Annotated in this window: 49 protein-coding genes and 1 pseudogene (2 of these 50 cut by a window edge); 14 read left to right on the top strand and 36 right to left on the bottom strand. The window is 37.2% G+C overall.

All coding sequences use genetic code 11. The annotated features are described in order from the left end of the window. The 11 genes from ACWIW0_RS00805 to mdh form a co-directional block, all read right to left on the bottom strand. Positions 1-46, bottom strand: partial view of a hypothetical protein gene (locus tag ACWIW0_RS00805; RefSeq protein WP_454451799.1) — the beginning only. 599 nt of this gene lie to the left of the window's left edge; 46 of the gene's 645 nt are visible here — the first part of the coding sequence; it begins with the start codon at positions 44-46; the stop codon falls past the left edge of the window. A 78-nt stretch (positions 47-124) separates the two neighbouring features. Then, entirely contained in the window at positions 125-1,495 is a 1,371-nt protein-coding gene (gorA, locus tag ACWIW0_RS00800; protein ID WP_454451798.1) for a glutathione-disulfide reductase, read from the bottom strand. A 90-nt stretch (positions 1,496-1,585) separates the two neighbouring features. Next, positions 1,586-2,335 carry an MlaA family lipoprotein gene (locus ACWIW0_RS00795; RefSeq protein WP_454451797.1) on the bottom strand — a complete coding sequence of 250 codons (750 nt, stop codon included), beginning with the start codon at positions 2,333-2,335 and terminating at the stop codon, positions 1,586-1,588. A gap of 8 nt (positions 2,336-2,343) precedes the next feature. Beyond that, the gene (locus ACWIW0_RS00790) at positions 2,344-2,979 is read right to left on the bottom strand and encodes an MBL fold metallo-hydrolase (protein ID WP_454451796.1); all 636 of its coding nucleotides are present in this window, start codon (positions 2,977-2,979) and stop codon (positions 2,344-2,346) included. Between the two features lie 16 nt (positions 2,980-2,995). Next, positions 2,996-3,550, bottom strand: coding sequence for a DUF882 domain-containing protein (locus ACWIW0_RS00785; protein WP_454451795.1), 555 nt, complete (start codon positions 3,548-3,550; stop codon positions 2,996-2,998). Between the two features lie 127 nt (positions 3,551-3,677). Continuing rightward, the gene (locus ACWIW0_RS00780; protein ID WP_454451794.1) at positions 3,678-5,243 is read right to left on the bottom strand and encodes a L,D-transpeptidase family protein; all 1,566 of its coding nucleotides are present in this window, start codon (positions 5,241-5,243) and stop codon (positions 3,678-3,680) included. Between the two features lie 94 nt (positions 5,244-5,337). Continuing rightward, positions 5,338-7,344, bottom strand: a complete 2,007-nt coding sequence (prc, locus tag ACWIW0_RS00775) for a carboxy terminal-processing peptidase (protein ID WP_454447105.1) — start codon at positions 7,342-7,344, stop codon at positions 5,338-5,340. A 164-nt stretch (positions 7,345-7,508) separates the two neighbouring features. Then, positions 7,509-8,042 (bottom strand): RNA chaperone ProQ, encoded by a 534-nt coding sequence (gene proQ, locus ACWIW0_RS00770; protein WP_454451793.1) that lies wholly within the window; start codon positions 8,040-8,042, stop codon positions 7,509-7,511. Between the two features lie 144 nt (positions 8,043-8,186). Then, on the bottom strand, positions 8,187-9,140 hold the full coding sequence (trxB, locus tag ACWIW0_RS00765; protein ID WP_454451792.1) for a thioredoxin-disulfide reductase: 954 nt from the start codon (positions 9,138-9,140) through the stop codon (positions 8,187-8,189). Between the two features lie 62 nt (positions 9,141-9,202). Further along, complete coding sequence (locus ACWIW0_RS00760) at positions 9,203-10,051, bottom strand: co-chaperone YbbN (protein WP_454451791.1); 849 nt, start codon at positions 10,049-10,051, stop codon at positions 9,203-9,205. Between the two features lie 127 nt (positions 10,052-10,178). Further along, a complete protein-coding gene (gene mdh, locus ACWIW0_RS00755; protein ID WP_157395273.1) occupies positions 10,179-11,123 on the bottom strand; it encodes a malate dehydrogenase in 945 nt (314 codons plus the stop codon). A 198-nt stretch (positions 11,124-11,321) separates the two neighbouring features. On the opposite strand from mdh, the gene argR reads away from it, so the two are divergent. Further along, a complete protein-coding gene (gene argR / locus ACWIW0_RS00750; protein ID WP_454447100.1) occupies positions 11,322-11,783 on the top strand; it encodes a transcriptional regulator ArgR in 462 nt (153 codons plus the stop codon). Next, the gene (locus ACWIW0_RS00745) at positions 11,783-12,682 is read left to right on the top strand and encodes a TIGR01777 family oxidoreductase (protein ID WP_454451790.1); all 900 of its coding nucleotides are present in this window, start codon (positions 11,783-11,785) and stop codon (positions 12,680-12,682) included. The genes argR and ACWIW0_RS00745 overlap by 1 nt, the downstream gene beginning before the upstream one ends. 30 nt (positions 12,683-12,712) lie before the next feature. Here the strand turns inward: ACWIW0_RS00745 and ychF are convergent, their stop codons facing one another. The 9 genes from ychF to sixA all read right to left on the bottom strand — a co-directional run bounded on the left by ychF (position 12,713) and on the right by sixA (position 25,232). Further along, positions 12,713-13,804 carry a redox-regulated ATPase YchF gene (ychF, locus tag ACWIW0_RS00740; protein WP_157395270.1) on the bottom strand — a complete coding sequence of 364 codons (1,092 nt, stop codon included), beginning with the start codon at positions 13,802-13,804 and terminating at the stop codon, positions 12,713-12,715. Positions 13,805-13,873: 69 nt separating this feature from the next. Further along, complete coding sequence (pth, locus tag ACWIW0_RS00735) at positions 13,874-14,458, bottom strand: aminoacyl-tRNA hydrolase (RefSeq protein WP_454445994.1); 585 nt, start codon at positions 14,456-14,458, stop codon at positions 13,874-13,876. Between the two features lie 160 nt (positions 14,459-14,618). Continuing rightward, complete coding sequence (gene thrS / locus ACWIW0_RS00730; protein WP_454451789.1) at positions 14,619-16,550, bottom strand: threonine--tRNA ligase; 1,932 nt, start codon at positions 16,548-16,550, stop codon at positions 14,619-14,621. Positions 16,551-16,837: 287 nt separating this feature from the next. Beyond that, positions 16,838-22,603, bottom strand: coding sequence for an Ig-like domain-containing protein (locus ACWIW0_RS00725; protein ID WP_454451788.1), 5,766 nt, complete (start codon positions 22,601-22,603; stop codon positions 16,838-16,840). An 81-nt stretch (positions 22,604-22,684) separates the two neighbouring features. After that, positions 22,685-23,215, bottom strand: coding sequence for a hypothetical protein (locus ACWIW0_RS00720; protein WP_454451787.1), 531 nt, complete (start codon positions 23,213-23,215; stop codon positions 22,685-22,687). Positions 23,216-23,290: 75 nt separating this feature from the next. Beyond that, positions 23,291-23,644 carry a 50S ribosomal protein L20 gene (rplT, locus tag ACWIW0_RS00715; RefSeq protein WP_005714486.1) on the bottom strand — a complete coding sequence of 118 codons (354 nt, stop codon included), beginning with the start codon at positions 23,642-23,644 and terminating at the stop codon, positions 23,291-23,293. A gap of 95 nt (positions 23,645-23,739) precedes the next feature. Continuing rightward, positions 23,740-23,937, bottom strand: a complete 198-nt coding sequence (gene rpmI, locus ACWIW0_RS00710) for a 50S ribosomal protein L35 (RefSeq protein WP_005596065.1) — start codon at positions 23,935-23,937, stop codon at positions 23,740-23,742. Positions 23,938-24,052: 115 nt separating this feature from the next. Next, a complete protein-coding gene (gene infC / locus ACWIW0_RS00705) occupies positions 24,053-24,592 on the bottom strand; it encodes a translation initiation factor IF-3 (RefSeq protein WP_157395042.1) in 540 nt (179 codons plus the stop codon). Positions 24,593-24,740: 148 nt separating this feature from the next. Further along, positions 24,741-25,232: a phosphohistidine phosphatase SixA gene (sixA, locus tag ACWIW0_RS00700; protein ID WP_454451786.1), complete on the bottom strand. Its 492-nt coding sequence runs from the start codon at positions 25,230-25,232 to the stop codon at positions 24,741-24,743. 148 nt (positions 25,233-25,380) lie between these two features. Here sixA and pyk point away from each other — a divergent pair, with 148 nt between their 5' ends. The 3 genes from pyk (at position 25,381) to ACWIW0_RS00685 (ending at position 30,793) form a co-directional block, all read left to right on the top strand. Beyond that, positions 25,381-26,820 (top strand): pyruvate kinase, encoded by a 1,440-nt coding sequence (gene pyk / locus ACWIW0_RS00695; protein WP_454443168.1) that lies wholly within the window; start codon positions 25,381-25,383, stop codon positions 26,818-26,820. A 317-nt stretch (positions 26,821-27,137) separates the two neighbouring features. Then, positions 27,138-29,084, top strand: coding sequence for an exodeoxyribonuclease V subunit alpha (gene recD / locus ACWIW0_RS00690; RefSeq protein ID WP_454451785.1), 1,947 nt, complete (start codon positions 27,138-27,140; stop codon positions 29,082-29,084). A 152-nt stretch (positions 29,085-29,236) separates the two neighbouring features. Then, positions 29,237-30,793 carry a SulP family inorganic anion transporter gene (locus tag ACWIW0_RS00685; RefSeq protein WP_454451784.1) on the top strand — a complete coding sequence of 519 codons (1,557 nt, stop codon included), beginning with the start codon at positions 29,237-29,239 and terminating at the stop codon, positions 30,791-30,793. Positions 30,794-30,824: 31 nt separating this feature from the next. On the opposite strand, the pseudogene ACWIW0_RS00680 reads toward ACWIW0_RS00685, so the two are convergent. The 12 genes and pseudogenes from ACWIW0_RS00680 to ACWIW0_RS00625 all read right to left on the bottom strand — a co-directional run. After that, positions 30,825-31,250: pseudogene (locus ACWIW0_RS00680) on the bottom strand (N-6 DNA methylase); the annotation flags it as partial. Between the two features lie 141 nt (positions 31,251-31,391). After that, positions 31,392-33,632 (bottom strand): DUF2357 domain-containing protein, encoded by a 2,241-nt coding sequence (locus ACWIW0_RS00675; protein WP_454451783.1) that lies wholly within the window; start codon positions 33,630-33,632, stop codon positions 31,392-31,394. 68 nt (positions 33,633-33,700) lie between these two features. Beyond that, the gene (locus ACWIW0_RS00670; RefSeq protein ID WP_454451782.1) at positions 33,701-35,443 is read right to left on the bottom strand and encodes an MrcB family domain-containing protein; all 1,743 of its coding nucleotides are present in this window, start codon (positions 35,441-35,443) and stop codon (positions 33,701-33,703) included. 63 nt (positions 35,444-35,506) lie between these two features. Beyond that, entirely contained in the window at positions 35,507-35,899 is a 393-nt protein-coding gene (locus tag ACWIW0_RS00665; RefSeq protein WP_454451781.1) for a type II toxin-antitoxin system VapC family toxin, read from the bottom strand. Further along, the gene (locus ACWIW0_RS00660) at positions 35,896-36,156 is read right to left on the bottom strand and encodes a type II toxin-antitoxin system Phd/YefM family antitoxin (protein WP_454451780.1); all 261 of its coding nucleotides are present in this window, start codon (positions 36,154-36,156) and stop codon (positions 35,896-35,898) included. Before ACWIW0_RS00660 ends, ACWIW0_RS00665 begins: the two co-directional genes overlap by 4 nt. A gap of 235 nt (positions 36,157-36,391) precedes the next feature. Further along, positions 36,392-39,256, bottom strand: a complete 2,865-nt coding sequence (locus tag ACWIW0_RS00655; RefSeq protein ID WP_454451779.1) for a valine--tRNA ligase — start codon at positions 39,254-39,256, stop codon at positions 36,392-36,394. A 43-nt stretch (positions 39,257-39,299) separates the two neighbouring features. Continuing rightward, a complete protein-coding gene (locus ACWIW0_RS00650) occupies positions 39,300-39,860 on the bottom strand; it encodes a hypothetical protein (protein WP_454451778.1) in 561 nt (186 codons plus the stop codon). Positions 39,861-40,244: 384 nt separating this feature from the next. Next, the gene (locus tag ACWIW0_RS00645; protein WP_454447180.1) at positions 40,245-40,841 is read right to left on the bottom strand and encodes a zeta toxin family protein; all 597 of its coding nucleotides are present in this window, start codon (positions 40,839-40,841) and stop codon (positions 40,245-40,247) included. After that, positions 40,825-41,001 carry a hypothetical protein gene (locus ACWIW0_RS00640; protein WP_454447181.1) on the bottom strand — a complete coding sequence of 59 codons (177 nt, stop codon included), beginning with the start codon at positions 40,999-41,001 and terminating at the stop codon, positions 40,825-40,827. The genes ACWIW0_RS00645 and ACWIW0_RS00640 overlap by 17 nt, the downstream gene beginning before the upstream one ends. A 1-nt stretch (position 41,002) precedes the next feature. Further along, on the bottom strand, positions 41,003-41,749 hold the full coding sequence (locus tag ACWIW0_RS00635; protein WP_454451777.1) for a Fic family protein: 747 nt from the start codon (positions 41,747-41,749) through the stop codon (positions 41,003-41,005). A gap of 501 nt (positions 41,750-42,250) precedes the next feature. Continuing rightward, entirely contained in the window at positions 42,251-42,688 is a 438-nt protein-coding gene (locus tag ACWIW0_RS00630) for a DNA polymerase III subunit chi (protein ID WP_157395385.1), read from the bottom strand. Between the two features lie 308 nt (positions 42,689-42,996). After that, positions 42,997-43,449: a DIP1984 family protein gene (locus ACWIW0_RS00625; protein ID WP_454451776.1), complete on the bottom strand. Its 453-nt coding sequence runs from the start codon at positions 43,447-43,449 to the stop codon at positions 42,997-42,999. 101 nt (positions 43,450-43,550) lie between these two features. On the opposite strand from ACWIW0_RS00625, the gene lysM reads away from it, so the two are divergent. From lysM to manA, 6 genes are all read left to right on the top strand, one after another. After that, positions 43,551-43,994 (top strand): peptidoglycan-binding protein LysM, encoded by a 444-nt coding sequence (gene lysM, locus ACWIW0_RS00620; RefSeq protein ID WP_454451775.1) that lies wholly within the window; start codon positions 43,551-43,553, stop codon positions 43,992-43,994. Between the two features lie 346 nt (positions 43,995-44,340). Continuing rightward, positions 44,341-45,321, top strand: coding sequence for a PTS mannose transporter subunit IIAB (gene manX, locus ACWIW0_RS00615; protein ID WP_454447185.1), 981 nt, complete (start codon positions 44,341-44,343; stop codon positions 45,319-45,321). Positions 45,322-45,331: 10 nt separating this feature from the next. Then, positions 45,332-46,132, top strand: a complete 801-nt coding sequence (locus ACWIW0_RS00610; RefSeq protein WP_157395389.1) for a PTS mannose/fructose/sorbose transporter subunit IIC — start codon at positions 45,332-45,334, stop codon at positions 46,130-46,132. A 13-nt stretch (positions 46,133-46,145) separates the two neighbouring features. Further along, positions 46,146-46,982 (top strand): PTS mannose transporter subunit IID, encoded by an 837-nt coding sequence (locus ACWIW0_RS00605; protein WP_157395390.1) that lies wholly within the window; start codon positions 46,146-46,148, stop codon positions 46,980-46,982. A 73-nt stretch (positions 46,983-47,055) separates the two neighbouring features. Beyond that, entirely contained in the window at positions 47,056-47,511 is a 456-nt protein-coding gene (locus ACWIW0_RS00600) for a DUF986 family protein (protein WP_454451774.1), read from the top strand. Beyond that, entirely contained in the window at positions 47,511-48,725 is a 1,215-nt protein-coding gene (manA, locus tag ACWIW0_RS00595; RefSeq protein ID WP_454451773.1) for a mannose-6-phosphate isomerase, class I, read from the top strand. The genes ACWIW0_RS00600 and manA overlap by 1 nt, the downstream gene beginning before the upstream one ends. Positions 48,726-48,740: 15 nt before the next feature. On the opposite strand, the gene ACWIW0_RS00590 is transcribed toward manA, so the two are convergent. Then, positions 48,741-49,949, bottom strand: a complete 1,209-nt coding sequence (locus ACWIW0_RS00590; protein ID WP_454451772.1) for an NAD(P)/FAD-dependent oxidoreductase — start codon at positions 49,947-49,949, stop codon at positions 48,741-48,743. Between the two features lie 72 nt (positions 49,950-50,021). On the opposite strand from ACWIW0_RS00590, the gene ACWIW0_RS00585 reads away from it, so the two are divergent. The 3 genes from ACWIW0_RS00585 (at position 50,022) to ACWIW0_RS00575 (ending at position 53,801) form a co-directional block, all read left to right on the top strand. Next, positions 50,022-50,939, top strand: a complete 918-nt coding sequence (locus tag ACWIW0_RS00585) for a DMT family transporter (RefSeq protein ID WP_454451771.1) — start codon at positions 50,022-50,024, stop codon at positions 50,937-50,939. 1 nt (position 50,940) lies between these two features. Continuing rightward, positions 50,941-51,360, top strand: a complete 420-nt coding sequence (locus tag ACWIW0_RS00580) for a DUF805 domain-containing protein (protein WP_454446391.1) — start codon at positions 50,941-50,943, stop codon at positions 51,358-51,360. 122 nt (positions 51,361-51,482) lie between these two features. Continuing rightward, positions 51,483-53,801: a Tex family protein gene (locus tag ACWIW0_RS00575; protein ID WP_454451770.1), complete on the top strand. Its 2,319-nt coding sequence runs from the start codon at positions 51,483-51,485 to the stop codon at positions 53,799-53,801. A 108-nt stretch (positions 53,802-53,909) separates the two neighbouring features. Here the strand turns inward: ACWIW0_RS00575 and ACWIW0_RS00570 are convergent, their stop codons facing one another. The 3 genes from ACWIW0_RS00570 to ACWIW0_RS00560 form a co-directional block, all read right to left on the bottom strand. Continuing rightward, a complete protein-coding gene (locus ACWIW0_RS00570) occupies positions 53,910-55,997 on the bottom strand; it encodes a peptidase domain-containing ABC transporter (RefSeq protein WP_454451769.1) in 2,088 nt (695 codons plus the stop codon). Then, positions 55,997-57,121: an HlyD family secretion protein gene (locus ACWIW0_RS00565; RefSeq protein ID WP_454451768.1), complete on the bottom strand. Its 1,125-nt coding sequence runs from the start codon at positions 57,119-57,121 to the stop codon at positions 55,997-55,999. The genes ACWIW0_RS00570 and ACWIW0_RS00565 overlap by 1 nt, the downstream gene beginning before the upstream one ends. A 325-nt stretch (positions 57,122-57,446) precedes the next feature. After that, positions 57,447-57,671: the 3' portion of a hypothetical protein gene (locus ACWIW0_RS00560; RefSeq protein WP_454451767.1), read on the bottom strand. The gene runs 93 nt beyond the window's last position; only the last 225 of its 318 coding nucleotides appear in the window; the start codon falls outside the window, past its right edge; the stop codon is at positions 57,447-57,449.

Raw genomic sequence — 57,671 nt, 5'->3', positions numbered from 1 at the left:
CACTCAAAATAAAGCTAAGCGATAAAATAGATAATATTTTTTTCATTTTTTAATTTCCTTATTGGATAAAAATAAAAGTGGGGAAACAATCCCCACTCAGTATAGTCGTTATTATAATTTATAATTAACGCATTGTAACAAATTCTTCAGAACCTGTTGGGTGAATTGCAACGGTGTTATCAAAATCAGCTTTCGTTGCTCCCATTTTGATGGCAACAGCAAAACCTTGAATCATCTCATCAACACCAAAGCCAATACCGTGTAATCCGACAATTTTTTCATCTTTACCTGCACAGACTAATTTCATACGGCAAGGTTGGCGATGTTGTGTGATTGCACTGTACATTGGAGTGAAAGATGATTTATATACTTTGATATTTTCCGCACCATATTGCTCAACTGCTTGAGGTTCAGTTAAACCAATAGTACCAATAGGTGGGTGGCTAAATACGACTGTCGGTACAAGGTTATAATCTAAATGTTCGTTCGGTTTATTGTTAAATAAACGCTCAGACAAACGGCGACCAGCTGCCACAGCAACAGGAGTTAGTTCAATTCCACCTTCAATAATATCTCCGACTGCATAAATGCCAGCAACATTTGTATTTTGGAATTTATCCACAGGGATAAAACCACGCTCATTGGCAACTACTCCAGCAGCGGCTAAATTGATTTTATCTGTTGCAGGCTCACGCCCGATTGCCCAAACTAAACAATCTACTTCTTGGCTACGCCCATCGGCTAATGTTAAAGTCAGTGAACCATCACTATTTTTCACGACTTCTTGTGGAATAGCTTGAGTATGTAACGTAATACCATCTTGAGCCATCACTTCAAGTAGAGTTTCAACAATTAGTGGGTCAAAATTACGCAATGGAGCGTGTTGGCGTACAAATAAATGTGTTTCGACACCAAAACTATTAAATACCCCCGCAAGCTCTACGGCAATATAACCCGCACCAACGACAGCAACTCGTTTAGGTAATGTGGTGAGTTCAAAGACACCATCTGAATCAATACCATATTCAGCTCCAGCAATCGCAGGGCGAGCTGGGCGACCACCAGTGGCAATTAAAATATGATCTGCGGTAATTTGTTCTGTTTCACCGTTTTCTAAACGGACTTCTACTGTATTTTTATTCACAAATTGAGCAAAACCACGAATAACATCAACCTGATTTTTACCTAATACATTGTTATAAGATTGGTGAATACGACCAATATAAGCTTGGCGATTTTCGACTAATTTTGCATAGTCAAATTGATTAACCTGTACATTAAAGCCATAATCTGGAGCATAAGAGTGGATAGCTTCCGCTACTTGAGCTCCATACCACATTACTTTCTTCGGTACACAACCTACATTTACGCAAGTTCCACCTAAATATTTTGCTTCAATAATTGCACATTTTTTGCCATAGCTTGCAGCTCGGTTAATAGAAGCGATTCCACCGCTTCCCCCACCGATAGCTAAATAATCATAATGCTTCGCCATTGTTATTATTCCTTACTTAATAAATTAAAAGCGGTGAAATTCTACCAATTTTTTGCAAAAAAACGAATGAATCTTACCGCTTATTAAATATCAATCTATATTCTTTAACTCTTCTTCTGAAAGAGTTTCTTGAATCGAATTACTCGCTTTACCATCTTTAACTTTGAATTCTAAATTCTGGAAATAAGCTTCTCTAAATGTTGCATAGGGATCTTGTGATTGCTTTAACAGTGCATCTTGTCCTAATAATTCTGCTCGTTTATTCACTCCTTGAACAGTGAATTTGGCAATCGACCAAGGTGTTGCAAGTAAAGATAATACTGGGTAAGTTGTATCCACAATTCCCCCTAAATCTTGGCGAGGAGTTGCTGGTCCATAGGCTGGCAACATTACATAAGCACCAGTAGGTACATCATAACTGCCTAATGTATCTCCAAAAGTACGGCGACCATTGTCCAATTTCAAATCATTAGTCATACTCGCAAAGTCAATCAGCCCACCTAAACCGAAAATAGTATTAAACCAAAAGCGAGTAAAATGCACCATTGCTTTTTGTCCTTCACCTTCGAGTAATCTATTCACAAAACTAGCTGGCTCATCAAGGTTATTTGCCACATTTACCAATCCTGTTTTTACTGGGCTTGGTACATAATCACGCCAACCTTTAGCAACAGGCTCAAGAACGTAAGGATCTAAATACTCGTAATTCACTTTCCACATTGCACGATTAAACCCTTCCAACGGATCTTTACGTTGCCCTGTTTCTGGATCGATAGATGATGAACACGCAGTCAATATCAGGACTGGGATCATATAAATTAGTTGCTTTAGTTTTACCATATTAAGCCTTATGTATTATTTAAAAAGGGATTTGTTTTCTTCTCATAACCAATGGTTGTATGAGAACCATGTCCAGAAATCACTATGAAATCATCATCTAAATCAAACATTTTATGATGAATCGTTTGAATTAGTTGCTCAAAATTACCACCATAGAGATCTGTTCGTCCAATACTATTTTTGAATAAAACATCGCCACTAAACGTTATTTTATTTTCAAAATCAAAAAAGCCAATATGCCCAGGTGAATGCCCTGGTAAATGACGAACTTTAAAAGATAGTTTACCAATTTCGACTATGTCATCTTCTTGTAGCCAATGGTCAGGTAAAAAAGCAGGAACTTCAGGGAAACCATAATCACGACAAATTTGCGGTAGTCTCTCAAATAAAATTTGATCTTGTTGCTGAGAACCAAAAACTTCAACCTTAAAATGTTTTTTTAATGATTCGACTGCCATAATATGATCGAGATGCCCGTGGGTAATTAAAAGTTTTTTAACTTTTAGATTTTGGCTCTCAATAAACTGAATAATTCTTTCAGCATCTCCTCCTGCATCAATAACTGCAGCATTTTTATCATCGTCCCAAATAATTGAACAATTTTGCTGAAATGCTGTTACAGGAATAATTTGTAAATTAAACATCTAAACAAACCGCTTATTAACCACGCCAAGTACGAACAGGTCCAGTATCAACGTGTACAAAATTACTGCCAGGATAATAGCCTACTCCACCGTTATGTAAACTCTCTGCCGCTGATTTTACTTTAGCTAAAGGCACTCCTGGGATATAAAAGTCCACCGCTTTACCTAAAATGTGGTAGCTATTACTTGCAACACCACGAGAGCGACGTCTCATTTGAGCATTTGTTTGTGCAGAGCGATAGCCACTTATAATTAAAATCTCGGAATTACGAACTCCTAACTTTGCCTGAATACGAGTTAATTTTAAGAATAAATTAGGATCAATTGCCCTCACTTGGTTTGTACGGCGATCTCGCATAATATGATTTAACTTTTTTAAATCGTTACGAGAAAAACCTTTCGCACTATAAGATGTGACTAATTTTTCTCCCGTATTTACATTACGCAAACGTAATGAGAGAGGCTTGGGAGTGGATACAATTGCACTGACATAATTTGGCAAAAGAGTAGCTCCAAGTATAATACCACCGAGAGATAGCCATCTACGGCGTTGTAAATTTGTGTTTTCCATTCTATTACCTTAATTACTTTTACTTATGTTCATAAACTTTAAAATCCAAGACAACTTTCAGAATCATTAAACTTCAGAAAGTTCCCCATCTAAGAACATTTTATTTAAAATTCACTTAATGTCTGATCTAAATCAGATTTCTTACTTTTTCCCAATCTAATGATGTTTTTGGAATTTTCACATCATATTTATAAATATCAGGTAAGGTATGAACTTTTCCACCTTCAACCCAAGCTGTCACATAGTATAAGTAAACTGGGTTATCTGAACGAATAGGTGCTGAGGTAGTTTTATTACTCGCGAGAACACTTCTTTTACGCTCTTCTGACCAACCAGCCTCTTTTAAAAGCAATGTTGCTAGCTCATCTGATTTAGCCACTCGTACACAACCTGAGCTTAAAGCACGGTTACTCTTACCAAACAAGCTATGATTTGGTGTATCGTGCAGATAAATAGCATCAGAACTAGGCATATTAAATTTGTAACGTCCTAATGCACTATCATCACCTGCTTTTTGACGAATATGGTACGGAAAATTTTTTCTCGGATTATCATAGGAAGACCAGTCAATACTATAAGGATTGACTTTATTTCCCTTACTATCAATAATTTCATAACCCCTACGCTCTACATAACTTGGATCTTGACGCATTTTAGGTACTAAATCTTTATTCTTAATACTAGTAGGCACATTCCAAGGCGGATTAACCACGATATTACTTAATTTACTGTACATCACTGGAGTTCGACGCTCATCACGACCAACAATAACTTTAGATTGTAAAATAGCCTTACCATCACGAAAGTAATGTAATTGATAACTCGGAATATTCACGAAAAGACCATTATCAAAACTAGGTATAAGACGCAAGCGTTGAGCATTCAACGCTAATTTATAAAATGATGTAGCTATATTTTTGTTTTTTTTATTTTTTTTCTTAGGTTCATCATTTTGAAGATAGTCATCAGGTGACATCATAAGCAATCTATCAACAGTTTCCTGATAAATATGATTACGTGGCACTAAGTCTGCCATATATTGCTCTACAACATTATTTCTTACCGCTTGAACCCATGCAGAAATTTGCTCTTCTGATGGAGATTTAGGAACATAACTTCCCAACTTATATAGCCATTGGTTTGCAAATTTCACAACATTTTTGTTGTAATACAAATAATCTAAAAAACTATCAGTGAGTAGAATATCCTGAGCCAAACCTTCTGGCATTTCAAGAATTTGCTGTAGTGCATTTGCTGACTTTGTGGACACACCACTAGCAACAAATACAGCATACTCTTTCAAAAAGATTTTTTGTGCATTTTTATCTGCCCATAATAGCTCCAAGCCATTTGTTGCATATATCTGTGCTACATTTGAAGGTAATTGCAAGTGATTAGAACCTATTTCTTGCTGAATACGGTTCTGGGTCTGTGCCAATTTTTCTGCAGCAATTCGTTTTTCTTCTTCACGCTGAATAATATACTCTGCTTGCTTTAGTAATGCTTCTGCTCTTGCTTGTTGTGCAGCAAAACTTAATTGTGGTAATACGCTATCTTCTACAACAACATTCTCTATTGAAACAGCTGTTACTGCCTGAGCATTTGGTACCACTGTATCAACTACTGAAGCAGTAGATTCAGCCAATGCGGTAGTTGATAACATCAAAAAAGGCAAGTAGTTAAGTTTTTTCATTGAAATTAAAATCCGAATTTGTAAATTTTCTAATAAAAGAGACCGCTTGATAAAGTAAGCGGTCTGAAATAGTATCACATTATAAGCGATTTTTTTATTTTTTATCCATCTGTAACCAATCTACCATCATTTTTTCAGTTTCTTTTAGGAAGAAATCTGGTGCTTCATAATCTTTTGGTAACGCATCAAGATTTTTCAGCGGTTTCTTACCTTCACGTTTAAAACGAGCATTAAGATCATTTAATCGTTTAGTTTCATCAGCTTTATTCTCTTTCAAACGCTCTGTAAGATTTAACGATGTAAATTTACGTTCATCTTTCTGCTTACGGATTGCAATATCTTCATTTAATGTAATAAATTCAGGTTCTTTTGCAATACGTTCAGAATGTTTGTGAGTTAGCTCTGCCACATTTTTACGGGCATTCCCAACTTCTGTATAGTTAGCAGCTGGAATTTTATCCCAAGGCAGTGCATTATCTTCAAAGCTCTCACCAATTTTCTCTGCATTGATAATTTCAGGGAAACGAATATCCGCTTCAACACCTTTTAGCTGAGTACTACCGCCATTGATACGATAGAATTTTTGGATCGTATATTGAATAAAGCCTAATGGGCTTTGATCTAAATCGTAAACAAAATTCAATGAACGGCTTTGTTGTACCGTTCCTTTTCCAAAGGTTTGTTGCCCAACAATAATTGCTCGATTATAGTCTTGCATTGCAGCAGCGAAAATTTCTGAGGCTGATGCACTATAACGGTTTATCATTACCATAATATCGCCATTATATTCAACGTTACTATCTGGGTCTTCGTGAACTCTGATACGATTGAAAGCATCACGCACTTGAACAACTGGGCCTTCTTTAATGAAAAGTCCTGTTAATTCAACAACTTCAGGTAACGAACCACCACCATTTTCACGTAAATCTATGATCAAACCATCTGCTTTTTTCGCTTTCATCTCTTTTAAGAGTTTACGAACATCTGCCGTCAAACCAATGTAGAAAGTAGGAATTTTAATAACCGCAATATTTTTTCCTTCAACTTTATCGAAAGTTAATTTTGCCGCACTATCTTCTAAACGAATTTTATCGCGAACAAGGGTGATAACTTTATTTTTTCCACCTTTTGCAGGCTCAATTTCAAGAAAAACTTTCGTGCCTTTTTTACCTTTAATTTTATCGACAACGTCATCTAAACGCCAACCGACTACATCTTCAATTTTATCTTGTGATTGACCAACACCGACAATCTTATCACCAGCAGTCAATTTTTTACTACGAGCAGCGGGAGCTCCGGGCACAAGTGATTTGATTTTTGTTACATCATCTTCCATCTCAAGCGTTGCGCCAATCCCTTCTAAGGAAAGATTCATACTCTCTTGGAAACTTTTAGCTGCTCTTGGTGAAAGGTAACTTGTGTGAGGATCAATCTCTCTCGCAAATGCATTCAAATAGGTTTGTAAAATATCGTCTGCTTTATTTTGTGTTAAACGGCGAATAGCTAAGTTATAGCGTTTAACTAACGTTTTTTTAATTTCAGCCCATTTTTTATCTTTCAAATATAAATTGATAATATCGTTTTTAACACGCTGTTCCCATAATTTATCAGCTTCTTCTTTTGTTTTAGGGAACGGAGCCTTTTCACGATCATTTTCAATTTGATCATTCCCTTTTAGATCTGGTTCTTTGTCTAATAATGACAACGCATATTGATAACGCTCATAACGGCGTTTCATTAGCAAATCATAGATTTCAAAAGCACTTGTTAATTTTCCCTCATACAATTCTTCATCTAATTTTTTTGCATATTTCGTACGCATTTCATCAATATCAGATTGCAAAAACGTATTATGCGATGAATCAAGCCAATCAATATAACGATTAAAAATTTTCTCAGCAAAAGCATCATCTAAGGTAAATTTATGATAATGAGATTGCGTTAAACGTGCAGTAACACGTTTTGTAGAAAGCGAATGCTGTTCTGTTGGAGTGGGAATAACTAATTCACTAGCTTTAATTGTAGGCTCAACAGCAAAACTGCTAATTGCAATCAAGCTACTACAAAAACCAACAAGATATTTAAACTTGTTATTTATCATAACTATCCTATATGAATTTAATTTTTTAAGATTATTGGCAAAGTCTTTTTGTGTAGAGTGGGCTTTAGACCACCATTTTGTAACTTATTAATTTTAAATATGCAGGGCTGAAACTACCCTGCAAATTTTATTTTTTTGATGTTTGTCATCAGCCTGAACTATATTTAGTGTCTATTCTTACTAAATTTATTCTCTAATGCAGCCAAACTCTCAATAGATGCTTTTGTTGGCTCATTACGTTTTTTTATTTCAGCTCGTTTTTGTGCATTTTCTTCTTTTGCTTTTTGCTTAAAGAATGCCTTACGCTTTTCTTTTTGCTCTTTAATTTGCTGTGCTTTTCTTTCTGCGTAAGCTGCTTTCGCTTGCTCAAGTGATTTTGCTGCGTGTTCTGCCTGTGTCGCATCAACAACGCCACATTCTTCACCATTTAAGCCAACACGAATAGCACCCTCTTTACAAGAATGAAGATAACGCCAATTTGCTGTATAATTACGCAATGCTTGACGTAATAAAGTTTTACTCACTTTACCTTCTTCAGCTAAAGCATCTGCTAACTCTTGAAACAAACCAATTTTTAATGGTTTCGCTTCCCCTTCAGTTGAAAAACATAAAGGAAATTTTTCAGCTAAATAAGCAATTACTTCTTTAATCGTTAAAGTTGTTTTTTGATTTTGTTCTAAATCAAGTTGTTCAGTCATAAATTGTTCCATATAACAAAAGATAAAAATATTTTGGCTATTTTATTCCATTATCTATATTAAAAATAGAGAAACCACACACAAGCGGGTAGATTTCTCATAAATTTTGTCACTATCAAATAGCTAAAAAATAGATTTTAAAGACTAGTTAGGTTGAGTATCTAAAAAACGCTCTGCATCTAACGCAGCCATACAGCCAGTTCCCGCTGATGTGATCGCTTGACGATAATGATGATCCATTACATCACCTGCTGCAAAAACCCCTGCTACACTAGTTGCTGTTGCATTACCATTTAAGCCTGAATTGACTACAATATATCCATTATTTAATTCAAGCTGATCTTTAAAAATTTCAGTATTTGGTGAATGTCCGATGGCAATAAAGACACCATCTAAAGTTAGATGTTCCACTTTATTATCTTGAACTGTTGCAATCTTTACCCCAGTTACGCCCATTTCATCACCAACGACTTCTTCTAATACACTATTAAGATGTAAAACAATTTTGCCTTCTTCAACTTTCTTCATTAAACGCTCAATTAGGATTTTTTCACTACGGAAAGTATCACGACGATGAATTAAATGAACTTGCGAGGCAACATTAGATAAATAAAGTGCTTCTTCTACTGCGGTATTCCCACCACCAATGACTGCAACAGGTTTATTACGATAGAAAAAACCATCACAAGTTGCACAAGCAGAAACACCACGCCCTTTATAAGCCTCTTCCGATGGTAAACCTAAATATTTAGCCGACGCCCCTGTGGCAATAATTAACGCATCACAAGTAAAAGTGTTGAAATCCCCCGTTAATGTGAATGGGCGTTTTGATAAATCTACACTATGAATATGATCGAAAATAATTTCAGTATTAAACTTCTCTGTGTGTTTTTGCATCTTATTCATTAAATCAGTCCCTGTGATTTCTTCAAATTCACCCGGCCAATTTTCAATTTCAGATGTAGTAGTAAGCTGACCACCTTGTTGCATACCAGTTACTAAAACTGGGTTTAAGTTTGCTCGAGCGGCATATACCGCAGCCGTGTAGCCTGCTGGACCCGAGCCTAAAATGAGTAATTTTGCGTGTTTTGTTGCCATTCTGTTCTCCATATAAGCGGTTAGATATTGCGAATTTTTTGTAATATCTAACCGCTTGTTGATCAATATAATAAGGAATAAAGTTGTCTGCGGTATTTTGCAACCATTGGATCTGCATTACCCATTGCTGAAAGTATTGCTAAAAACTGTTGCTTAACTTCACCATTGCTAACATTAAGATCTTGTTTTAACCAATCAAAAAGTAAATCCAATGCTTCTTGATGTCTTTTTACTTGATGTAGTTGATTTGCTAATTTTATTGCAATTTCTGGTGAGTGATTTTTACCATAGTCTGCTTGTAACTGCTGAATTTCTGGCGAATCGGCGGCTTGCTCCAATAATAAAATCTGATCTTGTAACCCTTGCCAACGGCTATCACGATCCTGAATAGGAATTTGCGATAAAATCGCTTTGGCTGGTTCAACATCTTTTAAAGCAATGTGCGTTTCCGCATACAGTAAACCAAAATCACTATTTTTTTTATTCGTCAATTCCCACGCATTTTTTAAGAGTGGTAAAGCTAGGTCATACTGCTCAGCTTCTAAAAACTCAATCGCCTGAGCAAATTTTAAATCTTCTTCTTTAGGAAGAATATTCCCTAAACGAACACGCAATTCTTGCTCAGATACTGCCCCTTGAATAGCATCAACAGGCTGCCCATTTGCAAAAAAATAGCTTGTTGGTACCGCTTGTACTCTAAATTGTGCTGCAACCATCGGTTGCTCATCACAATTGACAATCGCTAAAAGAAATTGTTTGGGAAATTCATCGGATAATCGGCGAAAGAGTGCTTCCATTTCTATTGAAGCTGGCTCTCTTGCTGAAATAAAATGAAAAACGACAGGGATTTCTGTCGCTGCATTGATCACTTCACTAAAATTTGTTTCATCTACATTGATTAAATAATTCATAACAGCCTAGATATAAGTAATTATTCTTTAACTACTTTTATAAAATTCCCCTTTATGGAATTAAACAAAAGCCGAAAACAGTGTTTTCGGCTTACATAATGACGACATTTTAGACTAAATTCAAGTCTTATCCGTTAATGAACTTTTCACCTAATTCAATATCTGCTTTCAATGTTGGGATCATCGCATCAATAGCGGCTTGTTCATAAGCACTTAATTCACCAATAGGTAATAATTCTTCAACACCATTACGTCCTAAACGAACAGGTTGTGCGAAGAAACGAGCATATTTACCATCACCTTCAACATAAGCATATTCTGTTACTTCTTCGCCAGTTAAGCCTTTTAGTACAGAACGAGCAAAACGGGCAGCAGCTTGTGCCATTGAAAGTGTTGCAGATCCACCACCAGCTTTTGCTTCAACTACTTCGGTACCCGCATTTTGAATGCGTTTGGTTAATGCTTCAACTTCTTCTGGAGTAAAGTGAATGGTATCTGCTTCATAAGCCTGAGAAAGTAATGGTAAAATAGTAACGCCTGAATGCCCACCAATCACTGGTACTTTGATACGATTTACATCTTTACCTTTTAACTCTGCGACAAAGGTTTCTGAACGCAATACATCTAGTGAAGTAACACCAAATAATTTACGCGGATCATAAACACCTGCTTTTTTCAGCACTTCTGCGGCAATTGCAACAGTTGTATTGACAGGATTAGTAATAATACCGACACAGGCTTTCGGGCAAACCACTGCCACTTTCTCGATTAAATTACGCACAATACCTGCATTGATATTAAATAAATCTGAACGATCCATTCCTGGTTTGCGTGCAACACCTGCTGAAATTAAGACTAAATCTGCATTTTCTAATGCTGGAGTTGGGTCTTCACCGCTATATCCCGTTGCTTTTACCGCTGTTGGAATATGGCTCACATCTACTGCTACACCTGGAGTAACAGGAGCAATATCATAAAGCGCTAATGTAGTACCTGCTGGTAACTGTAATTTAAGTAATAGTGCTAATGCCTGACCAATACCGCCTGCCGCACCTAAAACTGCCACTTTCATAGGGTTCTCCTTACTTGAATATAAAAATGAGATGCTTAAAGTGTATGTAAAATCGTGCAAATATTCAAATATCAAAATTAAATTTTGCGACTTACCGCAAATTTTTTAGAAAAAAAGCCTATTCAGATTGATTTTTTTGCATAAATAAACAAAAATTCAGCATATTTTTAAATCTTAATGAATAATAAGGAAATCACAGTGGAAAAAACAGATTCACTTTCAGAAGCATTTAAAGCCCTTTTAAAAGAAGAAAAATTTGGTTCACAGAGTGAAATCGTTACGGCACTACAAGAACTAGGTTTTACTCACGTTAATCAATCTAAAATATCACGAATGCTCACTAAATTTGGTGCAGTGCGTACACGCAACACAAAAATGGAAATGGTTTACCAATTGCCTGCTGAATTGAGTGTTCCAACCACATCAAGCCCATTAAAAAATTTGGTTGTTGATATTGATCATAATGATGTGCTAGTGGTTGTACGCACTAGCCCTGGCGCTGCACAACTTATTGCTCGTTTACTTGACTCAATGGGAAAAGCAGAGGGTATTTTAGGTACTATTGCTGGAGATGACACCATTTTTATTACGCCAACACGCGAAACAAGTATCACCACACTTATTCACAATATTACTGACCTATTTGAGAGTTCGCTCTAATGCATATATTCATTACAGGGGGAACAGGCTTTATCGGAACAGCTCTTTGCCAAGAATTGATTAACCAAGGTCATTATCTTACTGTCTTAACCCGTCAATCCCTGACAACTCAACAAGCGGTAAGTTACTGCCAAAATCTTGCCGATTTCCAAAATTTAAATCAATTTGATGCAGTCATCAATTTAGCAGGTGAGCCGATTTTTGATAAACCTTGGACAGAGCAACAAAAACAAAAGCTACTTTCTAGTCGATTAACTATCACCAAGCAATTAGTAGAACTGTTCCATAAAAGTGAACAACCGCCTCATACCTTTATTTCAGGCTCTGCCACTGGATTTTATGGAAATTTAAGTTTTACAAAAAAATATGATGAACAAACCGCTTGCGGTATGCAATTCCCTGCTTTGCTTTGCAAACAATGGGAAGAAATGGCTCTCCAAGCGGAAAGCTCACAAACACGAGTTTGCTTATTACGGACAGGCATAGTCTTAGACCAAGCAGGTGGTGCGTTACAAAAAATGCTACCTATCTATAAATTAGGCTTAGGCGGAAAACTAGGTAACGGAAAACAACATTGGGCGTGGATTTCACGAGATGATCATATTCGGGCAATTTTATTTCTGCTGAATAATAAACAGAGCAAAGGGGCTTATAACCTAGTTGCCCCTAATAGCATCAGTAATACTGATTTTAACCGCCTACTTGCTAAAGTATTAAAACGTCCCGCATTTTTTAGCGTTCCTAGTTTTATCTTAAAACTAGGGCTTGGTGAGCGTTCGCAATTATTATTAGATAACCAACCGCTTATTCCACAAAAGTTACTCGATGAAGGGTTTGAATTTCAATATCACACACTTGAAAAATATTTGAATAATCACTTTAGAAAAACTAAGGGCTAATTTAAGTTTAGCCCTTTATAAAAAATTGATTTACACATTAAAACGGAAGTGCATTACATCACCGTCTTGAACAATATAATCTTTACCTTCTAAACGCCATTTTCCTGCATCTTTTGCTCCATTCTCACCTTTATATTGAACGAAATCATCATAAGCAATTACTTCAGCACGAATAAAACCTTTTTCAAAATCAGTATGAATAACAGCTGCCGCTTTTGGTGCAGTTGCCCCAACTGAAACAGTCCAAGCTCTCACTTCTTTTACACCTGCGGTGAAATAAGTTTGTAAGTTTAATAATGCGTAACCTGCACGAATAACACGATTTAATCCAGGTTCTTCAATACCAAGATCTTGTAAAAACTCTGTTTTTTCTTCGTCTTCTAATTCCGCAATTTCTGCTTCAATAGCAGCACATACAGGCACAACCACAGAACCTTCTTTTGCAGCAAATTCTCTTACTTTTTCAAGATAAGGGTTGTTTTCAAAGCCGTCTTCATTCACATTGGCAATATACATTGTTGGTTTTAAGGTTAAGAAGTTATACCCTTTGATAGCGTGTAATTCGTCTTTATCTAAATCAACGGAGCGGATCATTCCTGCATTTTCAAGGACAGGTAAGATTTTTTCCATAATAGAAAGCTCAAACTTAGCCTCTTTATCGCCACCTTTTGCACGCTTTTGTAAACGCTGAATAGCTCGTTCACAACTATCTAAATCGGCAAGGGCTAACTCTGTATTGATCGTTTCAATGTCATCAAGTGGATCAATTTTCCCTGCAACGTGAACAATATCATCATTTTCAAAACAACGAACAACGTGTCCGATTGCATCGGTTTCACGAATGTTAGCTAAGAACTTATTACCTAAGCCTTCACCTTTACTTGCTCCTGCCACTAAACCAGCAATATCAACAAATTCCATTGTTGTTGGTAACACACGTTCTGGTTTAACAATTTCTGCCAGTGCATCAAGGCGTGGATCAGGCATTGGTACAACACCTGTATTCGGCTCAATCGTACAGAATGGATAATTTGCTGCTTCAATTCCTGCTTTGGTTAAAGCGTTAAAAAGTGTTGATTTACCCACATTTGGCAAACCGACAATACCACATTTAAATCCCATAATTTTTCCTATTTTGAGTAACTTATGTACCGCTCAAGCGGTCAGTTTTACTAATTTTTTTACCAATGTTTATGCTTTAAAAGCATTTAAGCGGTTGGTTGCTTTCACAATGCCATCTTTAAATAATAAATCAATACAACGACTTGCTTCATCAATCGCTGCATCAATCAATGGTTTATCCGTTGGTGATGGTTTACCTAAAACATAACCTGCGACTAAATCTTTGTGTCCTGGGTGTCCAATGCCAATTCGAACACGATAAAAGTTATTGTTATTGCCTAAACTTGCTACAATATCTTTTAATCCATTATGTCCACCGTGTCCGCCACCTTGCTTAATTTTAGCGATACCAGGTGGCAAATCTAACTCATCGTGAGCCACTAAAATCTCTTCAGGTTTTATACGGTAGAAGTTAGCCAATGCCCCTACTGCTTTACCACTTAAATTCATAAAGGTGGTAGGAACAAGTAAGCGAACCTCCCCTTGAGCTGTATTGATTTTAGCCACTTTACCAAAGTATTTAGCTTCTTCTTTTAAGCTCACATTATACATTCGGGCAATTTCGTTAATTAACCATTCCCCTGCATTATGACGAGTTTCTTCATACTTCGCCCCAGGGTTAGCAAGCCCTACAATTAACTTAATTTGCGACATTGCGATAAATTCCTATCTCGATAGTTTAAGGGCAAATATGATTTGCCCCTACGATACAAATAACATTAGAACCGTAGGGGCTAATTACATTAGCCCCATACTACCTTCAATAATCCAACACCGCCTGATAAGCGGTGTCTTTTTAGTTAAAATTTACGAATTACTCTTCACCCAACAACTTCAATTCACGTTGTCTAATTTGGTTTTTGAGTAGCTCAGTAAATTCTGCAATGGTAAACGTGCCTAAATCAGCCCCTTTGCGTGTACGCACTGCAACTTTGCCTGCTTCGATTTCTTTATCGCCACATACGAGCATATAAGGAACACGACGTAGAGTATGTTCGCGAATTTTAAAGCCTACTTTTTCATTACGTAGATCCGCTTTTACACGAATACCTGCATCAGATAAAGCTTTCACTACTTGTTGAACATAATCCGCTTGACTGTCGGTAATGTTCATTACCACCGCTTGTGTTGGAGCTAACCAAGCAGGGAAGAAACCCGCATATTCTTCAGTGATGATCCCGATAAAACGCTCAAGTGATCCTAAAATCGCACGGTGGATCATCACTGGCGTTCTACGATCATTATCTTCAGCAACATAAGATGCATTTAAACGCTCTGGTAAGAAGAAGTCTAACTGGATCGTACCGCATTGCCACGCACGATCTAAGCAATCGTGGAGAGTAAATTCAATTTTCGGCCCATAGAATGCCCCCTCGCCTTCTTGAATTTCATATTCTAGCCCGTTTGCAACTAACGCTGCGGCTAAATCCGCTTCTGCTTTCGCCCACATTTCATCAGTACCAATGCTGTTTTCAGGGCGAGTTGAAAGTTTTACTTTGATATTTTGGAAACCAAAGGTGCTATAAATATCGTAAACCATTTTAATGCACGAAGTTACTTCACTTTCCACTTGCTCTGGCATACAGAAGATATGTGCATCATCTTGGGTAAAACCACGCACACGCATAATGCCGTGTAATGAGCCTGACGGTTCGTTACGATGACAAGAACCAAACTCCGCCATACGCAATGGTAGATCACGATAAGATTTTAGACCTTGGTTGAAAATCTGAATATGCCCTGGGCAGTTCATCGGCTTAATTGCGTACTCACGATTTTCCGAAGAAGTAGTGAACATTAAATCACCATAGTTTTGCCAGTGACCTGTTTTCTCCCACAATACTCTGTCCATCATAAATGGACCTTTTACTTCCTGATAGTCGTATTGTTTAAGTTTAGTACGAACAAAGGTTTCAAGTTCGCGGAAAATCGTCCAACCGTCATTATGCCAGAACACCATACCTGGAGCTTCTTCTTGCATATGGAATAAATCTAAGGCTTTACCAATTTTACGATGATCACGTTTAGCCGCTTCTTCTAAGCGGTGCAAGTAATCGGCAAGCTGTTTTTTATCCGCCCAAGCCGTACCATAAACACGTTGTAGCATTTTATTTTTGCTATCGCCACGCCAGTAAGCCCCTGCGACTTTCATCAATTTGAAGTGATGACAAAAACGCATATTCGGGACGTGTGGACCACGACACATATCAATATATTCTTGGTGATGATATAACGCTGGCGTATCTGTTTTTGCAATATTTTCATCTAAGATAGCCATTTTATACGGCTCGCCACGAGCTTCAAAAGTATCTCGAGCTTCTTGCCAACTTACTGGCTTTTTCACTACGTCATAGTTGGTTTTTGCTAACTCAAGCATACGTTTTTCTAACGCATCAATATCTTCTTGAGTTAAAGAGCGATCTAAATCAATGTCATAATAAAAACCGTTGTCGATCGTTGGTCCAATCGCCATTTTAACATTTGGGAAAAGCTGTTTTATTGCGTGACCGAGCAAGTGAGCTGTTGAGTGACGAATAATTTCTAAACCGTCTTCATCTTTTGCGGTAATAATTTCTAAGGTTGCATCTTCGTGAATCATATCTGATGCATCACGGCGTTCACCGTTTACACGCCCTGCGATAGTTGCTTTAGCAAGACCGGCACCGATACTTTGGGCAACGTCCATTACAGAAACGGGGTGATCAAATTGGCGTTGAGAGCCATCTGGTAAAGTAATAATTGGCATTTTTAATCCTTATACAGTGGTAACCCATACGAAAGGCTACTTGTTGAGATTGAACATTTTGCAAAAAATGGAAAACAAAAAACCGCTTGCAAGCGGCTAGATTCCGATAATTTTTTGCGATTTATTAATTGATTATTGTATATAAAACTGAGCTTTACTCGCCCTCACAAATGGGCGGACGAAAAAGCGGTTAGATTTTAGCAAATTTTTGCTATAACGAAAAGCGAATCACTGCCTAAAAATAAATGAGTAGTGTGAACATTCGCCACACTACTCATTTTCTTTATCTATACAATAATCACATCTTTCGCTAGATCAAAGGCTGTTAATCCTTTAGCAAAAATTATTGGATCTGCATTTCCTAATGCGTCAGGATCATAAGATAAGGTTTTCTCCGTAGCATCGTATTTCAGATAATCACTCAAATTAGAGGTTTGCTCAAGTAACGATGAGAAAATATCTCTTGAAAGCTCAATTTTATCTTCGCCTGATTTAAAGTCGGTAATGGTATCAACTTTACCATTTAACACCGTCTTAAATACGAAAACATCATTTCCAGCACCACCAGTTAAGGTATCTTCCCCTAAACCACCAATCAATCGGTCATTACCACCTGCACCGTTCAACGTGTTGCCATTGTTATTCGCAATTAAAGTATTATCGCCATCATTACCTGTCGCATTTTTAGCGGTATTGCCGATTAAAATTAGCGTTTCAACATTTGTTGGTAGGGTAAAATCTACCGTACTGTAAATAGTGTCATTACCTTCATCCGCATTTTCCGTAACCGTATCGCTTGTTGAATCCACCACAAAAATATCATCGCCTAAGCCACCGTATAACTGGTCGTTACCTACTCCACCATCTAGGTAGTCATTACCCTCACCGCCTTTGATAATGTCATCACCAGCACCACCTGAGATATTGTTATCCGCTTTGTTACCAATCAATTCATCATTATGTTTTGAACCAATCAGATTTTCAATTTGCGTACCAAAACCGATAAAGGCTTGGTCTTTGGTGTAGTTGTTAAACTTGACAGCCTCTTCACTTGTACCTCTTTGAGTTAATCTGAAAATTTCAGAAGATTGATAATCCAAATAGCCTCGAACAGAACTAATATTTGGTTCATCTTTCTCAGTAAAATAATTATCTATCCTACTTAATTTGTCCTCTCCTTCTAAAACTAAATATTTAGTTTTATTTTCTCCACGATAAATCCAAGAACCTGGCGTTAAATCAACGTGAACAGCTTTATCTTCGTGAGACGCATCAAAAGTATCAACGCCTGCACCGTCCCAAATATAAATAGCTCCATCTGAAGAATAATAATCATAGTTTTTAAACGTATAGACATCATTACCAGCGCGTTGTTTTTCATTCACACCAAAACGGTAGTGTAAGAAAGCTAAATCGTACATACGTAAATCTCTTAATGACTCTGCTTCAGCACTTACATTGTAAGACATTAACGTAAATTCACTTGATGCTTCTGTTTCAAAATTTTCTACAATTTTCTTCTCAAAATTAGCATAATACTCTGTATGCTGCATTTGAAGATTATGTGTAATTTCGTGTAAGGCAATACGTAACACTCTATCTTCATTATACAATCTCTCAATTTCTGTCGCATTTTCTTTTTCAGCTTCCGAAATAATCATACCTTTCTGCCAATATAAATTTCCTCCTGAATATGCAAGAGCTATGGACGATTCATAATTTTTAACAAAACTAGATTGGTAAAGCGTTATTCCTTCGTTTGGATTAATTTTCTCATCTGATTTAATAAATTCAATATTAATGTAGGAAGAAATAATTTTAAATGCTTGCTCAATGATAGATTTATGTTTATCCGAAAAATCAACATATGTTCCATTTTGAGATATGCTAGTATTAGGATTTTGAGCATTTGAGCTTTCTTTATCTGCAAAATGATATTTTAAAACTAAAGGTTTTCCATTTCCTCCATAATTAATTCTAGTTAAAAAACCTTGGTTTTGATTTGAATTTACGCCTTTAATAAAATATGGTAGATCTACATTAGTATTAGCCTGAGTTAACTTATTCACAAATACATCACTAGTTGGCTTGGTTGAAGCAAAATGAGCTAAATCACTTACTTCAACTTCTTTTCCTAGCCCATTATTCACCTTTAATACTGCGGTAATAGCTGGGTAAGATAATTTATCTATAATTTTTCCATCGCTAAATGCCTCAAAATATTTTCTTGAAATTTTTGCACTAAATGTTTTATCCGCATTTACTTCTATATCCTTATAGTTTTTTACTTCCACACCATTGTTGAGATGTAAATCAATCTTATCGCCTTGTTTCACTAGCCCATTGACCTTTCCAGTAACAGTAACAATATCAAAATCTTCAGGTAATTTGAATAAATACTGATTATTTTCTGTAACTGTTGTTTTAATTTCCATTGATTCAAATTTATTACTTAGTTCAATGCTATTATCTGTTTGATTTAACTTATAATCATCTGACACCAAAACTTTATTTTCTTGAATAGAACGAGAATAACCAGCTTCACCATCTATTTTCTGAATTAGATGATTTTCACTCATTAACTTTAAAGATTTTATTTTAATTTCTGGTTCAGGCGTCGGTTTAACCATTTTAAATGGTGAACCATTTGTTGATGCAACTAAATCCACTGGTGTTTTAGGGAAATAGGTTTGACGGCTATCGTTAAAATCGACAGTAATTGTTTTTCCATCCAACATTTCAAAATCTGCTTGAGGAACATCAACAAAAAATGTTTTTTCTTTGCTATCAAAACCAACAGTGTAAACTTTATCACCGATATTCACATTAATCGTTTTTAACCAACGTGCATTTTGCCCCTTGGCATAAATACCATCAAATTCAACAGAACCATTAATACGAATACTACGAGTATTAATTGCATCTACAATAAAATTATCCCCAATATTCTCAATCTTAATACTAGCAATTAAATTCGGGTCTAAATCATATTGAAGTTTAGTTTCTGCGGTAGCATTACTTTGCCCTTGTACTGTTGCTTTCAGAGTGTAATTTGAAGTATCTCTTAATTCATCTAAAGTGAGAGTAACACTAAGATCTTTTCCGTTCACCACTGCTGTTTTAGTTTGTCCATTAACCTCAACCGTTACCGTAGGGTTATTTCCTAAATCATTCCCCCATACCTTACCTTTTAAGGTAATCGTTTTTTGACCTTCCGTTACATTTATAAAATTATCTGTCGTTAAAGGCTCTAAACTGATACCTATATCTGCCGTTGCGACAGCGTAAGATTGCGTGCCACTAAATACGCCAACGTTACCCGCATCATCGCTATGCTGATATTGAATGCTAATACCTTGCGAGCTGTTTTCTAATAATTTGCTGGCTGGAATGCTTGTGCTAAAGCTACCGCCATCTTTAATTTCAACGGATTGGGATTGACCGTTAAATGTAAGAGTAACCAGTTCGCCAACTTTGAAATCCCCTTTGACTTTACCTGTGATAGCCACATCCCCTGTCGCCGTTTTCAATATACGATTATTATCACCCACTGTTAATTCAACAGTGGCTATCGGTAAAATCGTATCAACATTGTAATTTGCTGTTGCGGAATGTTCTCCGCTATTACCTGTAAAACTGTTGGCTTTAATTACCGCTTGAATTTCAGACTGACCTTGTTTCGCAGTCAGCTCCCCAGCAGGCAAGGTTAAACTCCAACTGCTATTTTCTAAATCAAGCACTGCTTGGTGTTTTTTGCCGTTAATTGTAATTTCCGCCTGTACGCTCTTTTCATCTACTTTGGCTTTATCAAAATGTAATTGCCCTGATAGCGTAATTGGCTGTTTTGCCACTTCCAAATTAATGGTTGGAATTGGATTAACCGTAATACCTAATTTGGGTGGTTCTAGATCGAAGCGGTATGTTGCGGGTAAAGAATCGCTATTCGGGGCTGAAATAATGGTTATTCCATCAAAATTCGCAAAATCACTCTCATCAAAAAATACAGCTTTAATACCAATTGAACCTGTATGCTGATTTTTTAATAACATCTCTTTTACAACATTTACACTAAAGTTTGTACCATTAAATGTTAAAGGTATTTTATCTGAACCAATAATTAATTCTGCTTTACCGACAGGGAAAATGCCACGACCAGCTGAAAAACTCCCTGTTATTTTTATTGTGCTAGCTTTCGCTTCTTCAATATTAATAACACCATCCGTTCCAATAGGATCAATAGTTACGCTCACTTTAGGTTGTTTAGTATCAACACTATACTCTTTCTCAACTTCCGCTGCCTTAGCACTATTTTTGGCTTCATCTACCGCTGTATAGTTTGCTTTTATCTTCATTTTATTATCTTTTGCAGCAGCGACTAAATCCGCACCTTTTACATCGACTTGGAATTTACCCTCACTAATAATAGCTTCTAAATCTGTCCATTTAGTACCTGTACAACTTGGGCAACCGCAGGTTAAGATTACTTTTTGCCCATTAAAACCATTTTTTACCGTACCTGAAATCGTAATATTGGTTTTGGCTTCCGCTACATTGATTTTATTATCACCTGTAATATCATCAATAGTGAGTTCTGGCTTCTCTATGCTATTTTTTACTTGATAGCTACGAGATACTTCTGTTGTGTCACTATTTTTGGCACTATCTGAAGTCATAATTTCAGCAGTAATTTGAGTATGCTTCACCAAAGATGTTGTAGATACATCTGCTTCAAAAGTAAACTCACCATTTTTCTCTACGAGTGTCACTTCCTGTGTACTGTCGCCTAATTTCAGAATGACTTTATCTGTGGCTTTAACTTCTGAATGGGCTGTATTGGTTACCGTACCGCTAATTTTTATCGTAGCATCTTTGGATTCCACTGCATTGATAATATCATCATCGGTAATACCATTAATTTTGATGATTGGTTTTCCGATTATTGTATCAACGCTATATTCTTTATTTTCTTCTGTAAGGATCGTTTCAGAATTTGATAAGGAAGCGATCACTTTTAGGTTATTTATACCTTCATTCTGCTTTAATTTTTCACCTGGAATATTAACACTCCACGAGTTATCCGAATTTAAGGTAACTGCAAATTTCTTTTGGTTAATGACCGCTTGTAACTTAATGGATTGCGAGCCTTGATATTCCACACGTCCAGTTAAAACAACTTCAGCGGAACTTTCCGCTTTATTTAAGATGTTATCGCTAGCTATATCATTGATAATAATTTTAGGCTTAGGTTGTTCTGGTTCTGGCTCAGGTTTTGGTTCAGGCTGAAGTTGCGGTTCAGGCTGAGGCTGTGGTTCAGGCTGAGGTTGCGGTTCAGGCTGAGGTTGCGGTTCAGGCTGAGGTTGCGGTTCAGGCTGAGGTTGTGGTTCAGGCTGAGGTTGCGGCTCAGGCTGAGGTTGTGGTTCAGGCTGAGGTTGTGGTTCAGGCTGAGGTTGCGGTTCAGGCTGAGGTTGTGGTTCAGGCTCAGGTTGCGGTTCAGGCTCAGGTTGTGGTTCAGGCTGAGGCTCAGGTTGTGGTTCAGGCTGAGGTTGTGGCTCAGGCTGAGGTTGCGGTTCAGGCTGAGGTTGTGGCTGAGGTTGCGGTTCAGGCTGAGGTTGTGGCTGAGGTTGCGGTTCAGGCTGAGGTTGTGGCTCAGGCTGAGGTTGTGGTTCAGGCTGAGGTTGTGGTTCAGGCTGAGGTTGTGGCTCTAACGGTTTTGAATTGTGATTATTGTTATCTAAAACCTTTTTATAGACCTGTGTTGCTAGCACAGCTCCTGCTACTAACGCAGTGCCTGTTAATGCAGCACTCCAATCCGCAAAAGGTACTTCTGCACGTTCAAATCGAATTGCTGTTTTCTGCTGCCCATCTACAAAAATAGATTGATTTTCTTCCAATGATGCACCATCTAGCTCAACGACTAAATTACCATTTTCATCAAATACTTTGTAAACCGCATCTTTATACAAGGGCAATTCACTGATTTCTCCTGAAGGCAAATTAATAATAGTTGGAGAAAGTTGATCGGATAAGAGAATGTGAACAGTATAAGTGGACATATAAAATAACCCTAATGCCAAAATAAAAAATAGAAAATAAAATCTGATAGATATAAATTTTAGCTCAAATTTATATATCTTTTAATTATATTTACAATAACATTTTGAATAAACTATTTCCTGTAATCTTTTCTTAATATAAGGAGACATCGGTTTAACTGCAGGAATGAGTATTTCATTCGGTAATGGTGTTGCTAAAATATCAAGATACATCTTACAAACGATCGATAATGAGACATTATGCTGATTTCTAAAGAAATTTTGCATTCGATAAATTTCAATATCTATCTTATAAGTTTCAGCCAAACTCAAATACTCATCAATTTCTCGTCTATTTGCTCCCACATTACTAATTACCAAAAGGATATTTAGTGTCGGGTTTAACGCCATTTGCTGAAATGCCTGTTGAATATCCTGCTTAGCCGATTGTTTTGCTTGTACATAAGCTGTTCTTGTCCAAGAATAAACACCACCTTTTATCATATATTTATCATTTTCAATATGATAAATAATTGCATTAGAAAAAGTATTTTTAAACTCAACGATCTTTTGATGAGCAAAAGTTGATTTACCTGAACCTGAATGTCCACGAATAATAATGAGCTTTTGCATTGACTTTCATTCAAATAATAAAAATAGATACAAAAAAGGCACCTGTTACGGTGCCTATCTCTATTCTTTAAAAAATTAAAGAGCAGATTTTGCTTTAGCAACTAATGCTGCAAAAGCAACTTTGTCAAATACTGCGATATCAGCAAGGATCTTACGGTCGATTTCAACAGATGCCTTTTTCAAGCCATTGATGAATTTGCTGTAAGATAAACCGTTTTGACGAGCTGCAGCGTTGATACGAGCAATCCATAATTGACGGAATTGACGTTTACGCTGACGGCGGTCACGGTAAGCATATTGAGCAGCTTTAACTACTGCTTGGAAAGCAACGCGATACACGCGTGAACGTGCACCATAATAACCTTTAGCAGCCTTAAGAACTTTCTTATGGCGTGCTCTTGCAATAACACCACGTTTTACACGAGCCATTATTTAATCTCCTAATTTGTCTATTTCGTTTTAATGAACACAAAACATTGTGTTCTACTAAGAATTTCTAACGTACGTTTAACTTACTTAGCGGCTTATGCGTATGGTAAGCACGCTACTACTAATACTTGGTCTGCTTTCGCTACCATTGATTTGTGACGTAAGTGACGTTTACGTTTAGTGGTTTTCTTAGTCAAAATGTGACGTAAGTGAGATTGTTTACGTTTGAAACCGCCAGAAGCTGTTTTCTTGAAACGCTTCGCAGCACCACGTACTGTTTTAATTTTAGGCATTGTTTAAAAACTCCGCATTGTTTTTGTTAATAACCAATAATTAGGCGAAAACAAGCGATAAGATTTGCAAAATATATTACAAATCTAACCGCTTACTTTACTTGAATTGCACTAATTACTTCTTCTTAGGGGCAAGCACCATTACAACTTGGCGGCCTTCAAGTTTGCCTGGAGCAGATTCTACCACAGCAATCTCTGCTAAATCGTTTTTAACACGTTCTAGCACGTCCATACCAATTTCTTGGTGAGCCATCTCACGTCCGCGGAAACGAACAGTAATTTTAGCTTTATCCCCATCTTCTAAAAAGCGAATCAGGCTGCGTAGTTTTACCTGATAGTCGCCTTCGTCTGTACCAGGACGGAATTTAATTTCCTTCACTTGTACAACTTTCTGCTTTTTCTTCTGCTCTTTTGCAGCTTTTTCTTTCTCGTAGATGAACTTACCGTAGTTCATAATACGACAAACCGGTGGTTCAGCATTTGGGCTAATTTCAACTAAGTCTAACTCAGCCTCTTCAGCTTTTGCTAATGCTTCTTGAATTGATACAATACCAAGTTGTTCGCCATCTTGATCAGTTAAACGAACCTCTTTTACGCGAATTTCATCATTAAGACGATGAGCGCGATTTGTCTGAACACGTTTTACAGGTTTAATAGTCCTATTCCTCTAGTAAATTTTTCTAACGATCATACCGCTTGCAGAAGATATGATTTCTTTTTACACGCCCTAAATAGAGCAAAACGGGCGGAATTTTACGGGATTTCATATTGCTATGCAAGGGAAATAACTTCAATTAATGATGTTATCTAGGAAAAGCTGTTGTGATCAGATTCCCATTTCTGCTATTCCATTCTACTTCAGCAATTACGGCAGGGTAAAAATGTACACTTTGTTGATATTGAGTAAGATGTTGAACTAAATCAAAAACTAGGGGAAGATGAGAAACAATTAAAATATGCTTTGCACCTTCTTCATTTAGAAAAGAGAGATAATCCATCACATTATTAGGATTGCCCGATGGGGTAATTCCTTGCCACGTTTCGATAATATTTGCAAAACTTTGCATATATCCTGCCGCTTGCATTCCTTGGCAAAGATGTTCTACGGTTTGTTGGGTGCGTAAATAAGGGCTGACAATAATCTTATCAAAAGTAATTGATTGATCTAGCAGTCTTTTTCCTAACCATTGACCTTGCTCATACGCCATTACTTCCCCATTTTTTGTCAATGTCCTTTGACTATCAGATGAGGCATTAAAAGCTGCTTCCCCGTGTCGCATTACCCAAATCTTCATTATTCTTCCCCTTCTTATATTTAAACTAAAACGATTTAAGCGTATAATGCTCCCCGTTTTTTGTGGTTGCAAGCAATTTCTATTGTTCTCGCAACGACTCTGAAAGATTTCGATTATTTTTAACTATTATCAATGGAGTAACTCAATAATGTCTCGTAAACTCAGAAGAACCAAAATTGTTTGTACAATGGGTCCTGCAACTGACCGTGGCAATACTTTAGAAAAAATTATTGCTGCTGGTGCAAATATGGTTCGTATGAACTTCTCTCACGGTGTACCACAAGATCATATCGATCGTGCTGAAAAGGTGCGTGAAATTGCTAAACGTTTAGGTAAACACGTTGCTATTCTTGGTGACTTACAAGGTCCTAAAATTCGTGTATCAACCTTCAAAGAAGGGAAGATTTTCTTAAATATCGGTGATAAATTTACCCTTGATGCAGATTTACCAAAAGGTGAAGGTACACAAGAATCAGTGGGTTTAGATTATAAAAATCTACCAAATGATGTTGTACCAGGCGATATTCTGTTATTAGATGATGGTAATGTTCAGTTAAAAGTACTTTCTATTGATGGAGCAAAAGTCTTTACTGAAGTAACTGTTGGCGGTCCATTATCAAACAATAAAGGTATTAACAAATTAGGTGGTGGTTTATCTGCTCCAGCTTTAACAGAGAAAGATAAAGAAGATATTAAATTAGCCGCAAAAATTGGTGTTGATTATCTTGCTGTTTCTTTCCCACAATCAAGCGCAGACTTACACTATGCACGTCAATTAGCTCACGAAGCAGGTTTAGATACTAAAATTGTTGCGAAAGTAGAACGTGCTGAAACTGTTGCGACTGAAGAAGCGATGAATGACATCATCTTAGGTGCTGATGTAATTATGGTTGCTCGTGGTGACTTAGGGGTTGAGATTGGTGATGCAGCATTAGTTGGCGTTCAGAAAAAATTGATCCGCCGTTCACGCCGTTTAAATCGAGTGGTGATTACAGCAACACAAATGATGGAATCAATGATCAAAAAACCAATGCCAACTCGTGCGGAAGTAATGGACGTTGCAAATGCAGTGTTAGATGGTACTGATGCAGTAATGCTTTCAGGCGAAACAGCAAATGGTGACTACCCTGTTGAAACTGTAAAATCAATGGCGGAAGTTTGCTTAGGTGCAGAAACAATGCCAAGTATCAATGTATCTCGTCACCGTATGGAAGATAAATTTAGTACCGTAGAAGAAGCGGTTGCGATGTCAGCGATGTACACTGCAAACCATATGGACGGTGTGAGTGCAATTATCGCTTTAACACATTCAGGTGAAACAGCAAAATTGATGAGCCGTATCAGTTCAGGTTTACCAATTTATGCTCTTTCTCGTAATGAGAAAGCGTTAAATCGTGCAGCACTTTATCGTGGTGTAACACCAGTATTCTACGATTTAGATAGCCGTACTATTGACGGTGCGAAAAAAGCATTAGCATTGTTAAAAGAACAAGGCTATTTAATGACTGGCGATTTGGTTCTTCTTACTCACGGTGATGAGTTAAAAGAAGGCGGTACAAATACCAGCCGTTTATTACGCGTTGAATAATTAGTCATCAATAAAAAATCCACGCAAATGCGTGGATCAGTTTATTGACAAAGTGTTTTCATTCGGACGCCAAGCGTGGCGTCCCTACACGGAAAAATAAAATGTCTATTTTTCAATTGGTTATAGTTTTTCTTTGTAGGGACGCCACGCTACACGGAAAAATAAAATGTCTATTTTTCAATTGGTTATAGTTTTTCTTTGTAGGGACGCCACGCTTGGCGTCCACTCATTAAATCAACAAATTAAGGTTTGTCATCAGTCTGATCCACGCAAATGCGTGGATTTTTATCATCAATCTATTTGTTCTCTTATCTATTATGCTAACACTACTCGCTCATCTTAAATCGGAAAAATTGATCTCAGAGTTAAATTATCAATTTGCTAAATTAATTGATAATAAACAGCAAAACCAAGGCTATTCAACGTTACAACAGAATTTAGCTATTTTGGTTAGTGCTTTAGTCTCTTTTAATGTAATGCAAGGTCATAGTTGTGTTCGATTAGACTCTACTTTGGCAAGTAATCCTTTTGGTTTAAATAATCGGGAATTGAGTAATGCAATTTTGCAAAAAATTGAGCATATCTCACCGCTTGAATGGCAAAGTGTGTTAGCCAATCATATTGCTTTTAGCAATGATCCAAATAAAGTAATGCCGATGTTATTCCAACATCAACGGGTTTATTTCTATCGCTATTGGCAAGCTGAAAATCAAATCGCACAATATCTTCAACAAGCGGTCAGTTTACCGATACAAAATACAAATTTCACACTTGAACAGCAGATTATCGCTCAATTTTTTCCAGAAAAATCAGAGAATATTGACTGGCAGAAAATAGCGGTGGCAACGGCATTAAAACAGCCATTTAGTATTATTTCAGGTGGACCGGGAACGGGCAAAACTCGTACTGTTGCCATTTTATTAGCCGCATTACAACTTAAACAGCTCAAACTTGGGCAACCTTTACTGAATATTGCACTCGTTGCACCAACAGGAAAAGCGGCTGCTCGTTTGAAAGAGTCTATTCACCAAAGTTTACAAGAGTTATCTTTACCCGATAACTTAAAAAATGAAGTACCGACTAAAGCCTCGACAATTCATAGCTTGATTGGTATTTATCCAAATAGTGATACGCCACGTTATCATTCACAAAATCCACTACATATTGATTTAATTGTAGTTGATGAAGCCTCAATGATTGACTTGTTTGTGATGGATAAATTACTCAATGCGTTAAAACCAAATACTCGGGTGATTTTACTGGGAGATAAAGATCAGCTTGCGTCCGTAGAAGCTGGCAGTATGATGAGTGAGCTTGGGCAATTTTTAACTTTGGGATATAGCCCTACTCATAGCCATTATTTGAGTGAAACCACAGGGGAAATTATTCCAGCCCAAAGTACAAACCCGCCCTTTATTTGTGATTCTCTTTGTCACTTACGGCATAGTTATCGCTTTGATGATCGGTCTGGCATCGGGCAACTGGCGAAAGAAATTAACGCCCAACAAGCGGTCAGATCGTGGGATATTTTTGCAAGATCTGAATTTAATGATCTTACTTTATATAACTATCCTAATGTGAATGAATTTGCTACACAACCACTCTGGACGCAACATTGTGTAGAAATGGTCGTCAAAAAAGCGGTGATGCTTTATCGTGATTACCTGCAACAAGTCAAACATTATAGAAGTGAACCTACAAAAGAAAATATTCAGGCTATTTTTACTGCTTTTCAACAAGTTCGTTTTCTTTCCGCTTTGCGAGTCAGTGAGTTAGGCGTTGAAAAGTTGAACCACGCTATTGCGGAAGCATTATTACAACATCACTTAGTTCATTTCCGCCATAGCCGAGAAAACTACATCGGTAAGCCTATTTTGGTTACTGAAAATGCCCCACAACTCAATATTTATAGTGGCGATATTGGAATTATCCTCCCTGATGAGCAAGGCAAATTGCGAGTTTACTTTGAAACACAAACAGAAAAAGGCGATTATTTAAGTATCTCAGTAAATCGTTTACCGAGTAACGAACCTGCTTATGTGATGACAGTTCATAAATCACAAGGCTCTGAATTTGCTCATACGTTGTTAATAATGCCCCTTTCGTTCTCACCTGTAATCAGTAAAGAGCTACTGTACACCGCAGTAACACGAGCAAAATCCCACTTTACCCTATTTAGTAATGAAAAAATCTGGAAACAGGGGGTAAGTATGAAAATTCAACGCCAAAGTGGTTTGATGGAACAGCTAACAAATTTTAATTAGTGATAAGCGGTAGTGGCATTTATCTTCTCTAAAACTACCGCTTTCTTACTTTTTATTTCAATTTCTCACTCAATTTGTGATGTAAGCCAAATATTTTCTTGTTTAAAAGGCGTAGAATAATACTCCTTTCTTACGGTTTGGATTCAGCAGTTATGAGCCTCATTCAAAATAATGGACGTTTACTTAAACAAAATTTCGCATCAGGATTAGTCGTTTTTCTCGTTGCTTTACCGCTCTGCTTAGGCATCGCATTAGCATCAGGTGCCCCACCATTATCAGGTATTGTATCTGGTATCGTGGGTGGTATTGTCATTGGGTGGTTAAGTACATCACATATTAGTGTATCAGGGCCAGCAGCTGGGTTAGCGGCAATAGTGTTAAGTGCTATTAGTGAATTAGGTTCTTTTGAGCTCTTTCTCTGTGCAGGTTTAATTGCTGGAGTTATTCAGCTCTTACTAGGGCTTATCAAAGCAGGAAGTATTACAAATTATATTCCTTTTGCCGTAATTGAAGGAATGTTAGCAGGTATTGGGGTTATCATTATTATTAAAGAACTGCCTTATGCCTTAGGGAGCGACAAATTATTATCGGTATTTTCTGATCCAATTATCCACGTTCATTTAGGCTCATTGATTGTGGCTTTTACCGCTTTACTTATTGTGATTGGTTGGGATTTTATTCCACAACTACGAAAAATTAAAATTCTGCCATCAGCACTAATTGCGGTGATTGTGGGAATTCTTATCAATGAATGCTTTATCTATTTTAATAGCCCATTGGCTATTCCTACTAGCCAATTAGTGCAACTCCCTGTGCCAGAAAATTTAGAGCAAGCAGAAAGATTGATCCGTTTTCCCGACTTTTCAGGTTTCAGTAACCAAATTGTTTGGGTAACAGGAATTACTATTGCGATTGTTGCCTCTATTGAAACATTACTCTCAATTGAAGCAGCAGATCGTTTAGATAAACATCGCCGAATTACTGATACGAATCGAGAATTACGCACGCAAGGTATTGGAAATGTGATTGCGTCTTTATTAGGTGGCTTACCGATGACTTCTGTGATTGTTCGATCTTCTGCGAATGCAAATGCGGGGGCAACCCATAAAATTTCTGCCATTTTTCACGGGCTACTATTACTCATTTGTGTACTTTCTATTCCAAGCCTACTGAATAAAATTCCTCTTGCTAGTTTAGCTGCCATTCTGATTATTATTGGTTACAAACTTACCAAACCAAGTATCTATCTACATTTTTTGCAGAAAGGCATCTATCAGTTTATTCCTTTTGTTGCCACTATGATTGCAGTGGTCTTTTTAGATTTATTAAAAGGGGTAGGAATTGGTTTAATTATTAGTATTCTGTTTATTTTGCACGGTAATATGAAACGTTCTTATTATTTAAGCCGAGAAGAATTGGCTGATGCCGATAATATTGTGTTAGAGCTAGGTGAAGAAGTCTCTTTTTTAAATAAAGCAGCATTGAAGAAAACGTTAAAAAATATTCAACCTAATTCTAAAATCACTATCAATGCTGAACGAGCAATTTATATTGCAAGCGATATTTTAGAATTACTTGAAGATTTTACGAATGTCTATGCTCAAGAAAATAATATTCAAGTTAGATTAAAAGGTTTTAAATATGATTATGAACATCAAGATGGGATTGAACACACCCACGTCAGAGTAGAACATAGGAGTAGGATTTGACGCTCCCCGCCCTAAAGGACGGGGATTCCTACTAGCTTCTATTGAGTAACATTTTAAGTGCTTGCAGCTCTGCTTGAATCTCTGTTTCTAAATCTTCAATACGTTGCATAATAACTGCTGGCGATTCGTATTCTTGTTCCTGATGGACAACCTCTTTATAGCGATTGATGGATAAATCATAGCCATTTGCGATAATATCCTGCACATCCACCACAAAACTTGGTTTGGTTTTATCGCCAAATTGAGCTTGAATTTCCGCTTCTTGATTACTTAGCACCATTTCACGGTATTGCTGCCACATTCTTTCCACTAACGGCAAATCGTTCTGCTCAATTGGTGTACGTTTATCATCTAAGCTATAACCGTCCGCTTGCACATCATAGAACCATACTTTCGAGGTTGTCCCACCTTTTGTGAAAAGCAATACAGCTGTTGAAACACCAGCATACGGCTTAAATACACCGCTTGGTTAGCCAGTTTAACTGATTAGCCAAGCGGTTTTTTTATAGCTAATGTTATTAGCAAGAAATTGGAGTGATAGAGAAACTCTGATTTTTATAATGATTGTCAAAGTAAGTCTGATCTTCTACATCATATTTTATGAATAAATTGCTAATCCATCCAACGCAGTAAAAGACGTCACATTATCCAATTTTTCCAATGTAGTTAGTTTCATCGTATGTCTAAATCCTTTACCTTGTTCATCTAATTGTGGAACATCAGTAATTGGTTGCTCTAACAGCAAAGGTCTTGCCAATTCAAATAAATAGTACTCCACAGAACTTTCACTTTCTGCTCCAGCTTGTTCAACAGTAATTTGTGAACGTGGCAATTTTTGTACTGATTTTACAGGATAAATTCGATGAATTTCACCTTGATACGCCAAGGCTAAAAAGCGGATTTCACTCGCCAGATAATCAGGATATTTCAGCTCAAAAGTGGCTACTGGCGTGTGATACCAAGCTAATTTTCCTTGTTCCAATTGATTATAATAGTCCGCAGAACGATCTTGCCCAATACCAATAACAAAGACTAAATTATTGTAATAGGTCTGTTGCATACCATGATCAGCAATACGAGCTTCGTGTTGTAGCCACAAATTGTCGTGAGCCTGTTTAAGATGTAATTTAGATTTCAAAAATTCAGTAAGCCAATGATCACCATTTTCTGTTGGCAATAAAGCAAATGCACCGATACCCACTTCATCAATTGCATTTTGATAGGGATTTTCCACCGCTTTTTGATCAAAAAAACCAGGATACAAAGCAAAAGCACCAAACACAGGGCGAGATTTGGGTGTAAGCTGTGAATTATCCAATAAAATCAACGCATCACGATAGCGATGCATTTGGTTAATCGCATCATCTGGCACATAATCAATATGCTCAATATCATCATTTTCGTCTTTAGATTGCTCTGTTTTTATACGGTATTTTGCATCAAACAGCCAAATATAACGTAGCTTATTTGGAAAAATCACTTCTAAGAAAATATCTGGCTTTTGTGGTGTTACAAAGGATTTGATCGTTTGATTATTTTTACCAAATTTAGGTTCGTGGGCTAACCGAATTTTTACACCATCTTTCTCAAAATGAAATGCACCTCGAATACCATCTTTCATCATTAAACTAAAATCATCAGCTTGGGCTAACAACGCCTTTTTCCGATGCTTTTCATTGAAACCACATTTAAGCAAGCAACGGCGTAATGCCAAAAAGCACCATACTTCATAAAGCTCTGCCACAGATTTTTGTGAAATTTCGGCATTATTTCGCTCAAAAATATCAAGATAATGCTTTAGTTCTTGCCAAATTTGAAAAACTCGCTGATAGCCTGAACGCTGTTGTAATACTAAACTTTCTTTACTTAGCCCCTGAAAATCGCCAACTTGTTGTAAAAAAGGTTGATCTTGAAATAAGCGCAAAGGCTTTTGCCATTCCTCTAATCGCTGGAAAAAAGCCTCAGATAATCGGTTAGTTTTCGCATTTTCCTGACTTAAAGTGCGGTCGAAATTTGCCAAGATTTTTAAAGAACGATTAACTGCCATTTTGACAAAACGGTTTTCTGGCGTATCTACGGATAACGTTTTCTCCGTAATAGCATAACGCTTATGCCATAAGCCATTTTGTATATCATTGCGGATTTTCATTGCGGTACGTTCTGGCAATTTCCCTTTGATTTTATCCGCTCTTTGATATTTTTCTACTACTTGTAGTCGGTTGTGTGGGCTATTAGCGATCACCTTTAAGGCTGCTGCAAAATCAGCTTGTAAACGTTGAAATTGAGCAAACCAGAGCAATGAGAAATCTACTCGCTTGCGACTACCTTGAACAGATTGCTCCGCTTTTTCAACCAAATTAAAACGCCATAGCGGGTAATGTTCGTCAATATCGGCATACATTTGAGGTAAATCGGAATGCAAATCCATTTTGCTTGGTAGAACTTCAAAAGCAAAATCAAAAGTATGTGTTGATCCATCAGCTAACTCATAATTTAAAGGCAAATGAAACCAACCAATATCATTTCCTGTATCTACTGAACCGATCAACAAATTCCGTTGTGAATTAAAACGAAAAGCATCATTTACACTGTTCAACTTATGAGCTAAGCATACTTTTTTTACCTCATTATGAAAGAAAAATTCAAAATCATAACGACTATTTTCAAAGAAGATTGGCTCCTCAAGCGGTTGCTTTTGATGATTAATTTGCAAATAGTAAAGAGCGATTTCTTTCTTTCGTTTTTTTAAGGTTTCTATATATCGAGATTGGCGAACATTGAGATTAGTACAATAAATCTCAAAAGAGAAATGAGGCTGTGAATTGCAATAGATCTTCATTTTGACATTACTGATTATGTGAAATTGTAAGTTATGCTTACAAACCCATTACCTATAAAAACTTACTTTTACCAAAAACTAACCATTCCACGATCGGTGAGCAATTTTTTCATCTGTTCCAGTTTTACTTTGGAACGACAAGGAATTTCAAGTAAGCTAGCTTGCTCATCAATTTGCTCACGCCATAAATCAGGGCGTTTTCCTTCCCAAATATTCTCTAATTGCTTTTTGAGTTGTTCTTCGATTTTATCTAGCACATTTTCTACTTTCGTTTCATCGCCCTCAATGCGTGGCAAGATTTTTGTCATCACAAAATCATCCCACACTGCTTGAAGCTCCTCATCAGTTTGTGGTTGAAATGAATGTACGCTTAATAGCAATTCATTTAATGCACGAAAACCTAATTTAAATGGCGTATGCTCAAATTGTTGATTAAGTGCGGTCAAAAATTTGATAGATTTATCTGCAAGCTTATCGTCTAAATCCCCTTGTTTTAGTTGAGAATAAATCGGATAGCTTAATAGTTTTGGTTTAGTCGTTGGCTTAAAAAATGTCGAAAAATCATTTGGATAAAACTCACTAAAATCAAAACTCAACGCGCGATCTAACACCTTACGAGAAAAAGCGTGAGTGGTTTCGTCCATATTTACCGTACCTGCCACAATCAAGTTGAATGGAATACCAATGCCATTCTGTTGGAAAAACGCCCAAAGCTCATCACTCACGCCTAATTCTTGTTGGAAATTAGTAATATCCGTCCAAACTATCGGGCTTAACAAGGCTTCTGTATGATAAACAAAATCATCATTGTCCCATCTCCATTCACGAGTTTCTAATACGGACAAGTAATCAGCAAAGTATTGCTCAACAGGAGCAAGGTTCATTTCATCAAGGCAAAGCCAATAAGGTAAAACTTGTGGCAGTTGCGCTCTATTGCCAGTTACTTTGTTATTTGCAATAAATCCAGCTTTTTCAACCGCTTGCCAGGCCTTCACAATAAATTTCAATACATCAGTCATCACATATTGTGCTGTTCCACTTAAACGAGAGACATAGCCCAACAAATCTGATGGTTCATGCCAATCAGGGCGTACAGCCACTAATTGATAGCGTTCTTTACGATCAGGTTCAGCCACTTGCTCACGCACAAAACGAGATTTCCCAGTGCCTGAAATGCCAGCTAGGAGAAGGAAGGATTTGGGCAGATGAGTATAATATTTTATGCGCTCTCGTTCAGATTGTTTATCTAAGTATTGACTATTAAATACTGACAATCTTTCATATAAGCTCATCATAGCCTTCAGATCATCAATCAATGTATTCTCATTTGGAATATTAGAATAAGAGTAGTATTTAGAAATGATATTAGTTCTTTCATAAATCTCTTTTGTTGGTAATGAAATATCTTCATCACTAAATTGTGTATTTCCCCAAGGAAGAAAAGATCTCACTCTAGATATTATTTGTTGAATTTCCTGCTTATTATATTTAATTTTATTCCTTTCCGACTTTAATTGTAATGAAAGATAGATACCTGAAAAATCGGATTTAAATAAATAAGTGATATAGATATTATTATTTTCTTTAATTACGAGGTTAGAAATTTCTAACCAAGGTACTGAAGCCCAGTTACCTTGCCCAGAATGTCCTAAGACAAAATAACTAGAATTAATATCAGTTTTAATAATATCTTTAATTTTATTTGTTAAGGTTGTATTTAATGCAATATAAGCTTCTGATTTGCTATTAAATGCACCTTTATCAGCTTTCCACATTTGAATAACTTTCTTAAAAATATTATCAAGTTGCATAAATATATTCCTAGTATAATTTGTGTAAGGTTCATTTAAATTTTACAGCTTTGTATATTAGCTCTATGCTTTTAAAATAAATGCTTTCTGATATTGTACAATTAAACTATCTGCAGTTAAAAAATAGATCCCTTCATATTCAGCTTGAGCAAGTAATAGTCTGTCAAAGGGATCTTTATGAATCATTGGCAATTGAGCAGATTTCACAATATGAGGAAATTGAATTGATAAAGGCTTACAACCCACGCTCAATAACCCTTTTTCTAACTGTTCTACATTCACTTCAAAATCAGGCTTACCAAGTGAAGATTTAATCGCAATCTCCCATAAGCTTGCAAGGCTAAAATAGAGTTCATTATTAAAGTCTTCTAATAGATCAATAGATTGTGGAGATAACTTACCCTTATTATCAAAGGCAAGCCAAAGCAAAATATGAGTATCTAGCAACACTTTCATTTTGCTTCTCCATTAAACATTATTAGAATTTCCTCTTCGTATAAACGATCAAAATTATCGGGTACAATTTGCTTCTGCATAAAGCCAAATCTTGTAGTAGGTAAATCATTATCAATAGGTACGATTTTTACTTGTGGTTTGCCTGCTTTTGCAATGATCACTGGTGTTTTTTGACGTTTAACTTCTTCTACAATGCGTGATAAATGCGTTTTGGCATCGTGAATATTGATACTTTGTAATTCAACGGCAATAGACATTTTACGCTCCTTTTAACTTAGTTTACTTAGTTAGTTTGATTGAGATATTCCAAAATGTCAAATCAAAACTTCCGTATTTTGCTCGTTATTAGCAATAGATTGGTCGGTTGGGAAATTGGATTTAACAGCAGATATCTAAAATACAACCAAGAATTTTGTGAAAATGGAGTGAAGTTTAGGGCATTTTACTCCAGCACCTAAAATAAATAAGTGGAGCTTTCGCTCCACCTATATATTACAACGCCTCAATCGCTTTATACTGTTCTTGCAATTTCTCTAAACCGTTTCGGTACTCTTGCATTTTTTCACGCTCTTTAGCGATGACTTGCTCTGGGGCTTTTGCCACGAAAGCATCGTTGCTGAGTTTGTTTTCGATACGAGCCACTTCGTTATTCAGTTTTTCAATCTCTTTATTCAAACGGGCAAGTTCTGCCTCTTTATTGATAAAGCCTGCCATTGGGACGAATAACTCCGCATTGCCGATGAGTTTGGTTACAGAAAGCGGGGCTTCTTCGCCAGCGTTAAGCACTTTTACGTTATCCAACTTGGCAATCGCTTTTAACAAGCGGTCGTTTTCGGTAAGAATTTTGCAATCTGTTTCGCTGATATTGCGTAGCAATAGGTCAAGTCCTTTGCTTGGTGCAATGTTCGATTCCGCACGAATATTACGCACCGCAATAATTACTTCTTTTAACCACGCAATTTGTTGTTCTGCTTGGTTGTCGATTGCTTCGGAATCTACTTGTGGGAATGGCTGTAACATAATGGTATCGCCTTCAACACCTGCAAATCCTTTCACTTTTTGCCAAATTTCTTCGGTAATAAATGGAATAATCGGGTGAGCTAAACGCAATAATTTTTCCAACACTTTCACTAACGTTTGGCTTGCACCACGTTTTTGAGCGTCCGTACCGTTAGCAAAAATAGGTTTGGTTAGCTCTAAATACCAGTCGCAGAATTGGTTCCAAGTAAATTCGTAAATGGTATTTGCTGCTAAGTCAAAACGGTATTGTGCTAATGCTGAACGGAATTCTTCAACAGTGCGGTTGAAAGTCGATTCAATCCAACGATCCGCTAAACTGTATTCCACTTCGCCACTGCTTAAATCCAGTTTGTCGTTTGTGAGTACGAAACGGCTTGCATTCCATAATTTGTTGCAGAAATTGCGGTAGCCTTCTAGGCGTTTCATATCCCAGTTAATATCACGACCGTTGCTTGCAAGAGCAGCAAGGGTGAAACGCAATGCGTCCGTACCGTGAGCAGAAATACCGTTCTCAAATTCTTTACGCGTTGCTTTCGCAATTTTCTCGGCAAGCTGTGGTTGCATCATATTGCCTGTGCGTTTTTCAAGAAGATCTTCAAGGGAAATGCCGTCAATCATATCAATTGGGTCTAATACATTCCCTTTCGATTTCGACATTTTTTGCCCTTGTTCATCACGAATTAAGCCTGTTACATACACCGTTTTAAATGGTACTTGCGGTTTGCCGTTTTCATCTTTGATAAAGTGCATCGTAAACATAATCATACGAGCAACCCAGAAGAAGATGATGTCGAAACCAGTAATTAATACATCGGTCGGGTGGAACATTTTCAGCTCTTTGGTTTGCTCTGGCCAGCCTAAAGTTGAGAACGTCCATAAACCTGATGAGAACCAAGTGTCTAATACGTCTTCATCTTGGCGTAGTACAACATCAGAATTTAACTGATATTTTGACCGCACTTCTGCTTCATCACGAGCTACATACACGTTACCTTGCTCGTCATACCACGCTGGAATACGGTGTCCCCACCATAATTGGCGAGAAATACACCAATCTTGAATATCACGCATCCAAGAGAAATATAAGTTTTCATACTGTTTCGGCACAAATTGAATTTCGCCGTCTTCTACTGCTTTAGTCGCCACTTCTGCAAGAGGTTTTACTGACACATACCATTGGTCAGTCAGCATTGGCTCGATTGGCACGCCACCACGATCGCCGTAAGGCACTTTCAAATCGTGCGGTTTAATTTCATCTAACAAGCCGAGAGCTTCAAAATCCGCCACAATTTTCTTGCGTGCCACAAAACGCTCTAAGCCTTGATAATCCGCAGGGATTTTCGCCTCGTAACTGGTTAGCGGTTTGCCGTCTGTGCCGATAATTTCCGCTTCCGCACGAATATCCGCATTTAAGGTTAAGACGTTTACCATTGGCAAACTGTGGCGTTTGCCCACTTCGTAGTCGTTAAAATCGTGAGCAGGGGTAATTTTTACTACGCCTGTTCCAAATTCACGATCGACATATTCATCGGCAATAATCGGGATTTCACGATTAGCAAGCGGTAGGATAACGGTTTTACCAATCAAAGATTGATAACGCTCATCTTCAGGGTGAACCGCCACAGCCGTATCGCCCAACATTGTTTCAGGGCGAGTAGTTGCCACTACTAAATAATCTTTACCGTCAGCGGTTTTTGCTCCATTTGCGAGCGGATAGCGGAAATGCCACAGCGAGCCTTTGCTCTCTTTGTTTTCCACTTCAAGATCAGAGATCGCAGTGTGTAATTTCGGATCCCAGTTCACAAGGCGTTTGCCACGATAAATCAAGCCTTCTTCGTGTAAACGAACGAAGACTTCTTTTACCGCATTGGATAAGCCTTCGTCCATTGTGAAACGCTCACGATCCCAGTCGATTGAGTTGCCTAAACGACGCATTTGCTGGCTGATCGTACCGCCAGAATAGGCTTTCCAATCCCAAATTTTATTGATGAAAGCCTCACGCCCGTAGTCGTGGCGAGTTTTGCCTTCTTCCGCTGCGATTTTACGCTCCACCACCATTTGCGTGGCGATCCCCGCGTGGTCTGTCCCCGCTTGCCATAAGGTGTTATTGCCTTCCATACGGTTGAAACGGATAAGGGTATCCATCAATGTTTGCTGGAATGCGTGCCCCATATGCAACGAACCCGTTACATTCGGTGGCGGAATGGCGATACAGTAACTCGGCACATTCGGATTTTCATTCGGCTTAAAATAGCCTTGCTCTTCCCAGTGTTTATACAGGGCTTGTTCTACTGCAGATGCGTCGAAGCGGTCTGCCATTTGGAATGGTTTTGTCATTGGTTTTTCTCTTTTATATAAAGGGAACATTCCCATTTGGAAATTATTGCTTTACAGTTTTCTTAAATTCTTGAATTTCATCTTTTAATTTTTGAGCAACTTCTAGTATATTTACATTCTGCACCCCAATATCTTTACCCATAAATGAAGCTAATTTATAGCAATTAGCATCAATTTTATTCAAGAAAGATTTAGTATTACTCTTGAATGTCCTTGAAACCTCTAAAGATTGTTCAAGTTTTACATCAAAATCTTTAACCCCATTAACTAGAAATAGTTTAAACTTACTGTATTCTACGTCTAATTGAGGATATCTTAACGGTGCCAAAATTGTAATTCGCTCAACCAATCGATAGGTAAATTGAATTACCTCTGAATATAGTTTTTTCTCATATGAAGTTAAATTTACTTCAAGTTGTTTTGAGCCCTTTGATTGTGCATCGTTAATCAATTTTTTATCGTTTTTTTCTGTTTTAGGTTCAGAATTGGAGCCTGATTTAGAATAAAATAATTTACGATGTAAACACTCTAGAATAATTCCGCCAATAACAGTTACTATTACACCAACTATTAAATTATCAAAATTTTTATTTAACCATTCCATAATTAATTCTCTCAATATCGCTCAAGTCACCCCCCCCCGATAGCGCTCGTGTCCACACGAGTGCTTACTCTTATTTAATTACAGCACTCGTCAAAGACGAGCGCTATCCTATCTATACAAGCGGTAAATTTTTCAGAGAAATTTGCAAAAAACGTTAGAAATCTTACCGCTTGTTTATCTTTTGCTTTGTAATTTACGCCTGCCAAATCTCCCCTAACCCCTCTTTGCTAAAGAGGGGGGATCAGATCGCAGGAACTTACAAATCCATCTGAAAATACAAAATCCTGTTGAAGCACTTCGATATTTAATTTTCGTTTGAGACAGTTCCCCTCTTTAGTAAAGAGGGGTTAGGGGAGATTTGTCAAACGAATAACAAAGTACATTTTATTTTGTATAACCCAAAGTTAGCAACTCTTCCAACAACTCAGCACACCACTTCGGTAATTCATCAACCCATTGCGTTAATCCATTTTCACTAAGATGAAAAATTAAATTTGGGACTTCACCTGAATTGTCGTAGATAAATACTTCATCACAAAGCGGTAAGATTTTAATTAAATTTTGCAAACTGATGTCATAGCGGTTACGGATAGTGGCTTCATCAATAAAATGCCCGCCACTTGCAACTCTTGCTTTTACTCGATCAATATTAATCGAAACACTATTTACACCAACATAATTTAACCGCACAAAAAAGCCGTTTTCTTTTGTAGTTTTTATTCTTTGTAAAATAGAATTTCCCGACAAAGTTGATTCCATAGAAAACGAAATTTGCTGTTTAATTGCAAACTTAAATAACTCAATCGCTTTTCTACCTGCTTGGCTATCTACTAAACGGGGATTTTCGGGATTAATTTGCATTGCAATATGATCTGAATCAATCACAATTTGTACCGTATCTTTATTAAATCCACGCAATGTCGTTTTACCCGCACCGTTTGTGCCACAGTAAAAAATCGCTAAATTATTTTGCTTTAGCATATTCAATTACTTCTTCGTGTCCATCAGGATAGTGGCGAACAATATTCCCATTTGGGCGTTGAAATGTCAGCACTTCACGCTTTTTCTTATCGTCCATCCACGCTTTAAATTGAATATGTAATTGGCGTTGATATTCGGCGATTTCTTCTTGTTTTGTCATTTTAACGCTCCAAAATATGTAAATATCTTTCCAATTCTTGCAATTCATACCCTGCAATCAGTTCTAATAAAGCCGTAGGATCTTGATTATTGCGATGAAACTCATCAAAACAGCCGTAATATTTTACTCGGTCGGTGAATTTAATATCAACGGGTAAATAACCTTGTTTTAGTAATTCAAAATTGAGCAATAATCGCCCTGTTCTTCCATTGCCGTCAATAAAAGGGTGAATACTTTCAAAGGCTAAATGTAGCCACGCAATCGCTTCCAACGGATGACAAGCGGTGAGTTTCTGCTGATATTTTGCAATTAACGTTGCCATTTCTTCTGCAATCAAATAAGGCGGTGTTGGCTCATTTTCTGCACCTAAAATTCGCACTGGAATTTTACGATAAACCCCACGATTTTCTGCATTACTCATCAATACGAGCGAATGAATATCTTTAATTGTCCGTTCCGTTAATGGCTCATTATTAGCGACTAATTCATAAATATAATTAAACGCATCTTTAAACCCGATAATATCCAAATGTTCTCGAATCGGTTTTTCGGCTATGATCATTCCTTCTTTTAGAATAAGCACCGTTTCACGCAACGTAATGGTATTTCCTTCAATCGCATTAGAATTGTATGTACTTTCAATAATAAATTCTTCACGCAGTCTCTGTACTTCGCTTGGCGACAGCGGTCGGTATTGAGCAATCTTTTCTTTTAGTTCTGCAATTTGAACTAACATCTGTTTTTTCATTATACCTGCCTAAATTATTATCTCTCACTTCATAATTCACGTTTACCAAATATCCCCGATAGCGCTCGTGTCCACACGAGTGCTTTTTTGCTTAAAATTACAGCACTCGTCAAAGACGAGCGCTATCCTACCTATATAAGCGGTGAATTTTTCGGAAAAATTTGCAAAAATCGTTAGAAATCTTACCGCTTATTTATCTTTCGCTTGTTATTCACGTTTTCAAATCTCCCCTAGCCCCTCTTTGCTAAAGAGGGGGATCAGATCTCCAAAAATTAACATTAAAGCGCAAATGCTCACAAATAAGATCGAAAAATAGAATGATAGACTACTCTTTTTCTCGATCCAGTTCCCCCCGATAGCGCTCGTGTCCACACGAGTGCTTTTTTGCTTAAAATTACAGCACTCGTCAAAGACGAGCGCTATCCTAATCTATACAAACGGAAGGATTTGTAAAAACCGTTAGAAATCTTACCGTTTATTTATCTTTTGCTTTGTAAGTTATTATACCTGCTCCGTACTTAACTGCCAGCCTAGCTGACGATATTGTTTGTAGCGTTCTCTTGCTAAGGCTTTTTCGTTTTCTTGAACAGGGACAAAATCAATAATATGAGTGAAACTGTTAATAAATTCAGGGAGTTGTGATTGTAATGAAATCAACACATCTCGACGTTGAGCATTACGTTTACCTTGCCACGAAATTTCAATCGGGGTGGCATAAGTTGTAGCTTCGCCCGATAGATTATGGGGAACAAATTGTTCAGGATCTCTTGCCCATAACGCTTCATCAATCGTTAAGGCTTGCTGTTCTGTTTCACAAGTAATGATAACTCTTTTACCCGCTCGCCAGGCATTAGCGGCTAAATCACAAGCTAAGGCTTCGCTTGCAAGTAGCTCTCCTGAATGTTCTTGGCTTAGAAGGTAAAATTGGACTTGTTTCACGTTGTTCCCTATTCACGTAAGGTTATATAAACTTAGAATTGTAGCGGAATAATTAAAAAAATGGAAAATTTAAGCGGTAAGATTTGTAAATTTTTTTACTTATCTTACCGCTTATCCCCTTTCCCACCCTCATTTTTAAATCAATCAATACGAGGTTGTACATTTTACAGCATTACATTACGGCATAACTTGTGTTGGGCTACACTGTTCATCAAAATGAAACTGCCCTTCGTTTCTGCATAAATTAGTGCTTTAATCTCAAGCAGAGAGTGTATTCGCCTTGATTTAAAAACTACCAAATTTGATGTTTAAAGATCGTTTAGCCAGTTGGCTTGTTGAATTTGGGTGTCAAGCTGGCGATATTGTTTGGCAATTTCATCGGCTTGCTGACGAGTTTGTTTCACATTCACAGCCGAGAGCGTTTTAATTTCACTACGGCTATAACGATTTTGTTCGGGCGTTGCGGCATCGGCTAACCCGATTAACATTGAATGTGTTGCTTTAAGATGATCTCGTTCAGCTAAGGCTTCAATCATTTTTGTGCCATTTTCGAGAGCAATTCGTTGGTTTGTCAGGTTAATTTTAACAATAAGCTGTTTTAGCTGCTCTGCAACTTGATGATATTCGAGCAGTAACATTTGTGGATCTTCGCTCGGTTGTTCACCTTCTTGATATTGTGCATTTTGGTGTAAACGTTGTTGTAATTGAGCAAGACGGCGTTGTAAATCTGCTCGTTCAATTAAGGCTTCGGCTAATTTCATTTTATTTCTCTTGTTGAACTTCTTGGTGTTGTTGTAATCTAACCGACGGATTGAGCAATTTCAATCTCAAATATCAACTTTTTATTTTAGAGGACTTTACGATGGGTTTATTTGATTTCGTTTCTGATATTGGTAAAAAATTATTTAACAAAGAAGAAGAGGCATCAAAAGCGGTAACAGAGCATTTGGCAGAAGATAATCCAGGTGTGGAAGATGTACAAGTAACGGTGGAAAATGGCACAGCAAAAATTAGTGGTGTGGCATCAAGTGCTGCGGCGATTGAAAAAGCGGTATTGATGGCAGGTAATATTGCTGGGATCACGAATGTGAATATTGATGAAGTACGAATTGCAAATGGTGAACAAGTTGCTAATGATGACGAATTTTATGTGATCCAAAAAGGCGATACATTATGGAAAATCGCTGAGAAAGCATACGGTAACGGAGCAAAATATACGGCTATTGTTGATGCAAACAAAGAAGTGATTAAAGATGCGGATAAAATCTTCCCAGGTCAAAAAATCCGTATTCCAAAAGGTTTATAATATTTCTGTAAATTTTTAAGCTAAAATAACCGCTTGTTTTTTGCAAGCGGTTATTTTTATGCAAATTTTAGGTTTTCTGTTTACCTTTCCCTATCTTTCTTACCCTCCATTTCATCAATTCATATCAAAAATTGTAATTATCTTGTTAATTATTTTTGTTCATAAAAAAATTAGGGTATTTTTGTGCTTTTTTATTGTACAAATTTAACGAAAAAATGAGATCTATCTCTCATTTTTAAGTAAATGCAGTTGTCGAAATTCGCCTTTATTCTACAATTCGCTTGTTTTATTCACTCTATTTGAGAATAAATTCAAAATTCATTTTTATTATAAAAGGAAAATGCAGATGAGTATTGCGATTATTATTGCAACCCACGGGGTAGCAGCAGAGCAACTTCTCAAGACGACTGAGATGTTGATCGGCGAGCAGGAAAATGTTGCCTCTATTGATTTTGTACCAGGTGAAAATGCTGAAACGATTATCGGCAAATACCAAGCAAAATTGGCAGGCGAATTGGCTCATTGCGATCAGGTTCTATTCCTGGTCGATACTTGGGGTGGAAGTCCGTTTAATGCGGCAAATCGTGTTGCCGATGGCAACGAGAATATGGATATTGTAACGGGTGTAAATGTGCCGATGTTAGTCGAAACCTTTATGGCTCGAGATGACAACCCAAGTTTACAAGAGCTAGTCGAAATTGCACTTGAAACTGGGCGTGGTGGTGTGCGTGCATTAAAATTTGCAGAAAAAGAGCCAGAAGTTACCGCTTCAGCACCTGTTGCACCCGCGAAACCTTCAGAGCCAGCAGTGGTTACTGCTAATGGTGTGGGGCATTTAGAGATTGGTCTTGCCCGTATTGATGACCGTTTAATTCACGGTCAAGTTGCAACACGTTGGACAAAAGAGAGCAAGGTTAGCCGTATCGTGGTGGTTAATGATGATGTTGCTAAAGATTCGGTACGTTCTACAATGCTGAAAAGTGTTGCTCCACCAGGGGTAACAGCTCACGTTGTGAATGTTGAAAAGATGGTGCGTGTGTATAACAACCCTGAATATGCAGGTGAACGTATGATGTTGCTCTTCACTAATCCGACGGATGTATTGCGTTTGTCTGATGCAGGTGTGGATTTTAAATCAATCAATGTTGGCGGTATGGCATATAAAGATGGTAAGAAAATGATTACCAGTGCGGTAGCCGTTGATGAGAAAGATATTGAAGCATTCAAAGTGTTAAATGAACGAAACATTGAGCTTGATGTGCGTAAAGTATCAAACGACAGCCGTCAATATATGATGGATTTACTCAAGAAAAATAACTTAATCTAAGGAAATCAGTATGGAAATTTCTACTTTACAAATCGTCCTTGTCTTCCTTGTTGCCTGTGTATCAGGTATGGGATCAATTTTAGATGAATGGCAAACACACCGCCCGTTAATCGCTTGTACCTTAATCGGTATTGTATTAGGTGATATGAAAACAGGGATCATTGTGGGTGGCTCATTAGAATTATTAGCACTAGGTTGGATGAATATCGGGGCAGCACTTGCACCTGATGCAGCATTAGCGTCTGTGGTTTCAACTATTCTTGTTATCGTTGGTGGGCAAGATATTCCAACTGCGATTGCTCTTGCAATTCCACTTGCTGCGGCAGGTCAAGTACTCACTTATGTTGTGCGTGCGATTACCGTTGGTTTCCAACACGCTGCGGATAAAGCTGTTGAAACAGGGGATTTAAACAAATTAGATTGGATTCACCGTTCAGCACTATTACTTCAAGCGATGCGTATTGCAATTCCTGCGTTAATTGTTGCAATGACAGCAGGTACAGATACAGTACAATCAATGTTAAGTGCAATTCCTGATGTCGTAACAACAGGCTTAAAAATTGCAGGTGGTTTCATTGCGGTTGTAGGTTATGCAATGGTCATCAATATGATGCGTGCAGGACACCTAATGCCATTCTTCTACACAGGTTTCGTTGTAGCAGCGTTCACTAACTTTAACTTAGTGGCACTTGGTGTACTAGGTACAGTAATGGCAATTCTTTATATTCAACTTCACCCGAAATACAATCAAAGTAAACAAGTGGTGCAAGTACAAGCAACAAACAATGACCTTGATAACCGTTTAGACTAAGAAGGGTAGTAATATGACAACTGAAATCAAAAAAGTAACGCAAAGTGATTTAAATGCGGTCGTACGCCGTTCAAATCTATTCCAAGGTTCGTGGAACTTTGAACGTATGCAGGCATTAGGTTTCTGCTATTCAATGGTACCAGTGATTAAACGCTTATATCCAGATCCAAATTCACAAGAGCGTAAAGATGCGATTAAACGCCACTTAGAATTTTTCAATACGCAACCTTTCGTTGCAGCACCAGTATTAGGTGTAACCATTGCAATGGAAGAAGAGCGTGCTAATGGTAAACCGATTGACGATGCGGCAATCAATGGGATCAAAGTAGGTTTAATGGGACCTTTAGCTGGTGTGGGCGATCCAATTTATTGGGGAACTGCACGTCCTGTATTTGCTGCACTTGGTGCTGGTTTAGCTCTTACAGGAAGTATTTTAGGCCCATTACTGTTTTTTGTACTATTTAACCTCGTTCGTCTTGCTACACGTTACTATGGTGTAACTTATGGCTATAAAAAAGGATTAGATGTTGTACAAGATATGAGTGGTGGTTTATTACAAAAACTAACGGAAGGTGCTTCAATTCTCGGCTTGTTTATTATGGGGGCATTAGTTCAAAAATGGACGAGTATTAACGTTCCGTTAGTAGTTGCAACCATTGAGAAACAAGACGGTACAACTGAAATTACAACGGTACAATCTATTTTAGATAGCTTGATGCCAGGTTTATTACCGTTACTATTAACTTTCGCTTGTATGTGGTTATTGCGTAATCGTGTCAATGCGTTATGGATTATCGTTGGGTTCTTCGCTATCGGTATTCTTGGTGCGTGGACAGGTGCATTAGCTTAATGTGCAAATAATCTACTGAATCAGACCGCTTGTGGTAAAATACAAGCGGTCTTTTCTTTCTAATTTTTTACAAATGACAAATCTTATTCTTATTATCGGACTGTTTCTTACGCTTTCTTATGCTACCTATGAACAAGTGATTGTGCCTAAACGTAACGGGCAAACCAAGTTAGCGATTGAGCTGCAACCACAAGCAAAAATTGACTCGTGGATTTTAATTGGGCTAATCGGGCTAACCATTGCACAAGGTTTACAAACAGGTATTCAGCCGTTTACGCTGTTTCTGTTAGGAATGTCGGTCATTTTGGTTATTTATAGTAGTTTTTGGCGTAAACCCAAATTATTGTTGAAAGAGCGTGGCTTTTTCTTAAGTGCGTTCTATATTGATTATCAACGCATTTCACAAATTAACTTAGCGGACAAACAGAAATTAGTGATTGATTTAAGCAACGGTCGCCGTTTATTTATTCCGATTAAACATTCACAAGATGTTGAAAAAGTCGTGAATTTCTTTGGAGGATACAAATAATGATTTTTAAATTAGTGGGCAAGCATCAACATTATAATTGGGGGGGCGAAGATTTTATCCCTACTTGGTTGAAGTTAGAGAATAAAAATGCACAACCTTACGCAGAATACTGGCTAGGAGCCCATCGATCCGCACCTTCTTTAGTTGAATTTGAACAGAAATGGCTCCCGCTAGACCGTCTGTTAGATACTGCCCCTGAATTACTCGGTGATGAAAGTCGAGCAAAATTTGGTGATGAACTACCCTATCTTTTGAAAATTTTAGACGTTAAGCTACCGCTTTCTATTCAGCTCCACCCCACAAAATCACAGGCAGAACAAGGGTTCCTACAAGAAGAACAACAGGGAATTCCCTTAACGGCTAACCATCGGACTTATAAAGATCGCAACCATAAGCCCGAAATGATGATTGCATTATCAGACTTCTGGCTACTTCACGGATTTAAACCCCTTGCTCAGATCATACAAGATTTGCAAAATAGAAGCTCTTTAGCACCGCTTGCAGAACGTATTCAACAGCAAGGTTTGCCAAAGGTTTATGCGGAGATTATGCAAGCCGATCAAACCCAGCTAGAACAGTGGCTTTTACCGATTATTGAGCAATATCGCCCTGCTTATCAGCAAGGGAAATTACCTTTAAACCAAGCGGAATACTGGGTGCTTTATGCTTTAGAAGCAATGGACATTCCATTGATAAAACTTGATGCTGGCTTGCTCTGCTTTTACCTATTTAATATCGTTCACCTTGAAAAAGGCGAAGGAATCTATCAAGGTGCAGGATTGCCCCACGCCTATTTACGTGGACAAAATATTGAACTGATGGCAGCATCAGATAATGTTATTCGTGGTGGATTAACGCCTAAATACGTTGATATTCCTGCACTATTAAGCACCATTGATTATAGTGAAGTTGTGCCGAAAATCATTCCTTGCTATTACCCTGAACAGCAAGAAAGTAATCTCTTTTTATATCCAACCCCTTTAGCAAAAGATTTTGCACTACAACGTTTAGATTTTACTCAACTAAGTGAAGAGCAATTTACCAGTTCAAGTGCGAGTATTTTGTTAGTAATGGAAGGTAGCCTATATTTAGATCTAGGCAGCGATTCCATTCATCTCAAACAAGGTGAAGCCGTTTTTATTGGAGCAAATACACAAGTAGAAAGTATTGGTGAGCAAAAAGGCTATGCTGTTGTGGCAACTTTGCCAATATGATTTCTCAAAGTAACTCTACCGCTTACGCTCCACAATTCCCATTGCACAAGCGTAGGCGGAAGACCACGCCCATTGGAAGTTATAACCGCCAAGCCAGCCTGTTACATCTAGCACTTCACCGATAAAATAAAGCCCTTGAGTATTTTTAACTTCCATTGTTTTGGAAGAAATATAATCCGTATCAACCCCACCAATTGTTACTTCTGCAGTACGATAGCCTTCTGTTCCGTTAGGTAGAAATTGCCAATGGTGGATAAAATTGACAAGAAAATCCATATTTTGTTTGGTTAATTGGGCGATAACTTTGTCTTCTAGCTGTTTTTGTTCAAACCAAAGTTCTACCAATTTTTTAGGAAGATAGCGAGATAACACCGTTTTTAGCTGTAATTTCGGCGAAGATTGACGCAGTTCTTGTAAAATATCATAAATAGACTCACTCGGTAGCAAATCAATTTCAACGGTTTCCCCCATATCCCAATAGTTTGAAATTTGTAAAATGGCTGGGCCAGATAATCCACGATGAGTAAAAAGCATTTGATTAGCAAAGGTTTTCTCTCGATTCGTTACGCTAACAGGTAATGAAATACCCGATAAGCTAGCAAAAGGTTTATCGCTATCCTTCCAAGTAAATGGTACAAGGCTTGCACGAATAGGTACAACGGGAAGGGCAAACTGTTCAGCAATTTTATAGCCAAAAGGTGATGCACCTAATCCTGGCATTGATAGTCCCCCCGTTGCAATGACTAGATTTTCCGTTTGGTAACTGCCACAAGCGGTCTGAACCTGAAAGAAATTTGCAGATTTATCATTGGTAAATTTTTCAACGGAAAGCACCGCTTGTCGAAGTTGAATTTCTACCTTGCCTTTCTGACATTCTGCTTGTAACAGATCAACAATCTGTTGTGAACTTTCGTCACAGAAAAGTTGCCCGAGTTCCTTTTCGTGATAAGCAATGCCATAGCTTGCCACAAGGGCGATAAAATCCCAGTTGGTATAACGAGAAAGAGCCGACTTCACAAAATGTGCGTTTTGGCATAGGTAATGATTAGGTGATACGTCTAAATTAGTGAAATTACAATATCCCCCGCCCGACATCAAAATTTTTCGCCCGATTTTCTTGCCATTATCGAGCAATAATACCGATAATCCATTTTGCCCAAGTTGTGCGGCACAAAATAGCCCTGCCGCCCCAGCCCCAATAATTATCACATCATACTGTTTCATTTTTGCCCTTTTTCTTTTAAATTCATTTTGTTATCGCTAAAATAGCCTATCTCTCGCTATTCTATACTGATTATGTTGAAAAATCCCCTTGTGATAAATTTTATCTATGTTTTCGCTATTGGGCTAAACATCGTTTTATTACGTTATTTTAGCTTACAAGTAGATCCACTAAATAATAATGGCATACGTTTTAGCGTAGGGGGAATATTGTTATTAGTATTTGTATGGCTTAAATATCGTGCCGATTTTGCGAAACTTACTGCTGACCCAAAATTGATCATTATTGGGCTTTCAATGGGAATTATGATGTGTGGCAATATGTATTTTTGGCTAAAAGGTGCAGCCCTAACAAATGCGGTTACCGCATCTATTTCAGGCGTATTAGCAATGCCTTTCGGGATCTTGATTGCAGGTATTATTTTCCAAGATGAGCGACAAAAATTAAAAAATGGTTATTTCTGGATTGGGAGCTTGCTGACTATTGCTGGGGCATTAGGCTTTGTGTGGTATGGAAAACAGATTGAAATTGGCGATTATTTTTTGCTTGGTAGTGGTTATTTACTGCTTTCAATTTTAATCCGCAATACGCAAAATTTATTAGTGAAGTTTGTTAAACAGCAAATCAATGTCGCCACTTTGAGTTGTATGACATCGCTGACCGCAGGATTTAGTAGCCTTATTTTTAGCCATCAAACTGGGCAACTTAGCCAACTTTCACACATCTCGCCTGTATTACTTATTAGTCTTGCTCTTGTAGGGATTTATGCGATTGCAGTCGGAATGGTGCTGACTTTCCATATTATTCAAAAACAAGGTATCATTACCTATCAAGTACTGGAGTTACTGCTCCCTATTTCTACCGCATTTGTCGCTTATTTATTATTAGGCGAAACAATTAGTATCGAGCAACTCTTTTTTGCTAGTGTTGTGATTATTGGGGCAGGAATGGCGTTAGGATTGATAAAATTCAAAATAAGGAAATTAGCATAAAATGAAATATTTTATACATTCATTAAAAAATACATTTAATTTTAAAATAAGAGCTAATAGAAAAGAGCATTTTGAATTTCATTTTTATTACTTCACAATTTATATATTAATTGAGTTAGTAAACATATATACAAATATAGATTTTATATTACACTTAGCAATAGGAATATTAGCAACTATATCTAAAATTAGCTTGACGACAAGAAGATTACACGACTTAGGCTATTCTGGTTGGTGGCAGCTAATATTATTAACCCCATTAATTTCTCTGGTAATACCGATATTCCCTAAAGAAATTAATTTTTTTACCTATCCACTTTGTTTAACATTTATGATTTTTCTGTTCTTTAAGGATGGGGATAGAGAAACAAATAAGTATGGTTTACCCATAACAATAACTCAGATTGCTAAAAAATCCTAAATTGTCGTATTTAATAGTAAGGACACCAAGCGTGGTGTCCCTACTTGCTAAATTTTATATTTATGTAATAGATATATAATGTAAAAAAATAAACAAAATTCATCATACAGTAAGGAAATTCAATGACTGATTTACTCAATCACCATATCAGCCAAATTATTGCCGCAGAGTTAGCGGTGCGTTCGGAGCAAATTTTTGCAGCTATGACATTGCTTGATGAAGGCAATACCATTCCTTTTATTGCTCGTTATCGTAAAGAAGTAACAGGCGGATTAGACGATACTCAACTTCGTCATTTTGAAACTCGTTTAATTTATCTAAGAGAACTCAATGATCGCCGTCAAACCATTCTTAAATCTATTGAAGAACAGGGCAAACTGACCGATGAACTACGTCAGAAAATTGAGCAAACGGAAAGTAAAACTGAATTAGAAGATCTCTATTTGCCTTATAAACCAAAACGCCGTACTCGCGGACAAATTGCGATTGAAGCAGGGCTAGAGCCATTAGCCGATAGCCTTTGGAATGATCCATCACAAATACCTGAAAACCTTGCAGAACAATATGTTGATACCGAAAAAGGCGTTGCCGATGTGAAATCTGCTCTTGACGGTGCAAGATATATTTTAATGGAACGTTTCTCAGAAGATGCTGATCTACTTGCAAAACTTCGTCAATATCTCACCGCTAACGCCACGTTAGAAGCTAAAGTGATTGAAGGAAAAGAAACCGAAGGGGAAAAATTTCGTGATTATTTTGCCCATAGTGAACCATTTAAAAATGTGCCATCACATCGTGCATTAGCAATGTTCCGTGGGCGTAATGAAGGCATTTTATCGCTAAGTTTAAATGCTGATCCTGAACAAGAAGAAGGCGTTCGTTCAAGCTATTGCGAAGAAATTATTCGTGAACATTTGGGTGTACAACTTCGCCAACAGCCAGCAGATAACTGGCGAGCTCAAGTGATCAGTTGGACTTGGAAAATCAAAGCCTTACTTCACCTTGAAACAGAGCTAATGGCAACATTGCGTGAAAAAGCAGAAGAAGAAGCGATTGATGTGTTTGCTCGTAATCTTTCTGCTTTGTTGATGGCTGCTCCAGCAGGTGCAAGAAATACAATGGGGCTAGACCCTGGTTTGCGTACAGGGGTAAAAGTTGCTGTTGTCGATAACACAGGAAAACTGCTAGACACCGCCACCATTTATCCGCATACAGCCGATCCTGTAAGAGCAGGGCAAACGCTCTACGCCTTAGGCAAAAAATATAATGTTGATTTAATTGCCATCGGAAACGGTACAGCCTCTCGAGAAACAGAACGTTTTGCCAAAGATATTATTAAGCAAGCTGTGGATTGGAAACCGCAAACCGTTGTAGTGAGTGAAGCAGGGGCATCAGTTTATTCTGCTTCTGAACTGGCTGCAAATGAATTTCCTGATTTAGATGTCTCTTTGCGTGGGGCGGTTTCTATTGCTCGCCGTTTGCAAGACCCTTTGGCTGAGTTAGTCAAAATTGAACCTAAAGCTATTGGGGTTGGACAATATCAACACGATGTAAATCAATCTCAACTTGCTCGTAAATTAGATGCAGTGGTTGAAGATTGCGTAAATGCGGTAGGGGTTGATTTGAATACCGCTTCTGCACCACTACTTGCTCGTGTGGCAGGAATGAGCAAAACCCTTGCTCAAAATATTGTGGCATATCGTGATGAGAATGGACGTTTTGAAAGCCGTTCTGACTTGAAAAAAGTGGCTCGTTTAGGACCGAAAGCCTTTGAGCAATGTGCAGGCTTTATGCGAATTTTAGGTGGAAAGAACCCGCTTGATGCCTCAAGCGTTCACCCTGAAGCTTACCCAGTGGTTGAGAAAATTTTACAAGCCACTTCATCAACCTTAAATGAATTGATGGGGAACTCCACCAAAATTCACAGTTTAAACGCCCAAACTTTCGTTGATGAAAAATTTGGTTTACCGACGGTCAATGATATTTTCAAAGAACTTGAAAAACCAGGACGAGATCCTCGTGGGGAATTTAAAACTGCCACCTTTATGGACGGTGTAGAAGAAATCAGCGATTTGAAAGTCGGAATGATTTTAGAAGGTACAATCACAAACGTAACTAACTTCGGAGCTTTCGTGGATATTGGCGTACATCAAGATGGCTTAGTACATATTTCGATGCTGTCTAATAGTTTTGTGGAAGATCCGCATAAAGTAGTGAAAACGGGAGATGTGGTGAAAGTAAAGGTTCTTGAAGTCGATGCCCCACGCAAACGTATTGCACTGACAATGCGACTAGATGATAAACCAACAGATAAAACCGATCAAGCAAGCGGTCAGATTCGCAAAAAATTTGACAAATCCGACCGCTTTAATACTCAGAAAGAGCGTCAATCCTTTGGCAATAATGCTTTCGCTGATGCCTTGAAAGGTTGGAAGAAGTAAAAAATCGGGCTAATGCCCGATTTTTTTAATATGTACCACATTCTATTTGAATAGCCTTTTTCACGTACAATAAACTTTATCGGCAATAACAGAAAAAGAGGAATTAGTTTAACTTTCATTTAGGGCAATAATTCTATCTGCCGATTGAATGGTAGATTGTCTATGAGCAATAATAATCCTTGTTATATTCATTTGTGAAATAGCTTGATTAACAAGCGTCTCATTTTCTTCATCTAAATGGCTAGTCGCTTCGTCCATCAAGAGAATTTTAGGCTTTTTATATAAAGCTCGAGCAATAAATAATCGTTGTTTTTGTCCGCTGGACAAATTATTCCCCAACTCTCCCAATAAGGTTTCATAATTCATCGGCATTGCCATAATATCATCGTGAATATTCGAAAGTTTGGCACATTCTATAGCCCATTCTCGATCATACTGATTTTCAAAACTGACTATATTTTCTAGGATAGAGCCTGAAAAAAATTTATCTTCTTGCAATACACAAGCAATTTGTGTTCTGTAGTTAGTTAAACCAAATTGATAAATATCCATATTATTAAAGAGTACTTTCCCTGATGTTGGCTTTAACAAGCCTGCTATTAGCTTTAATAAAGTCGTTTTTCCATATCCGGACGGAGCTGTAATTGCAACACTTTCACCACTATTTAGGGTTAAATTAAGATTTTCAATCACATTTTTAGAAAAAGGATCATATTTAAAACTCAGATCTTTAACCTCTAATTTAGCTTGATTATTTTCAAGTATATTTACTTGATGTTTGCTCTCATCTTCAACCTCATTTAATGCAATATCAGCTATACGTTCACGATGCAAGGAAAGAATTTTTAAATTAAATACAATATCGATCAGATTCCCCATTCTGGAAGAGAAAGAGCCCCGATAAGCATTAAAGGCAACAAACATACCCAATGTCATCACATTTTCAATTACCATTGTTGCCCCAATCCATAAAATCAGAATTTGCTCAATGGTGGAAATAAAAGTATGAATACCTGAAAACAGCATATCGAATTTGGTGACTTTAATTGAGGTATTAAAAACATCAGAATTTAATGACATCCACTGTTCTTGTCGTTTATTTTCTAATCCTAATGATTTTAATGTCGTAATACCATATAAGGTTTCCATAAAATGAGAATGGGCTTTCGCTCCCTTAATAATCTGCTCTTCATTCAATTGTCGATAAATTAAATAAGTAACCATTCTAAGAATAAAATAAATAAAGGAAAAGGCTAATACCACCCAAAACAGCCAACCACCATATAACACCATCATAATAATTAGGCTGATAATCATAATAGTATCAATAATCGTAGTAATAATGCTTGACGTTAAGGTTTTCTGAATGGTTTTTAATGAACTAAATCGGGAATGAATATCACCCACTTGGCGTTTTTCAAAGAAATCAAGTGGTAATCTTAATAAATGAGAAAAGAAACTTGATGTCCATTGAAAATCAATTAAATAGTTCATTTTCAAGGAAATCCAAGCCCTAAACATACTGACAGCAGTTCGGAAAAAAGTAAATAAAAATAACCCGATACAGATAATCAGCAATAGCGATTGATCTTTGGCATGCATTACGTGATCCATCACTAACTGAGTGCCAATTGGCATTAATAAAGCAATCAACTCAATCAACATTGAAAGAACAAAAATTTTTACCAATGCTCCGTTCACACCTGAAATGCCTTTAAATGTTTCATAGAGACTAATGGTATTTTCATTTTTCTGCTTTTCAAATTTTACTTCTGTCCAAATTTCCAATGCTACACCAGTAAAGTGGTTGGAAAATTCAGCACGGGATAATTTACGTTTACCAAAAGCAGGATCATGGATAATAAACTGTTTTTCACTTGCTTGAGTTAATACCACAAAATGATTGAAATCCCAATGAAGAATACAAGGCAGACGAAGTTGTGGCACCTCGTCTAACTCTAACGAAAGGGGGCGGGTAATTAATCCACAATCATTTGCAATAGAAATTAAAGTATGCAACGTTACGCCACGAGAAGAAGTACCATATTGACTTCGTAATTCAAATAAATTGGTGTTTTTATCGTAATATCCCAATATCATCGCTAAACAGGCTAAGCCACATTCAGCTGTTTCAGTTTGCAAAATAACAGGTATTTTTCTCCGAAAACCAAATTTTAACTGCTCAATTCCTGTCATTATTGCTCCATATTTTTGTGTAATTGATACATAGGGAAAAGTATCCACTCATACAGTTTACGTTTCTCTAAAAATAATGTGGCTTCGGCTTTCATTCCACTCATAAAATAGAGGGTGGTATCATTATATTTTACGTTTTGATCGGCAAGCTCAATCAGAATTTTATAAAGAGGAATACCTTTCTCTACATTTGCTGGTAGATTTTTATAAAAACTAAGCTCTTGTAGAGAAGCTGGTAAGGTTGAAATTGAGATAATTTTACCTTTAAACTGCCCGAATTTTTCAAACGGAAAAGCTTCATAGCGAATATTAACCTCATCACCTTGTTTAATAAATGAAATGGCACTGTTCGGCACCCACATCACTAGCTGATAATTGCCTTTATTTTGTGGCAGAATTTGTGCAAGCGGGTCATTTTCTTTAATAATTTGCCCAACGGTAACGCTAGTGCTTTCAATTTTGCCGTCTAAAGAGGCATTAACAATAATATCTGAAACTGATTCAAACTCCATCAACCGAATAGATAAATCACTTTTTTGCATTTCATAACGGATAATTTGATTATCAAATTCGGTTTTACGGGTTTCAATCTCATTTTCTAAATTAAGTTGTGAGGATTTTAATTGAATTAATTCTTGCTTTAATTCATTAAAGAGCGATTTTTGTTGAAAATATCGGCTTTTCTGAATATTTACTTCATCGTAGCTGGAATGTCCTACTTTTAATAATTTCTCATAACGCTTTACTAAATCGGCATAGTCATTCATTGTTTTTTCAACTTCAACTAAATAAGCCTGCTTATCTTGATAAATTTTCTGATTATTTTTAATCTGCTTTTCAAGGCCATTGATGGTTTCTGATTTATTCTTCTGCAATGCCTCAATCGCTTTCTCCGTTGCAGTAATTTGTGATTTTAAAGAAAGAATCGAATTAACATTGATATTACCGCTATGTGTAATTCTATCTAGGGTAATTTTAAATAATGGATCGCCTTTTTTCACTTGCTGATGAGGCTCAATATAGCTTTCGGAAATATAGCCTGACTTCGGGGCAGAAAGAATAATCGGGTGTGCTTGCATCACTAACTCGCCTACAACAGTTTCACGGCGAGTGTAGCTACCCAATACAATAAACAGAATAAAGGCAGTAAAAATAAAGAAAGAAAGAAATGGAAAAAACTAACCAAGCAGGAATTCTGCTAAATAGTACTGCAGTGCTTTTCCATTTCTGATAATTTAAGGCTTCTTGACGGAACATTATTGATCTTTTACCAATATACATTTCTTATTAATATAAGAAAAAATATACTTAGTTATGAAAGCAATTGCAGTAATAGTACAAATAATAAAGATTTCACCTCCAGGTATTGGACTTTTGAATTCTAAAAAGTGAATAGCTAAATAAACTAATAAAGCATTTATTATAAGTTCATAAACTATTTTTAAGGCTTTATTCATAATCAGGATGTCTCCATGCCTCTGGATTATCGTACATATAGTTACCAACAGGTTTTAATGCTACTGCTGCAGCAACTGATATTCCTCTAGAAGCAACGGCACCTATTCCAGATGCGCTTGCGATTGCTCCTACGGCATTACCTCCTACAAATGATATCCAATTTGAAAAGCTTTCTCTAGAAATTCTAGCTTTTTCTTGGTCTTCTCTCTCCCACTC

This window comes from Ursidibacter sp. B-7004-1, from assembly GCF_053654055.1.
The sequence above is the reverse complement of the archived record's forward strand: the minus strand, read 5'-3'. Positions and strand labels throughout refer to the sequence as shown.

Bases quoted from the DNA above. Each gene is read 5' to 3' on its own strand.
- gorA (WP_454451798.1), bottom strand. From the start codon at position 1,495: ATGGCGAAGCATTATGATTATTTAGCTATCGGTGGGGGAAGCGGTGGA.
- ACWIW0_RS00795 (WP_454451797.1), bottom strand. From the start codon at position 2,335: ATGGTAAAACTAAAGCAACTAATTTATATGATCCCAGTCCTGATATTG.
- ACWIW0_RS00790 (WP_454451796.1), bottom strand. From the start codon at position 2,979: ATGTTTAATTTACAAATTATTCCTGTAACAGCATTTCAGCAAAATTGT.
- ACWIW0_RS00785 (WP_454451795.1), bottom strand. From the start codon at position 3,550: ATGGAAAACACAAATTTACAACGCCGTAGATGGCTATCTCTCGGTGGT.
- ACWIW0_RS00780 (WP_454451794.1), bottom strand. From the start codon at position 5,243: ATGAAAAAACTTAACTACTTGCCTTTTTTGATGTTATCAACTACCGCA.
- prc (WP_454447105.1), bottom strand. From the start codon at position 7,344: ATGATAAATAACAAGTTTAAATATCTTGTTGGTTTTTGTAGTAGCTTG.
- proQ (WP_454451793.1), bottom strand. From the start codon at position 8,042: ATGACTGAACAACTTGATTTAGAACAAAATCAAAAAACAACTTTAACG.
- trxB (WP_454451792.1), bottom strand. From the start codon at position 9,140: ATGGCAACAAAACACGCAAAATTACTCATTTTAGGCTCGGGTCCAGCA.
- ACWIW0_RS00760 (WP_454451791.1), bottom strand. From the start codon at position 10,051: ATGAATTATTTAATCAATGTAGATGAAACAAATTTTAGTGAAGTGATC.
- mdh (WP_157395273.1), bottom strand. From the start codon at position 11,123: ATGAAAGTGGCAGTTTTAGGTGCGGCAGGCGGTATTGGTCAGGCATTA.
- ACWIW0_RS00745 (WP_454451790.1), top strand. From the start codon at position 11,783: ATGCATATATTCATTACAGGGGGAACAGGCTTTATCGGAACAGCTCTT.
- ychF (WP_157395270.1), bottom strand. From the start codon at position 13,804: ATGGGATTTAAATGTGGTATTGTCGGTTTGCCAAATGTGGGTAAATCA.
- pth (WP_454445994.1), bottom strand. From the start codon at position 14,458: ATGTCGCAAATTAAGTTAATTGTAGGGCTTGCTAACCCTGGGGCGAAG.
- thrS (WP_454451789.1), bottom strand. From the start codon at position 16,550: ATGCCAATTATTACTTTACCAGATGGCTCTCAACGCCAATTTGATCAC.
- ACWIW0_RS00725 (WP_454451788.1), bottom strand. From the start codon at position 22,603: ATGTCCACTTATACTGTTCACATTCTCTTATCCGATCAACTTTCTCCA.
- ACWIW0_RS00720 (WP_454451787.1), bottom strand. From the start codon at position 23,215: ATGCAAAAGCTCATTATTATTCGTGGACATTCAGGTTCAGGTAAATCA.
- rplT (WP_005714486.1), bottom strand. From the start codon at position 23,644: ATGGCTCGTGTAAAACGTGGTGTTATTGCAAGAGCACGCCATAAGAAA.
- rpmI (WP_005596065.1), bottom strand. From the start codon at position 23,937: ATGCCTAAAATTAAAACAGTACGTGGTGCTGCGAAGCGTTTCAAGAAA.
- sixA (WP_454451786.1), bottom strand. From the start codon at position 25,232: ATGAAGATTTGGGTAATGCGACACGGGGAAGCAGCTTTTAATGCCTCA.
- pyk (WP_454443168.1), top strand. From the start codon at position 25,381: ATGTCTCGTAAACTCAGAAGAACCAAAATTGTTTGTACAATGGGTCCT.
- recD (WP_454451785.1), top strand. From the start codon at position 27,138: ATGCTAACACTACTCGCTCATCTTAAATCGGAAAAATTGATCTCAGAG.
- ACWIW0_RS00685 (WP_454451784.1), top strand. From the start codon at position 29,237: ATGAGCCTCATTCAAAATAATGGACGTTTACTTAAACAAAATTTCGCA.
- ACWIW0_RS00675 (WP_454451783.1), bottom strand. From the start codon at position 33,632: ATGAAGATCTATTGCAATTCACAGCCTCATTTCTCTTTTGAGATTTAT.
- ACWIW0_RS00670 (WP_454451782.1), bottom strand. From the start codon at position 35,443: ATGCAACTTGATAATATTTTTAAGAAAGTTATTCAAATGTGGAAAGCT.
- ACWIW0_RS00665 (WP_454451781.1), bottom strand. From the start codon at position 35,899: ATGAAAGTGTTGCTAGATACTCATATTTTGCTTTGGCTTGCCTTTGAT.
- ACWIW0_RS00660 (WP_454451780.1), bottom strand. From the start codon at position 36,156: ATGTCTATTGCCGTTGAATTACAAAGTATCAATATTCACGATGCCAAA.
- ACWIW0_RS00655 (WP_454451779.1), bottom strand. From the start codon at position 39,256: ATGACAAAACCATTCCAAATGGCAGACCGCTTCGACGCATCTGCAGTA.
- ACWIW0_RS00650 (WP_454451778.1), bottom strand. From the start codon at position 39,860: ATGGAATGGTTAAATAAAAATTTTGATAATTTAATAGTTGGTGTAATA.
- ACWIW0_RS00645 (WP_454447180.1), bottom strand. From the start codon at position 40,841: ATGCTAAAGCAAAATAATTTAGCGATTTTTTACTGTGGCACAAACGGT.
- ACWIW0_RS00640 (WP_454447181.1), bottom strand. From the start codon at position 41,001: ATGACAAAACAAGAAGAAATCGCCGAATATCAACGCCAATTACATATT.
- ACWIW0_RS00635 (WP_454451777.1), bottom strand. From the start codon at position 41,749: ATGAAAAAACAGATGTTAGTTCAAATTGCAGAACTAAAAGAAAAGATT.
- ACWIW0_RS00625 (WP_454451776.1), bottom strand. From the start codon at position 43,449: ATGAAATTAGCCGAAGCCTTAATTGAACGAGCAGATTTACAACGCCGT.
- lysM (WP_454451775.1), top strand. From the start codon at position 43,551: ATGGGTTTATTTGATTTCGTTTCTGATATTGGTAAAAAATTATTTAAC.
- manX (WP_454447185.1), top strand. From the start codon at position 44,341: ATGAGTATTGCGATTATTATTGCAACCCACGGGGTAGCAGCAGAGCAA.
- ACWIW0_RS00610 (WP_157395389.1), top strand. From the start codon at position 45,332: ATGGAAATTTCTACTTTACAAATCGTCCTTGTCTTCCTTGTTGCCTGT.
- ACWIW0_RS00605 (WP_157395390.1), top strand. From the start codon at position 46,146: ATGACAACTGAAATCAAAAAAGTAACGCAAAGTGATTTAAATGCGGTC.
- ACWIW0_RS00600 (WP_454451774.1), top strand. From the start codon at position 47,056: ATGACAAATCTTATTCTTATTATCGGACTGTTTCTTACGCTTTCTTAT.
- manA (WP_454451773.1), top strand. From the start codon at position 47,511: ATGATTTTTAAATTAGTGGGCAAGCATCAACATTATAATTGGGGGGGC.
- ACWIW0_RS00590 (WP_454451772.1), bottom strand. From the start codon at position 49,949: ATGAAACAGTATGATGTGATAATTATTGGGGCTGGGGCGGCAGGGCTA.
- ACWIW0_RS00585 (WP_454451771.1), top strand. From the start codon at position 50,022: ATGTTGAAAAATCCCCTTGTGATAAATTTTATCTATGTTTTCGCTATT.
- ACWIW0_RS00580 (WP_454446391.1), top strand. From the start codon at position 50,941: ATGAAATATTTTATACATTCATTAAAAAATACATTTAATTTTAAAATA.
- ACWIW0_RS00575 (WP_454451770.1), top strand. From the start codon at position 51,483: ATGACTGATTTACTCAATCACCATATCAGCCAAATTATTGCCGCAGAG.
- ACWIW0_RS00570 (WP_454451769.1), bottom strand. From the start codon at position 55,997: ATGACAGGAATTGAGCAGTTAAAATTTGGTTTTCGGAGAAAAATACCT.